This is a genomic window from Dolichospermum sp. LEGE 00240 (assembly GCF_015207875.1).
In the GTDB taxonomy this organism is placed as follows: Bacteria; Cyanobacteriota; Cyanobacteriia; order Cyanobacteriales; family Nostocaceae; genus Dolichospermum; species Dolichospermum gracile.
The window spans coordinates 1-54828 of the sequence record NZ_JADEVZ010000031.1; the positions used below are offsets into that span (position 1 = coordinate 1).

Below are 54828 nucleotides of genomic sequence, written 5' to 3' on the forward strand. Positions count from 1 at the left end.
CCCCTGCCCCCTGCCCCTCTGCCTCTATCTCTGGGGTTGCCTATGGTAGTTACGCCCGTGTATTGCTGTCACCCATTCTTGACCAGTTGCAACAAAAGGAGGTGATTAACACTGATAATCAAAGTCATATTCGCCTAGAAGAAGACCCGAAATTACTGTGGGAGGCTGTGAGGCTTGCCCATACTCTCGTTTCCCAGATTAAGTCTGAGCGGTAACGCTCCAACCATATCTCTAAAAACGTCAAGTCACCAATAGAAAGCATGACGATTACAGAAGATCTCCAAAAGTTGTTAGATATTTTGCCTCAAGACCTCCAAGAAAAATTAGAGAATCATCCGAAAGGGGATATTTTAGTTGAGGTAGTCTTGGATTTAGGCCGTCGCCCTGAAGCTCGGTTTCCCCATGCAGCGGAGTATCTGAGCGAAACACCGGTCACTCAAGCACAGATAGATGATTGCATTCAACGAGTTGGAAATTTTGGGGGGGATAATCGGGCTGGAATTGAGCAAACTTTGCATCGGATCAGTGCTATCCGCAACCGTAGTGGTAAAATTATTGGCTTAACTTGTCGTGTCGGCAGGGCAGTATTCGGAACAATTGCCATGATCCGCGATTTGGTGGAAACTGGTCAATCAATTCTCATGCTGGGTCGTCCTGGTGTTGGCAAAACTACAGCTTTAAGAGAAATCGCCCGTGTGTTGGCGGATGATTTGCATAAGCGTGTGGTGATTATTGACACATCTAACGAAATTGCTGGGGATGGTGATGTTGCTCACCCAGCCATTGGTCGGGCAAGACGGATGCAAGTTTCTCAGCCAGAGTTACAACATCAAGTCATGATTGAGGCTGTGGAAAACCATATGCCAGAAGTCATTGTCATTGATGAAATTGGTACAGAACTGGAAGCTTTAGCAGCCCGGACAATTGCCGAACGCGGGGTGCAATTGGTGGGAACTGCCCACGGTAATCAAATTGAAAACCTGATTAAAAATCCTACTTTATCGGACTTGGTTGGGGGAATTCAGGCTGTGACGCTGGGAGATGATGAGGCTAGACGGCGTGGTTCGCAAAAGACGGTTTTGGAACGCAAAGCTCCGCCTACTTTTGAGATTGCTGTGGAAATGTTGGAACGGCAACGCTGGGTAGTTCATGAGTCTGTGGCTGATACGGTTGATACGTTATTACGTGGTCGTCAACCTACTCCACAAACTAGAACTGTTGATGATCATGGCAAGGTTGGTATTGTTAGACAGTTGGCTGTAGTCAATGGTGGCAATGGTAATGGTCACGTTACGAATGTGGAAGAATCTTTCCTCTCTGCTAAACCTAATGGTTGGCGTTCTTCTGGACAAATGGTGGCTTTACCACCTTTATCTCTGGATAGAGAAAGACCAACGGGACGCAGTGAATTTGACCGGTTGTTGGATGAATCTTTCAATTACTCGGAAAGTTTTGATTTTGCCAGCCGTAAACAAGCAGGTCCCAATGGGGAAGATTTACCATTGCATATTTACCCCTATGGGGTGAGTCGTCACCAATTGGAACAGGTGATTAATGTGTTAACTTTGCCAGTGATATTGACCAAAGACTTAGATAGTGCAGATGCTATTTTAGCTTTGCGATCGCACGTCAAGAATCACGCTAAGTTAAGACAAATGGCTAAGGCTCGTCATGTCCCCATTCATGTGATCAAGTCTAGTACAATTCCCCAAATTACTCGCAGTCTCCGCCGCTTACTAAATATTGATGATCCAGATATGGGCGACGACAGAGAGTTACAACTGTTATTACACAACGGTGGTGATGATGAAATGGACGCTTTGGAGGAAGCAAGACTTGCTGTAGAGCAGATTGTTATCCCTAAAGGTCAGCCTGTGGAGTTATTACCTCGTTCTTCCCAAGTGCGGAAAATGCAGCATGAGTTGGTGGAACATTATCGTCTCAAATCCGATAGTTTTGGCGATGAACCGAATCGGCGGTTAAGAATTTACCCGGCGTAGGTTGTTGATAAATTTTCCCTGAAATGATTGTTTTTAAGTCTTTTCAGGGGATTCTTAGGAGGGGAATTTATGAAATAAATGGCAATCCTATTTGATTTGTGAACATTGCAAAAGTCAGATCCCCGACTTCTTTAAGAAGTCGGGGATGAGGATATCCAGTTGAGATTTTCAAAATTCTCTCTTGAGAAGGATTCTGAAAATATAAATAACCTATAGGATGGATTATATATTTTACCCTGAGTGAAGTTGGGCTTGGTTTACCCTCCAAGCCTTTTTATTTTTTTGTTCGTCCTACAACCTATTATTTATTGGCTGTCATACCTGGACCTTGTGCTTCTTGTCTCATCTCAGGAGAAAGTTCTCGCACTGTGCGAAAGGGAAATAGACGAGTTGAGGAAATTTGAGCATAGTCAGAAGTTAGAAAAGGAGCATATTGACTAGCTTCAGGAGTTAACTGTGCTGCCATTGCTAGGGTAATACCTTTGAGAAACTGCCGCACATCTTTAGCTTGTTCTCCAACTACTTCTTTGTTCAAGATAGGTGTATTTGGTTTCCCCATTTGATATGGAGTCAGACTAGGATCTATGATGCTTAAATGAGAAGCACCAACCACACCCACCAACCATTTTGGAGAGGGAATTTTCGCAAAACCCGTAACTTGTTCAGTTAATGCAGGGGTGATTTTATCTGCGGAACTGGAGAGGATTAATGTAGGGATTTGTACTTTTGTTAATCCAGTTTCCCCAAACATTAAAGAAGTGGTAGGATTAAGAGCGATCGCCTGTTTAATTCTCCCATCGCGCAATTGATAGGTTTTTTCTGGTAATGTTTGAGCCACACATTGAAGAGTTTCACCCAAGTTAGCCTTAGCTAAGTTTTGCTGACAGCGTTGTTTGAGGGTTTCGATTTGTAATTCACCCCCAGCTAATGCTAAAGCCGTTCCTCCACCAAAGGAATAACCTACAACCATCACATTATTAGTTGCTAATTTTCCCTGTAAAGGATTATTCGCAGTTTGGTTAACTTTTTCCAATTCATCAACAATAAAACTCACATCTTTGGGACGGTCTAAAAATTCTTGGGGTGCAACCAGTTGTTTTCTACCTTTGGTGACCGCCTTGAAATTAGTTTCATTACTACCAGGATGTTCTAAAGCCGCAACGACATAACCATAAGAAGCCAAATGTTCGGCTAAATAACGCAAGTCAGTCCGCACCGAACCCCAACCATGAGAAAAGACAATTACGGGTTTATTTACACTGACAGCGGTAGAGAAATAAACATCCAGGGGAATTTTTCGTTGACGCTTTTGGTCATTGAAACTTAACTTGAGTGTCTGTACCTGCGCGCTTCCTGCTTGAGTAGGATCTAGAGAAGACACAACTTTGATATCTTTAGGGTTAACTTGGGGAGAAAGACCAAACATAAACCGCTGAGTGCGGACAAATGCACCATTTAAACTCCCCGCCACAGTTAAAGCCTGGGGTAAATTAATTTCTAGGCGTTTACTGGGATAGGCAGCAATAAAACTTAGTATAGATAAACCCTGTGGAGAATTAGCGGCTAAAATCAATCCCCCTTTCATAGCTTGTAGTCCCGCTTCATCTCGACGGGTAATAGCTGTAGAGATATCACTAAGAATTGTAGTCCCAATTTGGGTATTGATTAATCTATCTAAAGTACCAATATTTATGGGAATTCGGATTTTTAGTCCCTCTACCAAAAAACGACGTTGTTCTTCAGTCATTCTCTTGGTATAAGTTCCTAAACTATCTGGTAATTTGCCAGTTTCCGTAGATTTTTTTAAATCTTCCAAGGACGCAGATTCCTCTAGAGGTCCATAACGAATCACAACTGTATCTGCTGCTTGTACAGAAGAATTAACTCCAAAAAACGGTGTTAGGGCGACAAGACAAAATGCCCCTGCAAATACCTTAAAATTCTTCCAGTTTTTCTCTGTGAACATCTTTATATTGCCCCTCAACTTAGGAGATTCTACCTGATTTTACGGTCTTTATCCTACATTCAGACACCCCATTTCTAAATCAGCAACTCCCATAGGGTTCACCTACTTACCTGGACAGAACCCTATTATTTACAGGTATTGAATTTTTATTTGACTCATACAGTTATATTAAAGCTTTTGTCCTGTGTAGATGGAGCGAACTTCACCGTTACGACGAACAATAGCTTCTCCGTTACTTACATCTACGAGTGTCCAGCCTGTAGTACCAATATTTTCACCTAGATTAATTCGGCGACTAATACCATCTACCTGAAACAAAGCCACGGATTTATTACCCAACTCCAATAGTCCCTCTAATTGAGCAGAATAGCTAGGTGATAAATCCTGTTGTGATATGTTCTTAGTTTCTTTTACAGGTGCAGGGGGAACAATTGTTGGTAATTGCGGTGGTGCGACTTTCACTGGTTGAGGATTAACGGCTGCTGGTTTGAGACTAACCTGTGATGTTTTGGGTATGGGTTTAATTACTGGTTGTATAGTATTAATAGTAGGCGAATTATTAACTGTTAAAGATGAAGGTAAGGTAGGTGGTACTGGGACTGTGGGAACAGTTGGTATTTGATATTTGGGTGCAGGAGACTGATAAACTGGAATATATATGCGCTCAACCACATTAGGGGTAGTCAAGCGATTATTAGCAGGTAGCACATTATTTGCTGCGACAGATAGTGGTAGGGTTTCTGTTGGTTGGGTATTTGGTAAAGGTGAGGCGGTGGTTTGATTGAGATTAACAGTGGGAAATCCTGGTTTAGCAATTGTTTTATTATGGGTTGTTCCTTGCTGTTCTATGACAGTTAAGGCTTCCAACAGATAATTTACTAAGTCTAACTGAGGATCTGTGGTTATAGATGCAGGTGATAGTGTCTGGTGATTTGGCAAACTTTGGGAAGTTAATTGGGCATTTATTGTATTTAATAAACCAGAATCGGTCAAGTAGACCATTCCCAAAGTCCCTACGGTTAGGCTTAATCCCATAAATATCAGTTTACCTAAACCACTGGTTTGTTGTTGTTCAGTAGTTGTAATTGCTCTGATAGATGGATGATTAACCACTAGTGTAGTGGTTTGGACGTTTTTAATAGGTGCAGTAGATTGTAATGGACGATTAAGTTTTGATGGCAAAACCACATCTGGCATTTGAAATGTCATGGTTTGCACGGGGACAGATTCGGTTCTCTCTCTATGATGATTTCGCTTGCTTCGACCATCAAGAATGTTGTCAATATCATGAAAAAGTTCGTCCATTAAGCTTTCAGCATAGCTTTCTATTGTCCAAGGCTCGTTATTAACGAAATCTATGCCTAAGGACATACTGGCGCTATCGGACGCTTCTGAAATAAGTAAATCAGTGCTGGATTTGGGTAACATAGACTTTTTCGGTTGTTCGTTGTCAGTTGTTCGTTGTCCAAGAGGATGTTTTAAAAGTGGTGTCCCGTAATTTTCATCACATTTTTACCTCCTTTATAAGGTAAGGGTTAGGGAGGTGTGAAATATTTGATACAGCAATCATGACTTTTCCAACACCCTCTAAGAGAAGGAATAAGGAAGAAGAAAATTTCCCATACTGGAATTATTACTAGAATAGTTGTCCTCCCCATAACCCATTACCCATTACCTATTGCCGTCTTGTTTTTAGCTACTTCTAAATATATCAAAAGAGCGTTGATATCGGCTGGGTTAACTCCGCCAATTCTTGCTGCTTGTCCAATGGTGAGAGGTTTAACTTTGTTGAGTTTTTCTCTGGATTCTTTAGATAAAGTCTCAATGGTTGAGTAGTCTAAATTGCCAGGTAGTTGGCGATTTGCTTGACGGGCAACTTGGTCAATTTGGTTTTGCTGTCTGGCTAAATAACCAGCGTATTTAATGTCAATTTCCGCGCCTTCTTTTTCAGCTTGCTGGAGAATAGGGTTATCAAGTCCGTGGCGTTCTAAATCAATGTAATGGATACCTGAACGACGCAATAAATCAGCCAGGGTAATAGAACCTTTAATTGCTTCTTGGGTATCGTGAGCGATCGCCTGTCCCACTGCCTCATTCTCTTTTATTCTAGTAACATGAAGGCGTTTTTTCTCCGCTGTAATTTGTTCTTGTTTTCGACTATACAAATCCCAGCGCCGGTCATCAATTAAACCTATTTCCCGTCCTAAAGGTGTCATGCGGATATCAGCGTTATCGGAACGCAGTAACAACCGATACTCTGACCGACTGGTGAGCATTCGATAAGGTTCGCGTAAATCCTTCGTACACAGGTCATCAATTAACGTGCCAATATAACTTTGTTCACGGGGGAAAATAACCATTTCCTCACCTCGCACAAACCGCGCTGCATTGATTCCCGCTACTATACCTTGAGCAGCCGCTTCTTCATAACCGGTCGTTCCATTTACCTGTCCGGCACAAAATAACCCTGGAATTTTCTTGGTCATCAACGAGGGAAAACATTGAGTTGCAGGTAAATAATCATACTCTACAGCATAAGCCGGACGCAACATCACACAATTTTCTAACCCAGTCAAACTCCGCAACATCAAAATTTGCAAAGTTTCGGGTAAACCAGTGGAAAAACCTTGAATATATAATTCAGGAATATCTCTTCCTTCCGGTTCAATAAAGATTTGGTGACTTTCCTTATCGGCAAAGCGGACAATCTTATCTTCAATACTCGGACAATAGCGGGGTCCCTTTGCTTCCACCCAACCACCATACACTGGGGACAGATGCAAATTTTCCCGAATTAAGCGATGAGTTTCTTGAGTCGTGCGGGTCATGTGACAAGGCATTTGTTCCCGTTCTAACCACACTGCGGGGTCAAAACTGAACCACCGCACAGCTTCGTCTCCTGGTTGCACTTCCATTTGACTGTAATCAACGGAACGCTTATCAACCCGCGCTGGTGTCCCAGTTTTCAGTCTGCCGGTTTCAAATCCCAAACGATTCAGAGTTTGTGTTAACCCTTCCGCTGCAAACTCTCCCGCGCGTCCTGCGGCCATGGATTTATTCCCCACCCAAATTTTACCGCCTAAAAATGTGCCAGTGGTGAGAATGACGGCTTTACAGTGAAAAGATACGCCAAAATAGGTTTCTAAACCAATAACTTCATTACTATCATTTAAGATTAAATCCGTGACCATGCCTTCCCGAATTGTCAAGTTCTCTTGATTTTCGACAATTCCCTTCATTATCGCCGCATATTCCCGCTTATCAGTTTGCGCCCGTAATGCCCACACCGCTGGACCCCGTGAAGAATTGAGGATGCGTTTTTGCAGGTATGTCCGGTCTGCCATTTTGCCAATTTCCCCACCCAAAGCATCTATTTCATGGGTTAATTGGGACTTAGCAGGACCACCCACTGCGGGGTTACAGGGTTGCCAAGCGATTTTATCTAAATTTAGGGTCAATAGCAAAGTGCGACAACCGAGGCGAGCAGTGGCAAGCGCTGCTTCACAACCGGCGTGACCTGCACCGACGACAATCACATCATAAGCGTCTCGGAATTCAACGGAATTGTGCATGGTCATAACCAATGAAGAATTAAAAATTGTGAACTACCCACACTGACTTGACGGTACAGTGTCGGCTTCCTGTCCAACAGAAAAAACAGTAGTAGACTTCTTGCGTCCTCTATTACTGCGACTTATTTCTGGGCGACAGGCTTATTGATGAGGTTGTTCATGGGGGAAACCCCCAAGACCACACTTCATCGCTTTATCCCCTGTTCCAGAGGTCAAAATTCGTAGTCCCTCATCTCTGAGGTTTATTGCTGCACTAATATCTCTATCAATTACATTCAGTATTCTAGCCTATATTTAGGAGCGATTTCAGTTTTTACTAGCTTAGGAACGTGGATTTATTAACTGACAATTCTTGATAACCACCGTATAAAGATCAGGACTTACGCAACTGGTACATTGGTAGGGTGCGTCAGATATCAACAATCTGTTTATTTACAGGATTTATGCAGTAGTAAAGCACCCTACAACAGATTTTTGGTGTGACACTTGCGTAAGTCCTAAGGATATTAAAAATAACGCTAAAAAGCTTATACGCGCTCCATGCCATTCCCAGTGTGGTTTTAGTGTGTCTCGTAATAGGTTAATCTGGTTCATAGAGGTTTCTTTGATTGTGTGGTAACTTTCCACGAAACCCTTTCTCTGTTAGCTTTTTCTCTATTTTTCGTCCTGTACAGAGTACAAACTATTGCAAAATGTCTTCAGAATTCCCAATTGGTAGTAAAGTCCGTGTGGTATCATTGCCACCATATCTGAAAACGGCGGAACCAATGCCGATGTTACGTCCCCCCGAGGTAATTCATATTGGCGAAGAAGGTATAGTTCTTGACCGTCGCCCTGGTGGTTATTGGGGTGTCCGCTTTACTAGAGGTGCTTTTCTCATAGATAGCCAATACATTGAAAGTATCGAAAACCCGTCTGATCCCCAATCAGATTGAAAATAGAGAACAACAAGAATGTAAACTTATTTAAGTTATTTTTTTGGTTGAGAAAATGGGTTCCCGTCGCACTTTTATTAGCATCTTATTTGCTTCTTGTTTGGCCGTTATTAGTTGGTTTAATTTTACCCCTCCTGCTCAAGCTTTAGGTGGTAAATTACCCACAATTAATCAACCTGCACCTGAATTTACTTTACCAACTAATACAGGCAATGGTAAAGTCTCTTTGGCTGATTTTCGGGGTAGGTGGGTAGTTCTTTATTTCTATCCCAAAGACTTTACCTCTGGTTGTACTATTGAAGCCCGACGTTTTCAGCAAGATTTACCTAAATATATTCAGAAAAATACTGAGATTATTGGTATCAGTGCTGATGATGTTGATTCTCATGCAGAATTTTGTGACTCGGAGGGGTTAAGATTTCCTTTATTAGCTGATATTAAGGGTGAAGTTAGTAAAGCTTATGGTTCTTGGATAGGTGTTGTCTCTATGCGCCATAGTTTTATTATTGATCCTCAAGGGATATTACGCGCAACTTTTGTGAAGGTTAATCCTAGTATTCACAGTATGCAAGTTTTGGAAATGTTGAACAAGTTGCAATCTTCTGTTTCTTAGCAAGACGGCGATTAGCAAGACGGCGATTAGAAATCGCGGCTACACAAACGAAGTCCACCTGCGTGGACTAATAAAAGATGTTTCTAACCTGCGAAGGCAGATTTTGTCTGTGTAGCTGTGTATCCCTGACGGGAGCCGGAGGCATCTTTCCGATCGCCAGGTATAATTCCATTGGAGGGCTAATTTTTTGATATGAATCATGATCCTTATATTGTTAAACCCGGTGATCAGATTTCTTTGATCAAAGACTATAATCCAGGTTACAAGTGTGAATTTCACCAAAAAAGTGATGCGGTAAAAAGATTAAAGGCTGGTATTTTACAATTAGCTAAATATCAAGATATTCTCTATGCTCAAAATAATTACTCTTTGTTAATTATTTTTCAAGCAATGGATGCTGCTGGTAAAGATAGTACCATTAAGCACGTTATGTCGGGGGTGAATCCTCAAGGGTGTCAGGTATTTAGTTTTAAATCACCTAGTGAGGAGGAATTAGATCATGATTATTTGTGGCGCTCGATGAAATCTTTACCAGAAAGGGGAAGAATTGGCATATTTAATCGTTCATATTATGAGGAATTATTGATAGTACGGGTACATCCAGAAATTCTCAAAAAACAACAATTACCCAATTTTCCTAAAGGTGATCAGATATGGCAACAGCGATTTGAGGAAATTAATAATTTTGAAAAATATTTGGTAAATAATGGGGTAATTGTCCTAAAGTTTTTTCTAAATGTTTCCAAAAATGTGCAAAAAAGACGCTTTTTAGAAAGAATTGAATCACCGGAGAAAAATTGGAAACTTTCTGTTAGTGATGTCCGAGAAAGGGGTTTTTGGGATGATTATATGAATGCCTATGAGCAAGTTTTCAACCATACAAGTACAGAATTTTCTCCTTGGTATATTGTTCCTGCTGACCGCAAATGGTTTACAAGGTTAGTAGTCGCGGATATTATTTGTAAAAAATTACAGGAATTAAATTTGCAATATCCTCAAATTAGTGAGGAAAACAAACAGCAATTGTTGGCGGCGAAAAAAACTTTAGAAGCAGAAAATTAGCTTTGTCAGTGAAATGTGAACAAAAAGATCCCCGACTTCTTAAAGAAGTCGGGGATCTAAGCATTTATATGTTTACAAATTAGCTATAATTGATCCATAGGTCTGTAGGTACAGGGAACGAGTTGAAAATTTAGATATCTTAGAGTTGGGAAAGAAGATAATTTTCAAGATAAATATGCCAAATCTTCCTAACTTTGATATTGTGGCTTTAGCGGCTTCTGCTGGTGGACTAACGGCATTAATTGAGGTGCTTGCAGATTTACCCGCAGATTTTAGAGCAGCAATTGTTGTGGTTCAACATTTAGATCCTCGTCATCCATCCCTGATGGCAGAAATTCTCAGTCGTCGGACTCTACTGAAAGTAGTGCAGGCAAAAGCAGGAGATGAACTCACTCCAGGGACTGTTTATATTGCTCCTCCGAATAACCACCTGTTGGTGAATAGTGATGGTACAGCTTCTTTGTCTCAGTCGGAAATGGTGCATTTTCTCCGGCCTTCGGCGGATTTGTTGTTTGAATCGGTGGCAGCAAGTTATAAAGAAAGAGCGATCGCTGTTGTCCTCACAGGAACTGGTAGTGATGGCGCAATGGGAGTGGAAGCAATCAAAAAAATGGGTGGGACGGTAATTGTCCAAGATGACAAAAGTGCTGAATTTCCGGGAATGCCATCTTCAGCAATTAAGACAGGGAATGTGGATTTCATCCTCCCTTTAACAGAAATTTCTTTAGCTTTGATAACTTTGGTCATGTCTCATGCTAGTTTGCCATAACATATCACTAATTTAGGTTATTATAAAAAGCTGACTGTGCATAAACAATAGTTTTGCAAATCCAATGTCCGTAAGCAAGATTGATTTAGTTTACAATCATCTAAGGATATGTATCTATTTCTAGTAAAACCCTAATTGATTTTATGAATGCTCCACACAAAGACCTTGATTTTGAAAATCTCCTCCAATATTTGAGAATGAATCGGGGGTTTGATTTCACAGGTTATAAACGTTCAACTTTAATGCGTCGTGTTATTAAGGAGATGGAAACTTTAAATATAGATAGTTTTGTGAATTATCAAGATTATTTAGAAGTTCATCCAGATGAATTTAAAAATTTATTTAATACTATTTTAATTAATGTGACCGCCTTTTTTAGAGATAGTTTAGCTTGGGAGTATTTAGCCACAGAAATTATCCCTAATATCATCAAAAATAAACAAAAAGATGAACAGATTCGGTTCTGGAGTGCGGGTTGTGCTTCTGGACAAGAGGCTTATACTTTAGCAATGATTGTAGCAGAAATATTGGGAGTGGAAGAGTTTCGGAAGCGGGTAAAAATCTACGCGACAGATGTAGACGATGAAGCTCTTACCCAAGCTCGTCAGGCTAGTTATTCAGCCAAAAATATTGTTGAAGTCCCATTAAAACTGCGCGATAAATACTTTGATTTAGTGAATAAAAATTATGTTTTTCGCCAAGATTTGCGTCGTTGCGTGATTTTTGGTCGTCATGATTTACTTCAGGATGCACCAATTTCTCGTTTAGATTTATTGGTTTGTCGCAATACATTAATGTATTTTAATTCGGAAACCCAAGGAAAGATTATCAATCGGTTTCATTTCGCGCTTAATGATCATGGCTATCTGTTTTTAGGAAAAGCAGAGATGTTAGTTATGCACTCTAATTTATTTATACCTATACATTTAAAAGATCGTGTATTTGCGAAAGTATCTTTGGGAAACATCCGTAATCGTCAACTAGTTATGACAAATTTGCAAAATAAAGAATCCTCTAATAATGTTTATTCTGAAGAACTGCGAATTAGAGAGTTGGCTTTTGATACAGCATCTAGCGCCCAAGTGGTCATTGATAATCATGGTATATTAATTATGATTAATGAACAAGCTCGGAGTTTATTTGGTTTGACAACAAGAGATTTAAATCGCCCTTTTCAGGATTTAGAATTATCCTATAGACCTGTAGAGTTACGCTCCTTAATTGAGCAAGTATATAATGAACGCCATCCTATTATACTTACAAATGTTGAACGTTATCAACCTAATTCAGAAATTCAATATTTCGATGTGCGAGTCATTCCTTTACAAGATAATGATCAAACTACTCTCGGTGTCACAATCTCTTTTAATGATGTCAGCCGTTATCTAAAACTGCAAACAGCATTACAACGTTCTCGACAGGAATTAGAAACAACCAATGAAGAATTACAATCTACCAATGAAGAATTAGAAACAACCAATGAAGAATTGCAATCTACCAATGAAGAATTAGAAACAACCAATGAAGAACTGCAATCTACCAATCAAGAAATGGAGACAATGAATGAAGAACTTCAATCAGCTAATGAAGAATTACAAACCATAAATAATGAATTAAGAGATCGCACCAGTGAACTTGACCACACTAATATTTTTCTGTCTTCCATTTTAGGCTCTTTACAAATGGGAATGGTAGTCTTAGATACTAGTTTTAATATTTTAATTTGGAATCATACAGTTGAAGATATGTGGGGTTTACGCAGTGACGAAGTAATTAATAAATCTTGGTTTAGTTTAGATATTGGTTTACCGGTAGAACAACTGCGAACTTCCCTTCGTGATATTATATCTAGTAAGAAGAAATTACAAGAAATACTTCTGAACGCCACTAATCGTCGCGGTAAACAAATCCAATGTTATATCGCCTGTAGTCCCTTACTAAAAGAAACAGTGGAAGGTATTATTATCATGATGACAGACGTGGAGAAAATCCATAGTATGATTTCTCCAGTGGAAATTGAAGAAAGACAACGGGAAAAATAATAGCAAGGAGTCAGGAGTCAGGAGTCAGGAGTTAGAAAGAAGAAGGAAGAAATAAGAAAGGAGAAAAGAGAAAAGAGACATGAGGTAGGGGCGCAGGGCCTGCGCCCAGTCAAAAGTTAGAATCTATAATCGTTATTTTTAATTGTTAATCTTTAATTGTTGATCTATGTCTATAATTATTGCTGGAGAACGGAGTGGAGTCGGGAAAACAACAGTTACACTTACCCTATTAGCATCTTTACGTCGTCGTGGTGTAAAAGTGCAATCTTTTAAGGTCGGACCCGATTATATTGATCCGATGTTTCATCAATATGTGACTGGTCTTCCTTGTCGAAATTTAGATGCTGTGCTAACTTCAGAAAATTATGTGCAAAAATGTTTTTATCATCATTCTCCCCAGTCTGAATATACTTTAGTTGAAGGTGTCATGGGTTTGTTTGATGGTATTAGCCATTTATCAAACACAAATGAAAAAACCGACTTTGCGAGTACAGCCCACGTTGCGAGATTATTAGATATAGGAATAATATTAGTAATTGATTGTAGTCGTTTATCGGGTTCAGTAGCAGCGATCGCTCACGGTTATTGTTCTTTAGATAGGAGAATTAAAGTTGCTGGATTAGTCTTAAATCGAGTCGGAAGTGAGCGACATTTATCATTATTAAAAGCTGCCCTTGCACCTTTACAATTACCCATACTCGGTGTTTTAAGAAGACAAGATAACATTACCATTCCTGACCGTCATCTCGGTTTAATTCCCACCGTAGAATTACCAGAATTAGATCAGATAGTTAATAGTTTAGCTGATTTAGGTGATATTCACTTTGATTGGGATCAACTTCTACCACTTTTAAAATCAGCATCTTCCCCAATTCCCAACTCCCAGTTCCCAATTCCCAATTCTTCCGTAAAAATTGCTGTAGCGCGAGATCAAGCCTTTAATTTTTACTATCAAGACAACTTAGATTTACTAGAAAAATTAGGAGCAAAATTAGTATTTTGGAGTCCATTGAATGGTGATCAACCACCCAAAGATATCCAAGGAATGTATTTTGGTGGAGGTTTTCCTGAAGTATTCGCACAACAATTGTCTAAAAATATCAGCGTAATACAAGCAGTCAAAAATTCAATTTTAGCAGGAATACCCACAATTGCAGAATGTGGAGGATTGATGTATTTGTGTGAGCAAATTATTGATTTTGATGGTAACTCTTGGCCAATGGTAGGAATATTACCCACTCATGCACAAATGGATAAAAGATTAACATTAGGATATCGTCGCGCAGTAGTTTTAGAAAATACCTTTTTACTGGACAGCAATAAAAACATTTTTGGACATGAATTTCATCGTTCTCATTTAATCACTAATTCCCCTCAACCATTATTTAATACCTATCGCTATGATTGTGATGAAAATACAGGTTTTGAAGGTTGGAATTTACCTAATGTTCATGCTTCTTACATTCATCAACACTGGGGAGAAAGTGTAGAAATTCCTCAAAGATTCATCCAAGAATGTTTGAAACATCAAAAAGAATAGCCCTTTACTGACATCTATAGGACTCCTATTTGATTTTTGATAGCTTCCGTGGCGTAGCCATACAAGACTCAGTAAGTATCAATTCTGTCTTTCCTGTTCCCTGCCCTCACAGACAACTTTTTCAGCAACCCCTATATATTTCTAGTATTCAACATTCAAGACCTTGCTGCATCACCCAGCAAAATTACACACTCTGATATCTCCACATAGCAGACATAGACTCTAAATCAACCCCCTTCATATCACCTACCATCGTATTTTTAAACAACGCCGTAAACGCACCCGCACCCAACCGATACTGAGGAAACATCCGATAACAAGGAATGCTAGTTAAATGAGATTGAAAAGTAGATAAATGATCAACTTTCACCGCTTGAAAATGCGGAAACCGTTCCAAAAACCATTCACAAATTTGCTCATTTTCTTCAGGAGAATAAGTGCAAGTCATATATGCTAAATAACCTTGAGGGGCAACAACTTGGGCAGAATTAGCAATAATCCGTTTTTGACGATTAGCACTTTTATTAATTGAATTTGAGTGAAAACATCCCGGTGCTTTCTCATTCTTAGCTAGTAAAGATTGCCCGGTACAAGGGGCATCAACCATCACCAAATTACTCGAAGCTGGCAACAATTCTGCAAAAATACTCGAATCTCTATTTACTACCCCACTGGGTTTAATTTGACAACGTTTTAAATTAGAAATTAGCATTCCCAACCGCTTACCAATCACCTCATTAGTAATTAGCAAATCAGGTTTTAAAGCCCTCCAAGCAAACACACTTTTACCACCAGGGGCGGCACACATATCAAAAACTATAGATATTGATTCGGGAATTGCCAACAAAACCGCAGCAGAAAATACCGAAGAAAAATCTAAACAGTAAAAATATCCTTGTTCATGGAGAGAATGCTTACCGGGTTTTTCTCCCAAAGATAAACGGTCTACAAAATGCGGTTGCCAATGTGTTGGCGTTTGTACTGGAAAAGGCGAAATCTCTGGTTGATCTTGACACCAAAGAATGCAGGGTGCAAAAGGTTGGGGATGAACCAAAGCATCTATAAACTTTGTTTGTTCATCTACATTTGTAAATAATTGTCGGGTAACTTTAAGCAATAAATTAGAAGGTTTTTCCATATTAATTTCTACCAAATTAAATCAGAAGAGAAACTGTTACATGAGAACAATGCAATCAATATATTTGGCTGCATACTAAAAAGACATTGACCGATATTTACATGGCGTTACCTGAGTTCGTCCGTTATGGCTTCTGGCTTTTAGCTAGAGGCTAACCTTGTTTTGTTAATGTTCGTCAAACTCATGCCAAATTACGATTTTAGATTTGGTGTTACACTTATGTACCGGAGAGGTCATGATATTTAACAATTTTCAGCAAAAACTGCGCCAAGAATCACAACGTTGGCGAGACGAAGGAATTATTAGTTCTTCCCAGTATGACCAAATAGCCAAGCGGCATCAATTTAATAAAATAGAAGAATCTACCCGTGATAGTTTTGGTGTCATTGCCATTATCATCGGTGGTTTACTATTAGGCTTAGGTTTAATGACCCTTGTGGGTGCAAATTGGCAGGGTTGGTCACGGGACGTTAAGTTTATCTTGTTAATGAGTTTATTTCTCTCCACAGCCATTACTGGGTTTTTGACTTGGCGAGAACCTACACTGACCACAAATCAAGGTAAAAAATCTCAAGATGGTAAACGGGTACTCGGAGAAGCATTGTTAATTCTCAGTGCTTTTATTTTAGGGGCAACCCTCATGTTAATGGGGCAAATCTTTAATATTAGCGGTTCAGCTTCTGAGTTATTTTTAGCTTGGGGGTTTGGGGTATTAGTTATGGCTTATAGTCTTTCCCTCAATTCCTTGGGAATTATGGCCATTGTCCTTATTCAAATCGGTTACTGGATAGGAATTGGTAATTTAGGATCTGAATCTGGAGAAGTGACTTGGGCGCGGTTAGCTATTCGCCATATGCCCTTACTATCATGGTTACTGTTTGTTCCCTTAGCTTATATTTGCAGATCCCGGTGGATTTTTGGCATGGGAGTTTTGGCATTTATTATATCTTTGCAATATAACCTCAGACCTTTACCACTCTTAACATTTTCTGATGTAGTTTCTTGGATAGCTTCCTTTGCTTTAGCTTTACCACCTGCCTTACTTTGGAGTTATGACGATTTACTTTTCCCCACAGTTAATTATCGGTTATTTCAACCCCTAGCACGTAATTTAGGCTTGATTTGTTTTGGGGTGGTTTTTTATCTTTTGTCTTTTCGTTGGCAATGGGAATCTATATCTAGTGGCAGTTTATCATTTTTAAATCCCTTCGATTCAACTAATAATTTATCGAATATATCGCCATCTTTGCCAATTATTGATTTAGGGATTCTCAGCGGGTTGGCAGTTTTACAATGGTTGTTCCTAATTCGTCAAAGCAATAGTCCAATTCGCCGGGAGGTATTTTTCAGGATTGGCATTATTACTACCTTTTTAGGGTTTATTCTGATTACTCCTTTTTGGCATCAAGCTATCACTAGAATTACTGAACTAGGCATTTTCATCTTCAATATTTTATTGGCAATCTTAGCCTGGGGATTAGTTCAAGAGGGGTTGAAATTACGAAAAAGACCTGCATTTTGGTGTGGTATTTTATTATTTACCCTGCAAATTATCAGCCGGGTTTTAGAATATAATACTGAGGTTCTTTTCCGGGCTTTAGTATTTGGTATTTGCGGTTATTCCCTCATTGCTGCCGGACTTTGGTTTGAACGTCGCTTTACTACTTCTAAAACTAGTAATAGCGGTGGTAGTGGAAATAGCGGTGGTAGCGGGAATAGTGGGAATAGCGGTGGTAGCGGGAATAGCGGTGGTAGTGGGAATAGTGGGAATAGTGGGAATAGCGGTGGTAGTGGGAATAGTGGGAATAGTGGGAATAGCGGTGGTAGCGGGAATAGCGGGAATAAAACTAGTAGTGGAGGCACTAACGATAGTAGAGGTGATAACAAAAGCAATAGTAGCAGTGATTATCGGAGTGGTAGTGGAGGCACTAACGATAGTAGAGGTGATAACAGAAGCAATAGTAGCAGTGATTATCGGAGTGGTAGTGGAGGCACTAACGATAGTAGAGAGAGGGAGAGGGATAGAGAAAGGGATAGAGAAAGAGAGAGGGAGAGGGATAACAGAGGCAATAGTGGAGGTGATTATCGAAGTAGAAAGTAATAGGATAAGTAATGGGACAGAATTAATTACACAACTGATTTTTCTGTTCCCAGTTAAGAGTTCCCTCTCTCAGCGAGTGAATTTAATTTTGTCCGACTACTTACTTTACTTACTCACAAAAAATTAAATCTGAGTTCTTTCTATATAAATCTCTGCGGATAAATTCCTATCGAAAAATTAGCAGGAATGGGAAAAGTATTTTTTCCTATTATCTATTACCAATTACTAACTAAATTAATTCCATGAAAAATGACTTCCCTGAATCAAAAAAAACCTTAACTCCAGAAATGGAATTTTCCGAAAAATTGACCTTTCGGGATTATCTCATGGCTACAGAACAGAAAGCTAATAAACCTTTACCGATTTGGCGATTAATTGCCCCTTTATTAGTTCAAGTAGGTTTAATCCTGGCTGTACCGTCTCAGGCAATGTATACAGACATGACGGGTAAGACAGTAATTTTGCAAACTGTACCTGTAGATTCTAATGATGTTGTCCGGGGTTCTTCATTGAACTTAGATTATAATATTTCCCGTCCTGAAACTTTGAGAAGACTACCGGGTTGGAATGATTGGTTGCGAAGAAATTCTCGCAGGGGTAGACAAATTTCCCAAGGGAGTATCTTATATTTAATTTTGCAAGAACGACAATCTTTTGATAGAAATGAACTTCAGTCTTGGAAACCTATCCGAGTAAGTAGTAATCGTCCTGTTTCTTTATCTAGTAATCAGGTAGCGTTAAAAGGTAATTATCAAGATGGTCTGATTAATTATGGGTTGGAAAACTATTTCATTTCTGAAGAACAAATACAGCAGATTAATGAGGATATTTCGCAAATTCAGGAAACCAGAAATGGTAGACAACAACCAATTTTAGTGAGGGTAAAAGTAGATCCTCAAGGTAATGCTATTCCCATTGGTTTATCCATAAGAGATGCGAATGGTGGACGTGGCCGCAATTATCGGTTTCAGTAGGATTATTGATGGTGGGCAATGCCCACCTCAAGATAAATTGTTTGTGGATTTCAAAATTGTAATTCAAACCCTAATAACACATCTTCTCCAGACAGTAATACAGGAAATTGGACAATTTCTACAGGTTGTTCCAGTCGGTAAATTTCTACTTGTTTATCGTAGGGATTAATTAACCAACACAAACGCACGCCATTATTTATATATTCGGTGCATTTTTCTTGCAGGGTTTTAAGTCTGTCTGTTTTTGATCTCAGTTCAATGACAAAATCAGGTGCGAGTGGGGGAAATTTTTCTCGTTCTTCAACAGTTAGTGCTTCCCACCGGTCTAATTTTACCCAAGCAACATCAGGAGAACGTTTTGCACCATTAGGAAGTCGAAAAATAGTAGAGGAACTAAATACTATTCCTAATTGGGTTTTGTAGTTCCAAAGACTTACTTTGAAATTTAAATCAGATTCACTACGGCCGCTTTCTCCTCCTACTGGTGGGACGATAATTAATTCTCCCTGTGCATTTAGTTCTAAGTTTACATCTTTATTAGCCATACAGAGTTGGTAAAACTGATCATCTGTAAGGCGAACAACTGGATCTAGATTTAGGGTAACAGTGTTCATTATGTTTATTAGTGTAATTTTTCTGGGTTAAAATCAGTGAGGTACAGTTTTAAACTTTAAAGACAGTAGGGGCGCTTTCTTCTGCGCCCTCGACTATATTTTATTCGACCAATAATTGCTATATTTTGTAATTTTAGCATCAATAGTTTATTAATCCTCGTTAACTACCAATTACAGGGCAAACGCATCTTATTTTTAGAATGCTTACTGGACAAAGGTTTTGACGATTGTTTAGTTTTGTAACTAAAAGTTGAAACTCTTGCTGGACATGGATTACAGAATTTAGGTGCTTTTGCCCTGCTACCAATTACCAATTAAGTAGGTTGGCGTTGAAAATTGTCGTTATGGCAAGGCAAAAGGCAAGAGTGAAGAGGGTTTGGGCGATTTTACGTTTCTTTACACAGTTTGGTTTTATTGTGTTCACCTACTTACCTATTCAATTTTAAAGTTAATTGGTAAGCGAGTATAAATTCCTTGAGGATCATTCATTGTTTGCAAGGTTTTGATTTCCTGTTGGAATTTTTCTAGTTCATTTATGAGGGGGTTTGGGTTTTTAGTTGGGGTTTTTTCTATGCCTAATTTGGCTTTTGTTTGATCTAATTTTTTACCAAATAACTTTTCTACAAAGGTAGTACCTCGCGGATATTCTTGTATTTCCCAATCAGTTCCTAATTTTGCTTGTTTAGCTGCATATTCAATGGCTACATTTAAACCACCAATTTCATCAACTAGACCGATTTGTTTGGCTGCTGTTCCTGACCAAACTCTTCCTTGGGCGATTTCTGCTACTTTTGCAGTGGGAATTTTCCGTCCTTGGGAAACTTTCTGCAAGAAGAGATTATAAATGCGGTCAACACTGCGTTGATAAACTGCTAATTCTTGAGGTGATTTAGGACGGGAAATGGTTTGTTGATCTGCATATTGAGCCGTTTTTACGCTATCCCAAGTTATGCCATTATTATTGCCTAGTTTTTGACCATTAAATAATACGCCAAAGACACCTATAGAACCCGTAATGGTATTAGCTTGGGCAAAAATGCGGTTGGAGTCACTTGCAATCCAATAACCACCAGAAGCAGCTACATCTCCCATCGAAACAATGACGGGTTTAATTTGCCGAGTTAATTTGATTTCTCGCTGCATGATTTCGGCTGCGGTTGCACTACCACCGGGACTATTAATTCTGAAAACTACTGCTTTGATTTGATCATTTTGGCGAATTTTTGAGAATATTTTCGCAAAGTTATCACCGCCAATTTGTCCTTCGTCACCGCTACCGTTAACTATTTCTCCTTCTGCATAAACAATGGCAATTTTATGGTCTGAATTTGAAGATTTTCCGGGAACTTCGGCATAATCACCTAAGCTGATTTTTGTGAATGTTTGATCTTTTTCACTGTTACCAGTTAATTTTTTTAAGTCGGTGAATACTTGATCTTCATAAGCAATTGTATCTACTAGACTGTTGGATTTAGCTTCTGTGGCTTCTAAAATTGGTTGACTATTAGCGATCGCTTGCAATTTCTGCGGTAGAATCTTTCTACTTGCACCCACAGATGTCCGCCACTCTCCCCACACATCATCTAACAATTTCTGGGTTTGTTCCCGGTTCTCTGGGCTGAGTTTATCAAGAATTAATGGTTCTACTGCACCCTTAAATTTACCCACCCGCACAATCTGCACACCAACGCCGTATTTTTCAAATGCTCCCGCTAAGAACATTGGTTGTGAACTTAAACCGTTCATTTCCATTGCTCCCATAGGATTAACTATAACTTGATTGGCTACGGAACTGAGATAATATTCTTTTTCACGCCAATCTGTACTATAGGCAATAATTTTTTTGCCAGTTTTGCGGAATTTTTCTAATGCTTGACGGATTTCTTTCAAGGAAGCATAACCAACTGCACTATTAGCATTAGTTCCATCTATATAAATACCTACAATATTTTGATCACGTCCGGCTTTATCTAAGGTTTCCACAACTTTGCGCAGGGTGATGTTATTTTCTTCTACACCGCTAAAAGTTTTCTCCAAAAGTTGGCTAGAATTAGGTTCAGTATCGGTGATTTTCATAGACAAGTCGAAAACTAAAACTGACTTATCTTTGACTGTTGGGGCTGAACTTTGAGAACTAGCAACCGCAATTAATATTAATAAGAATCCCAGTGTACCGACTCCAGAAAAAATTGTCAGTCCCAGTAAACTACCAATTAAACTTGCTAAGGTTTGTTTAAGAAAATTAGTCATTAGTTATTTATAAGTCAGTTGTCAGTGGTCAGTGGTTAGTTGTCATAATATTTGCCTATTGCCTATTGCCTATTGGGTCAGTTGTTCGTTGTAAACTCTGAGATTGTTTTAATTTATACAGGCTGTTATTGGCAGTGCAAAATAATACAGTGGTGATTTCGGCAATTAAAACCTCTGTTAATTCTACTACAGCCGCTTCCGATACTGCCGCAGCTTTGAGAAAGGGCATTGCTAAACCAGCAATATCAGCCCCTAGAGCGATCGCTTTAGCCACGTCTAAACCATTGCGTAAGCCCCCAGAAGCAATTAAGGGAACATCGGGATCATGCTCCCGAATACTGGCAATACAATCGGCTGTGGGTATCCCCCAGTCCCCAAATGTCTGCCCCAACCGCCGCTGTAAGGCAGTTTCTGCCCGTTCACTTTCCACCATCGCCCAAGACGTACCCCCAGCGCCAGCCACATCAATAGCTTGCACTCCCACAGCTATCAGTTTTTCTGCCATAGTTGCGGAAATTCCATTACCTACTTCTTTGGCAATGACGGGAACTGGTAATTTGTTACACAAGTCAGATATTTTGTCAAGCAAGCCATGAAAATTAGTATCACCCCTGGGTTGAATGAATTCCTGCAAAGGGTTAATATGTAAAATCAAAGCATCAGCTTCGACTAGATCAATAATTCGCAAACATTCATCAATACCATAGTCATAATTAAGCTGTACCGCGCCTAAATTAGCAAAGAGGAGAATATCTGGCGCATATTTACGAACAGCAAATGTATTCGCAACTTGAGGTTTTTCCACTGCCACTCTTACAGATCCTACACCCATTGGTAATTTATATGCTTGGGCGACTTCAGCCAGACGACGGTTAATAATCCCCGCTTGTTCTGTTCCTCCCGTCATGGAAGAAATTAACAAAGGTGCATGGAGATATTTTCCCAAAAATGTCGTACTCACATCAATATCTTTACCATCAATTTCTGGTAAACAAGCATGAGTAAAGCGATATTTTTCTAAACCAGTGGTAATTACTGGAGATTGGACATTATCTTCTAAACAGATGCGGATATGATCTGCTTTGCGATTTTGGGTTTGGGCTGAGGTGTTGATAGGAGGGTTCACGACTTAATATGGAGTTATGTGAATATTGATATTTTGCACTAAGCCCTGGCGATTATAAATCGCGGCTACATAAACAAAGTCCGTCTTCACGGACTAATAACCAATAAATCTTAACCCACGCAGGTGGGTTTTGCCTGTGTAGATACGGTTTCTAACCGCCTTGTGTAAATATCTATTGTTGTTGTAAATATTTTTCATATCCAATCTGGTCTAGTTTAGCTTGCTTTTCCATGACCATATTACAGAGACTTTGCCGATAAACTTGCACTTTTTCCAGTAATTCTGGTTGGTGAGTAGCCAGAATTTGGACAGCTAAAAGTCCAGCGTTTTTAGAATTTCCAATAGCGACAGTAGCAACAGGTATTCCTGCTGGCATTTGCACTATAGAATATAAAGAATCCACACCTTGTAAATTCCGAGTAGGGACGGGAACACCAATCACAGGTAAAGGAGTTAAAGATGCTACCATACCAGGGAGATGTGCCGCACCACCAGCACCAGCGATAATTACCTTGATACCGCGTTGATGTGCAGTTTTAGCGTATTCAACCATCCGTTCTGGGGTACGATGGGCAGAGACAATGGCAACTTCAACTACAATACCAAATTCTTCACAAATAGCGATCGCATCCCTCATTGTAGGCAAATCGGAATCACTACCCATGATAATACCAACTTCAAGACTCATATAATTTAGGGAATAGGTGACAGGTTACAGGTGACAGGTGCTACACCACGGAGACAGGTAAGAGTTTTACCAATGACAACGGACAACGGACAACTAACAACTGACAAAAATACCATGCTGGCAAATGTAGATATTATCAACGCAAAAGTCCCCGGTTATCAAGATTTACAAAGAATCTTAGTTAACCAAGCAGGCATAATTGAGGAAATTATGCCCATGAATGCAGCATGGGAAAAAGTTGTACCACAAAACTTACAAATTTTAGATGTAGCTGGAGACTGGATTTCTTTAGGTGGTGTGGATTTACAAATCAATGGTGGACTAGGATTAGCCTTCCCGGAATTAACAGCAGAAAACTCTTCTATGCTGTCAAAAATCTCTTCATTTCTATGGGAAGCAGGAGTTGACGGCTATTTACCCACCCTAGTGACAACCTCCATCGAAAATATTCAGCGATCGCTCGCCATTCTCGCCAATTATACCCCCAGTTCTCCAACCTCCGCCCAAATTCTCGGAGTCCATTTAGAAGGTCCATTTTTAAACTACTACAAACGCGGCGCACATCCAGCCGAATATCTTCTCCCCCTCACCATAGATCAAGTTAAACGGGTACTAGGAGATTATGCTCATATCCTCAAAGTCATTACCCTCGCACCAGAATTAGACACCACAGGTAAAGTCATCCCTTATTTGCGTTCCTTAGGAATCACTGTCAGCTTAGGACATTCACAAGCCACAGCTACAGAAGCACAACAGTCCTTTAGTCAAGGTGCTACAATGATCACCCACGCCTTTAACGCCATGCCACCCCTACACCACCGTGAACCGGGCTTATTAGGCGCGGCCATGAACAATCCTGATGTGTTTTGTGGCTTCATTGCTGATGGTCAGCACGTTACCCCAATGATCTTAAAAATTCTTCTGCGTGCCAGTGAAAGGTTATTTATTGTTAGTGATGCCCTTGCACCATTAGGGTTACCTGACGGTATCTATCCTTGGGATACCCGACAAATAGAAGTTATTAACGATACAGCCAGATTACAAGATGGGACTTTATCGGGAACAACCCTACCATTATTAACTGGAGTTCAAAATCTAGTAAAATGGGGAATTTGTGACCTAGAAACCGCCATTAGCCTTGCTACAGACGCACCTAGACAAGCTATCAATTTGCCAAAATTTACCGCCAAACAACCCGCCCATTTATTACGCTGGAAATGGGATGAGGTTGACAAAGAACTGACATGGAATCGGTTAACTGTCTCAAGTATCAAGTTGTCAGCTTAGACTTTTTGACAATAGTTCAGAGTTTTGACGGTATTGATGAAAAAAATAACGTTTATACTAAACACAGGTGGAATATACACTTTTGCAAAATGACAAAGAACATAGAGGTGTGGGGGTTTTAGCAGTGCTAAATATCTACATCTCTGAGGATATTTTTTAGTTTAAATAATTATTTGTCAGATTACTTAACTTTTATATCCGCTATAGCGTCTCTATCATAGCGGCGATCGCTTTATCTGTCGCTTTGGGTGGGTGATAATATTTACATCAGGTTGCTTGGGCTAATTCCTTGGCCAAGCCAGTGGATACAAACTTACTCTCTGTATCAATTACCAACAATTGCATTCCAGAAGCCCAAATTCTGCCTGCAATATTTAATATTAAATTGAGGAATTTGTCAGGAATATCTATAAAATAAACAATCTTTGGCTTTGCTGAAATAAAAAATACAATCATGATTATAATAATTTTAGTTATTTATCACACATTATTATGAGTCCAAAGATCCAGGATTTACAGGCTGGTTACGATAAAACTCGCTTGCTGCTTGCGTTGTGGGATTTGGGAGGAAATCAGCAGAAGGTAGCTAGGGGTAAATTGACGAAGCAAGATAGTGTCTAAGGGTCAGAAGATGGCCGAGTATCAGGGTATTTTAGAGGATTTGGAAGCACAGGGAGCGATCGCTGTTGCTAAAAAAGAATCTGCAACTAGTTATGCTCTCACGTCACTAACGTGTTTAGATGTGTTAAAACGGGCTTGCATAGTGATTATAATTTGTATAAATTAGTCTCAATGTATAAAACTTCAAAATTAAATAAACAAATTTAAGCAAATGTGCTTAATAAAATTAGAATTTGTTGTAATTAAAATTCAGTAGTACAACTTTAGGGGAAAAGACAATGAAAGAATTTGGTTTAACTCTGGAACAAACAAGAATCATGTTTAGCTATCAATACAATCTGGTATTAGCAGACATTGAATATGAGAGCAATTTTGAAACGAAATCTCTAAAACGGCAATGGTTATCTCAGTGGAAAGAATCAACTGAACTTTTCTTAAAAGGACAAATTAATCAAGAAAATCATAGTAATTCTTCCTCTAATTTGATCACTGATTTTGAATTACTCAAAAAATTAGTTACAGAGATTAAGAAAGATGCGGAAAATAAATTAACTCTATATATAATGTTCTTAGAGGTAGTTATTTTTAAGCCATATTATAATCTTGGTAACACAAATGATGACAAATATAAAAATCTAAAAATATCTGACGAATACAAACTGATCAATAAATTACAAGTTTTTGCCAGAAGCCTAGATTTAGATTCAGACGTTGTTAGACGCTTTAAGTCAAACTATAACGAGGCAATTAAAGGAATTAAAGGTGGTTTAAATCCCTGGTTAGTAGGTGTCTTAGGTGCAGTTGCTTTAGCCATCACAGCAGCATTTTTCACACCAGTAATCGCAGGTTTATTAGCACCTATACTAGCACCTGGCTTATCTGGTGCAGCAGCGGTATCAGCTGTTTTAGCCGCTCTTGGGGGAGGTGCAATAGCAGCTGGTGGTTTGGGAATGGCGGGTGGTTTTGCAGTCATTGTTGGTGGTGGTGCTATTCTTGGTGCTGGTGCGGGTGTTGGTGTTGGTGCTTTATTTGCTCAATCGCCAGATTCTGCTTTAACGCAAGCAGCTAAGTTAGAAGTTGTAATGAAAGAAATTGTCCTTATTCAAAAAGATATTCGTTTAGCTCAAGAAGTTATCAAGGAGCAAAGACAAGCTATTCGCTCTCTTGAAGATGAAAGACATGATTTAATTCTGAATAAGGAACAAAACAAGCAAAAAATAGAAAATTTGGAAAAAGCAATTGAGTATTTAAAAAACGCATTAAAGAGAAACCAAGACTTACTGTAAATAAATGGATTACCGTAAATAAATGGGAAATTTTGTATGTCTAGGATATTGAATTGGGATAATGAGTTTTTGGAAATGTCTCAAAGAATTAGAGATATTCATTCCTCTTTTGCCACAATTAATCAGACTCAGAAACAGGAAACAGAAAAATTGACACAATTACAAAATGATGTAATTAATCTAGCTAAAGATATTGGAGTTTCAGAAGATATTATCAGAAATATCTTAGATAATAATTTACAACCATCTAAATCACAAAGGCAACTAATTTGGGAAGATGAAATTTTCTTAAATAACAACTTTCTGATTATTGAGGATAGAGTCAAAGAAGAGGTTTTCAGAAACCCAGAAATTTTGCCTCCATTATCTAACTTAGATTATGCAATAGTTAGTATATCAGGTTTAGTTGCTACTATTCTTGATTTTTTAGTTGTCAAAATTCCCAAAGATATCAACTATCTGGGAAAATATAAACAAGAAGGAAGTAATTTTACACAATGGTTAAAAACTTTAGGTTTTGATCAAGAAGGAGAATTAAATCCATTTTTAAAGTGGTGTGAAGATACTTGTAAAGTTTCTTATGACCAAAGTATTAATCAGAATATTAAAGGATTTAATCCCAAAACTCATAGGTTATTAAGTCTTGGCCATGATCCGCTATTTGGTCTGATCTTTGGAACGCTAGACATTATCAATGGCAATATGACTGCTTTTGACATCAATGGTAATCTTCATATTTTGAAAACATTTGATATGTCATTGGAAGATAAAGCCTTCGCTCCTTTGATTTGGTTGGGTCATATTATATCTGATATGTCTACTAAAATGGGAGTTCCTATTCCTGGATGGGCATTTCTCCAACTTATGCAATTTGGTTTTTATGGATCGGATACAAAAACCATAGCAGATATATCTAGGTGGATGTATTTAAATGGTTATGATCTGAGACACTTTATCACAATGTCAGTTCCTGTAACTGTTATAGAAATAATTGTCAGAGGTTATCACTATCTTTCATGTTTGGATAGCGCAGAACAACTTCAATACTCCTTGCATACTTCTATTGCAAATAGAGAAATGTATCAAATTCAATCTAATCTAAAACTTCATAAAATGTTGTTTTTAGCTCATGCAATATCAGCTAGTGGCAATGCACTAAAAATTTTTACATACGCTGGTAATCCTTTAGCTATTAATTTGCCTCAATGGTTATTCTTTGCTAAGGAAAGTCTGACTATTTTGCAAGCAGTTACAAGAGATACAACACCCAAAAAGATAGTTCGTAATCGTGATAAAATTAATGATGCTTGGGACAAAATTAAAAATATTAATATTTAAGAAATTTTGTTGTCATCTCTGAGACTTAAATTTTCAATATCACCATTAAAACATCCAACTAAACCAAGTTCTTTAAATATTGCTAATGGAGTTTTATTATTAGTCTGAACTTGATTATAGTATTGTTGAATAGCTTGTTTAATAGCTTCACTAAAATCTTGATTCGTTTGTTGCTGAATATACGCAAGTTTTTCAACACAGTCATCATCAAGTTGAATTTCTAATTGCATAAAATTACCTCTCTTTAGCCAGATTAACTGTTAACTATTAACCATATTTATTTTATCAAAAAAATCATCCTAAAGTCAAAATACCATCTGGAAAATTAACCACCAAAGGCAAAAACTCCAACCACCTTGAACCCAATAAAATTTCCGTCAACTGATCTCCAGCATAAACAGGAATTTCATACTCTTGATTATCCAAAATCACTTTACCTAAATACAAATCAAAAGTTTTTTCTCCTTGCGCTGTTATCAATTCTTGTTCACGAAGAAATTGCCAATCTAGTGCTTCTAAATCTTGTTTATTAATTGCTAGAAAACCTGTAAATCCAGTATCTAGCATGATCTCTACAGGTAAGTTTAACCCATCAGCATTAATCAAATCAATTTCAAAAAATAGCTGCCCCCCATCACCAAAATAACCCTCTATCATATTCTCCCAACTGCTCCGATTTCATTCAGCCGAAACATACAATGTACAGCATGAGGATGTTTTTCTCGTGCTTGCTGACTAGCAACTTCTATATCTTGATCAATGAAATAATCACCACTATCTGGTTCTACGGCAATATACCAGTTATAATGTTCTTTCATCAACTCAGGACGCACACGCTCAAAAATTGCCCGACAACGTTTGTGAAATGCGTCTCTTTCTGCTTCACGTTTAGCTAATTCTTCCGGTGATAAAGTCAATTCAGGGAAAATCCTTCCTCTTCTTCTTGCTGTTTTTGGGGTTAGTTGTGTCATGGGTTTAAACTCCATTTTTACTATTTTAATATGAGTCCTAAATTAATTATCTACAAAATAAATTAAATGATTTAGTTTTTTAGTGGTGTGGCCAGTGGGTAAGGGTTTAGCAGTGCTAAACTCTTACATTTATGGGGATATTTTTTAGTTGGAAACCCCAAAAAAACTTACTTGGCTTTCATGTCTGCGATCGCTCCCCTGGTCATAGCGGCGATCGCTTTATCGGTGGCTTTGGGTAGGTGATAATATTTACCACCTGCTGTTTTCGCCAATTCCTTGGCAAAGCCAGTTGATACAAATTTACTTTCCGTATCAATGACCAACAATTGCATCCCTGAAGCCCGAATTCTCGCGGCAATATCTAATAATTCGGCTTTGATATCTGGCTTTTCTCCTGGTTCTTGGGGTTCTCCTAAAGAACGAGCGAGAGGAATATTACCACGACCATCCGTAATTGCCACAATGACAACTTGACCGATATCTCCACCCATTTGAGCATTTACACCGACACGCACGGCTTGAGTTAACCCATGTGCGAGGGGTGAACCACCACCGCAGGGTAGTCTTTCTAAGCGATTTTTGGCTAAAGCAATGGAACGGGTGGGGGGTAATAATACTTCTGCTTGTTCTCCTCGGAAGGGGATTAAGGAGATTTGATCCCGGTTTTGATAGGCTTCTGTTAAAAGCTGCATAACTGCACCTTTGGCAGATTGCATTCTATTTAAAGCCATTGAACCGGAAGCATCCACAACAAATACCACTAATGCGCCGGCTTTTCTCACCAACCGCTTAGAACGGATATCTCCCTGTTCGACAATGACTTTTTTGTCAGGTTGTCTAGCGCGGCGTGCTTTTTGATACGGGGCTGCGGCTCGCAATGTGGCATCTACGGCTATTCTTCTAGCTTTACCTTTGGGAATCATCGGCTTGATGTACCGTCCCCTGTCGTCTGAGAAGATAATACTGCGACTGCCAGATTTACCTTGCCGTTGTGCCATTTGGGTAAAATACAGCACTTCTGGGTCAAGAATTACCCCTTCTGGATCAAAGATAAATTCTTCGGGAATGTCTGGGGGTTCTTGCTGTTCCTGTTCTTCTTCTTTCTCTTCCTGTTCTTCCTCTTGTTCTTCTTCTTGTTCCGACTCGTCTTGACTTTCCTGTGGTGGTGGGGGAGGTGGTGGTGGTTGATCTGGGGGTAGGGTTTGAATTATAGTTGTTCTGGGGACTATGACCAATTCCACTGCGCGACGTAAATCTTCAGCGGTGACGGTGTTACGTCCTTCTAAGGCTGCTGCGGCTTTGGCTACGCGCACCGCAAAGAGTTCTGCACGATGTCCTTCCACACCTCCGCGAATGGCTTCGTTGACGAGGTAGGTAATTTGTTCCGGGGTAATAGTGACTTCTTTTAACCATTCCCGCGCGAGGATGATTTGGGTTTTGAGTGCGTCTATGTCTTCGCTGTATTGTTGGAGAAATTCTGTGGGAGACTTGGAATAGGCGATCGCTTGCTCAACTGCCTGTACTCTTTGATCTATACCCAGAACTCCGTCTGCTGATAGGGCGATCGCTATTCTATCAAGTAAATGTTCTCTAAGCGCCCCTTCTTCTGGATTATAAGTGGCAATAAACAACGGTTTGCAAGGATGTTGAAAACTAATTCCTTCCCGTTCAATTTGGTTGCGTCCGTCCGATAAGACTGATAACAGTTGATTACTAATTTGGTCATCTAATAAATTGATTTCATCCACATACAGCACACCTCGGTTGGCTGTAGCGAGTAATCCCGGTTGAAAAATCGTATCACCTTGTTTCACCGACTGTTCCACGTCCACAGAACCTAAAAGCCGGTCTTCCGTAATTCCCAGAGGAATTTGTAAAAAAGGTGCAGGGATAATTTCCGTTTCTATTTCCTGTCTTTGTTCAGCTAAAAGTTTATCATCCCATTCTTCGGGGTGATTGGGGTCACAGTTGCTAACTGAACCTTTGACAACTTCAATAGGTGGTAATAAAGCGTGAATAGCCCGCGCCATCACAGATTTAGCCGTACCACGACGACCTGCAATTACCACACCCCCCAAAACGGGATCAACTGCTGTCAGCAGTAAGGCTATCTTAATGGCTTCTTGACCAACCACAGCAGCCAAGGGAAAAGCAGTCATTGTCGGGGTCAGAGTGGGCGATCGCATTGTTTCCTTAATAGTTATTATAGTTTTAGCATAGCAATTCCTGGTACATTTTAGTTATCGAAGTTGCAGATTCTTCGATAGATTATCACCAAAAGGCGAAAATATCTCTTTATGCAAAAGCAGGAATATCTGATTATTGGATATTTGATTTATTAGATAATTGCTTAGAGGATGTTTGAAAAGTTTTTAATGTATAAATAAACCCCTCTCCAAACCTCTCCCCGCGTCGGGGAGAGGCTTTGAAACCCCCATTCCCTTGTAGGGAAGGGGGGTTAGGTTTCTAGAGATTATCGGGTTCATCTAATACTTTTCAAACAACCTCTTAGAATCTTACAGTGAACCATATCAAAATCAACAAAGTCAATTCGGTTATTCAAGTAAGAGAATTGTTTTACCTCCTCAAGTGATATCTTTACCTTGTTTTCCTGATTTACAGCCTGATTTAAGTAAAATATTTCCTCTGCATGAGATCCCCGACTTCTTAAAGAAGTCGGGGATTTGGTTTCTTACAAAAATTCACAACTAATATATAATTATCAATAGGTTCATAAGTGCCACTGTCAAGTTGAAAATGGAGCTACAGAAATGGTACAACAACTTACACCAGAAACCAAACCAGAAATCATCTACCCTGATAGTGATGGAAATCCTATGGCAGAAAATACAGAACATTATGAATGGATAGTTAAAATTAAAGAAAATTTAGAAATATTATTTGCATCAGAAAATGATGTTTTCATCGCAGGTGATTTACTTTGGTATCCTGTGGAGGGAAGTGTAAAAACTCGTCAAGCACCTGATGTTATGGTGATTTTCGGTAGACCAAAAGGTAAAAGAGGTTCTTACAAACAATGGGAAGAAAATAATATTGCACCTCAAGTAGTATTTGAAATTCTATCTCCCGGAAATCGTAGTCAAGAAATGGCAAAGAAACTCCTTTTTTATCAACGTCATGGCGTGGAAGAATACTATGTTTATCATCCAGACAAAATCGAATTAACAGGTTTTATTCTTGAACAAGCATGGCTAGAAGAGATTGAAGCAATCAATAATTGGGTAAGTCCCCGTTTAGGAATACGGTTTGAATTAACAGCAGATAATTTAGAAATTTATTATCCTGAAGGACGGAAGTTTCTCACATCTCTGGAATTAAATCAACGTGCAGAACAAGAATATCAACGTGCAGAACAAGAATATCAACGTGCAGAACAAGAACGTCAAAATTATCAAATCTTATTAGCAAAATTGCAAGCTAAAGGTATTGATGTCAATACACTTTAAAAATTAGATCCTCGACTTCTCAAAGAAATTGAGGATTTTCTGGTTCTCGGTTCTATAACATGAGGGTTCACTCCAAAGTATTTCGCTGCTGCTGACATATCAAGTGTTAATAAACTAATATCCCCTAAATCTTTAATACCTTGAGGTATGGTTTTTGTCACTTTTGCACTATCGGAAGATTTGATATCTAAAAATTTAATAATTTCCTCTGCGACTGCTTGTGCTAAAAGCGGGGGAACAGAATTACCAATTTGTCTAAAACCATGCCATTTTGTCGGATGAAATCGAAACCAGTCAGGATAGGAATGTAACCGCGCAGTTTCCCTGATAGTAATACATCTGGGGATAAAAGAAGAAATTTATCGTTTTGGTAAACCAGTGGAAATATTAGACTGTCCCCAAGAATTATCAGGTGAAGATATTTTACCAGGATTTACTTTAAATATGGAAATTGTTTGGGAATAGATATTATTTCTTCGGTTGATTGCTGAAATTCAACAACTACAATATTTGGATATAAATTTGGAAACAATACTCAGATTTACTTCTTTATTATGTATAATTCCTATAATTTTGTAAATCAGTTTCAGAAATTTGATCTGCTGGAACAAACTTGTAATGTTTTTCCTGTACAATTCTTACCTCACCTTCATATATTGTCAATTCAAACATAGCAATGAGAGCGTTTTTCATAAACTGTGCTGATATAGAACGACAAATTAAATTGGGAAATTTTTCAAAACAGTAACTAATATCTTGTTTTGTTTGTACTATAGAAATTTGATCATTACCTGCTTTTGCTTGAACAGGTACTATAAATTGCATACCATTACTATTAACACCTACATAAACTTCATCTATTTCTATTTGTCCAATACCCTTAACATTAGTTCTCAGGTGATTTTGTAAAGAGTATGCTGTTACACTCAGAAATATATCTATTAGGCGATTATAACGGATTTTAGTTAAAAGAGCTTGTTCATCACCTGACATATATTGATTAATAATTTCAGGTGTAGCATCAGGTATTTTAATTGGTATTAAGTTTAGGTTGGGTATAATGCGATTAATTTTCACAAGTCTAAAACAATAATTACCAGTACCATTTAATTCAATAATCCACTCTAAACCTGTAGGAGCAGTATCTGTTATAACTTTAGGTAGTGGTTTTCTAAATCTAAAAGCATAAAGAATATCTCCTAAATTTTTTGCAGATTGAATACCCAACTCTTTAGCAATCTCTGGAAGTTCATTACGGTTAAATTCAAAATACTCTAATTCTGATTGGTAATAGCGTTGAAAAATTCCAATAATAACTGAGTTATATAAACCTTCTTTCATTATGGTAATTCCTTGGTACTAAATAATTGGTGATATTGATACAATTTGCTGTATTAGCTAAATTCTAAAAATTCATTTTTTTCTGGTTCTCGGTTCTATAACATGAGGGTTCACTCCAAAGTATTTCGCTGCTGCTGACATATCAAGCGTTAATAAACTAATATCCCCTAAATCTTTAATACCTTGAGGTATGGTTTTTGTCACTTTTGCACTATCAGAAGATTTGATATCTAAAAATTTAATAATTTCCTCTGCGACTGCTTGTGCTAAAAGCGGGGGAACAGAATTACCAATTTGTCTAAAACCATGCCATTTTGTCGGATGAAATCGAAACCAGTCAGGATAGGAATGTAACCGCGCAGCTTCCCTAACAGTAATACATCTGGGGATAAAAGGATGTATGGGACGAGGTGAAGTAAATGCACCTTTATTACTAGGTGTTCCAGCCCTTAAGGTATTACATAAACCATCAGGATCAAGTTTATGAAAACGACTAATTGATTCGATTTTACCATGTGGTGTGGATGCAAATCTATCCATAGATTCGGTCGAATGCTTACTTCTTAAACTTGATGTTAGTAAAGTAGGATCATATTGACGTTTGTAGGAATAGTTGTCTTTTGCAGTCGCAAAATCACGCAGTTTTTTAGCATAGTTACTAGGTTTAGCAAACTCTGTAAATATCCAATCTTGTTGATATAGTTCTGGATAGTTTTCTATTACTGGTAAATCTTGTAATGCTTCCCAAACTGTAGGAGTTAAGACTAACTTAGTTTCGGAAGATTGATTGGATTTTGCTGGGAATGTGATTTTTTCTGGATATTTAGGTAATTCTAAATCTTCACGCGCACCTAGTAAAAATAACCTTTCTCGATTTTGGGGTACTCCATAATTAGCTGCATTTAAAACTTGGTAATTTGCATTAACTTGATAACCACTTTCGGAAAATTGACTAATGATTTCAGCAATAAATTCTTTGTGTTTCCCAACTGTCATTCCTTTGACATTTTCCAATACAAAAAACTTGGGTTGTAATTCTACAACTAATCTAATAAAATGGAAAACTAAAGAGTTTCTTGGATCATCAAAAGAACGTTTTCCCATTAATGAGAAACCTTGACAGGGTGGACCACCAAATACTACATCAATTTCTTGATTAGCAATTTGAGAACTATTCCGAATTTCCTTCCCTGTTGTTTCTTCCACACTTTTGCATAACACAGTCCAAAAGGGAAAGTTAAATTGATGAATTGCACAATGAATTGGATCTATTTCCACAGATGCAAGGACATCAAAACCAGCTTGTTCAAAGCCTAATGTCATGCCTCCTGCACCTGCAAATAAATCAACTGCAATTGGTCGTTTTTTTACCATATCTTCTGTTTGTGAACTTTGATTGATTCTTAAATTCTGCTGGAGGTTATAAAGTAGCTCTAATGTAATTTTTACATAAGGCTGATTTGATGGTAACGCAGCTAATTCATCAATTGCTTGTTTTTGTACTGTTCCTCGTCCGAGAAGTCTTATAGGATGTTTGAAAAGTTTTTAATGTATAAATAAACCCCTCTCCAAACCTCTCCCCGACGCGGGGAGAGGCTTTGAAACCCCGATTCCCTTGTAGGGAAGGGGGGTTAGGTTTCTAGAGATTATCGGTTTCATCTAATACTTTTCAAACAACCTCTTAACCATAGGGTTTCTTGAGTCTGTGGTAATTGGTGAATGACAATAATTGCTGTGCGTAAAAATTGCTGTTACCCAGCTAAATTTGATAACCATAATTTACTTGAACTTTGTGGTGCGGGCATCTTGCCCGCTAGAATTATACAAACTAAATGCACAACAGCTTAATCTTTTGCGAATTGGTCATGGATAAAACGAGTCATTTTAATTAAATGTACATTTCTAGTATTTCTTTAGCTGTACGATCGCACACTCCCAATTCTCCCAAACAATGGCGCATTTCTTGATAATCTGTCAAAGTTTGTTGTCTTTTTTCAGGATTTAATAACAATTCCATCGCCGCTTGGGTAATATTTTCGGCTGTGGCTTGTTCTTGTAAAAATTCTGGGACAATTTCCCGCATCACAACTAAATTGACTGGAGACGCAAAAGGAATTGAACCTTTCAGAATATGACGCGCAATCCAAGCTGTAAGAGGATGAAGCCGATAAACTACAACTTGGGGAACATTTAATAATGCTAATTCTAAATTAACTGTTCCCGATTTAGTAATGGCAAAATCTGCGGCTGCTAAAATATCTTGAACGCCTTGTTGTTGACTTGATACTATTGTAGCTTTTAAGCCATATTCTTGAATTGCGGCTGTAATTGGTTCTTTAAATGTTTCTAAAGATAGAGGAATCCAAAAATGGACATTTGGTAGTTTAGATTGAATATTTTGGGCGGCTTGAAAAATTATGGGGAGAAGATATTTTAATTCTTGATGACGGGAAGCTGGTAAAAGTGCGATCGCTATTTCTTCTACTTTAACTCCTAATTTCTCCCTCGCAGTTGTCCGACTAGGCGCATTTGCCATTCTATCAATTAAAGGATGTCCTACCCAAGAAACATTTGCCCCATTTTGTTGATAATATCGGGCTTCTTCGGGGAAAATTGCTAATAGTTTATCTGTAAAACCCACAATGCGGTTAGTATTCTGAAAACTCATAGACCATACCCACTCTTGAGGAGCGATATAATAAGCCACAGGCACATCTGGCAAATTTTCCTTCATGAATGTACCAATGCCCAAATTTGGACCCATATAGTCAATGAGAACCACTAAATCCGGGGGATTTTTCTTCAAGTGAGCGATCGCTTGTCGTTGTACTCTTAAAGTAGGAATCACATAAGGCAAAGACTCAATCAAACCCATCGAACCAATCCCGCTGGTATTACCCAAAATTTTCGCCCCAGCTTCCGCCATTTTATCCCCACCCAAGGCCATAATTTCTAATGTCAACCCCGTAGCCGCAGCTTGGCGTTGCAGTGCCTTAATTAATAGTGAACCCTGTAGATCTCCAGAAACTTCACCAGTGCTAATAAATATTCGCATTTTTAGATTTTAGATATTAGATATTAGATTGTTTTCCATTCTGCAAATAATGAATGTATTAGAAAAGTTTCCGGCGATTAGAAATCGCTACTACACAAACAAAGTCCACCTGCGTGGACTAACGAAAAATCAAGGCTTTTGAACCCACGTATCCCTTACGGGACCGAAGGAATAGGTGGGTTTCGTCTGTGTAGCTGCGACTTCTAGTCGCCCTTGCAAGTAATAAATTAGACTTTTCAAACACCCTCTAACGGAAAATTAAGATTTTTAACCCAAGAAGGTGGGTTTTGTCTGTGTAGCCGTGATTTCCAATCGCCGGGGATTCAAACGTCCCTATTTATTATTTGTGAAGTTAAGATTCATCACTGACAGATTTTTTACCTTTTCCGGGAATTAAACCGCGTCTTCCCGGCATTTGGGAAAGTAGCAAGAAACGGCGAAGATGTTTTAATTCTTCTGTATCTCCTAAATTTTCCAACTCCCGCAAAGCATCTCTAAATAAGAACTCAGAACGATAGAGAAGACGGAAAGCCTTTTTGATTAATTGAAAGTCACTCGCAGGCATTCCCGAACGTTTTAATCCTACCAAATTGAGCGATCGCACTTTCGCCGGATTTCCTTCCACCAACATATAAGGAGGTACATCTCTATCAATGCGTGCCATTCCTCCCACCATTGACATTCCCCCAATATGGACGAACTGATGCACACCTAAAACGCCGCTGAGTCTAGCCCGCGATTCAATATGTACATGACCTGCTAATGCTACAGAATTAGCAATAATGACAGAATCTTCAATCACGCAATTATGACCTACATGAACATAAGCCATCAATAAATTGCCATTACCGATTACTGTCACTTCACCCCTACCAGTAGCGCGGTTAATCGTCACATACTCACGAATGGAATTATTATTGCCGATTTTTACCCAAGTAGGTTCTCCCACATACTTGAGATCCTGCGGCTGCATACCGATAGCAGCACCAGGGAAAATCTGATTTCCCGTACCAATTTCACAAGGGCCTTCCAGAACAGCATGAGCGCCAATTACGGTGTCTGCGCCAACTCTGACATTCTCTCCAATCACAGCATAAGCGCCGACTTGCACTGTTGGGTGGAGTTCCGCACTAGTATGTATGACAGCAGTTGGATGAATAAGTGTTTTCAAAGGTGAATCTCCAAAACTAAGTGCTAGTTGTTAATTTATTCAGTTAAGAAATGTGTCGGGCAAAGTAAGTTATGTGTGAGGGCGAAAATTCAGAATTAGCCAAAAGTTGTGTTTAATTTATTTATTGAGGTTCAATATTCCTCCTACTTCTTTCTTCTTTCTTCCTTCCTCCTGACTCCTGACTCCTTGCATTAATAATGACCTTTAACTAATCAAAGAAAACATTAGTTCTCCTTCAGCGGCTAGTTGTCCGTTAACTTCCGCTCGTCCTTGCATTTTCCCAAAACGACGCTGTTTTACCCACAACAGTTCCACCGTCATTACCAGTTGATCACCGGGAACAACTTGACGACGAAAGCGGACTTTATCAATACCAGCAAATACAAACAATCCTCCTTTAGAGTCCGGCATTTGCGTCATCACAATCCCCCCAACTTGTGCCATTGCTTCAATAATTAACACACCGGGCATGAGCGATCGCCCCGGAAAATGCCCTTGAAATTGGGGTTCATTAAAAGTAACATTTTTAATACCCACAGCCTTTTTACCAGGTACATAATCAATAATCCGATCTACCAGTAAAAATGGATAGCGATGGGGCAAAAGTTCCTGAATTTCCTCAATGGTCAAGGTAGTTTTAATTGTCTGTTTATCCTCACTTGATGTATTTACTTCCTGAGAATTAGGTTCGGTAATAGTGGACATTAGTTGTAAGTTATTTGAATGATTAGACACTAGGAATAGGTATACCAGGGAACAGGGAGCAGGGAACAGAGAACAATAAATAGAAATAAAAGTATAAATACTATCTTACTTTTTGATTACTGTTTCTCTCTTGCTCTCGGAAACTGCCATCAATTCAGGCATTTTAGAATAACTCTAAAATTTTTCTAGCTAGTTGAATGTGTAAATTATGACTAGCTTTATACGCCAGAAAATGAGCAACAGGGAAAGTTCCCAGTAAACTTAGATCTCCTACTAGATCCAAAATTTTATGACGGACTGGTTCATTTGCAAATCGTAATGGGGGATTTAGCCAACCTTGAACCCCGCAAACCAGAGCATTATCCAAACTCCCACCCTTAATTAATCCCGACTTTTGCAGATATTCAATTTGATCCTGTAACCCAAAAGTCCGTGCCGGCGCAATTTCTACCGCAAAATCCGCCGCAGACTTTTCCAAACAGGACATTAATAACCAACTGTGCCATTGATTACCAATTGCCGCCAAATTAAAATCTATCCCATAGCTAAATCGAGTTGCCGGTGCAGGTAGAGCGCAAACAAAAGCATCACCCTCATAAATCCAAATCGGTTCAGTAATTACAACAGGTGCGGGTAAATTATGCGCCATTTGGGCTACTATTCCCACCTCAGCAATTCTTTCACACCAAATCCGCGCCGAACCATCTAAAAGTGGCACTTCCGGTCCATCAATTTCAATTCTGGCATTATCCACCCCCATAGCCGCCAAAGCTGCCAGCAAATGCTCCACAGTGCGGACACAGACCTCATCCTTACCCAACTGAGTAGAAAGCACAGTCTTACTCACAGCCGCAACCTGGGCAGGAATCATAGGTGAATTTGGTAAATCTACCCGCACAAAAAAGCGGTTACTTCCCGGTAGCGCAGGTAATATTCGCACCTGAGTATGAACACCACTATGCAAACCCGCACCAGTCTCAATAATTTCCCCACCTAACGTATATTGTTCCATCCCCCAACAATCCCCATATTGTAGTTACTATTGCTTATTATTAAGGCACAGGAGTCAGAAGGTAGGGGCGCAGGCCCTGCGCCCAAAAAAGATTCAGGAGTCAAGAGTAAAATTCTTAGCCACCGACCACCGACAACTGACAACCGACAACTGACAACTGACCAATTTAAAATCTTTCTCCAATCCCAAAATTGATCCGACTATCACCTTCATCAGTGACACCATAATCTACACGAATTGGTCCAAGTGGAGATTGTACCCGCAATCCCACACCATAGCCATAGCCATTACCATTTTTCTTTAACAATTGTGCAGATTGGGTACTACTTCCCAAATCACTACCATAATCAAAAAATAGTGCGCCACTGACCACAGAGAACACAGGGAAGCGATATTCAACCGCAGCTTGGATATACTTACTACCCGTACCTAATCTACCTTCGTCATAACCCCGAACCGAGTTACTACCACCCAGAGTAAAGGCTTCATAGGGAGGCACATCCCCAAATATAGTTCCGCCTTGGAGGTTAAATGCTAAAGTTTGCGGTTTTTTGCTAAAGCTAATCAGTTTAATCGGTAGATACTGACTATAGTTACCCCGTAGCCTAGTCATAAAGATACTACCTGAACCTATAGGTACAGATTGATCAACTCCAAAGCTGAGGAAAGAACCTTTTGTAGGTTGTAAGGCATTGTTGCGGAGATCCCTTTGTGCGCCCAGCTTTAATAGTAATAAATCATCTTCCCCAGAAGACGAAAGGGTGAGGGGAATTCTATCACTGATGATATTACCATTATCATTAAATATTGCCCCTTCCTTCCTCAAATTGCCGTCAGCATCACGACCAGAAACCCGTTGATACTGTAGTCCCGCAGAAGCCAGCCACTCGGAATTTTTGAAAGGATTGGTAGACAGGGGACGAGTAAAGGTAACACCACCACCTAAGCGAGTAATCCGGGGGCGATCTTGTTGACCTGTATCCGTAATATTATCAGGATTAAAGGTTTCAATGTTGTTATCTTTACCTTCAAAAATCAAAGAAATGGAGCGACGACGGAAAATATTCGTTGTATATGAGGTTCGATAAGGATCACCAGCAATCCAAGGATCAGTAAAGCGAAGGTCAAAAAGTAGTTCCCGTTCTCCTAACTGTACCTCTGTCCCTAATTTTTGGTTTCTTCCTCCCAGGTTTTGCTGCTGATAGCTAACAGTTCCAAATAAACCACTAGCGGAACTGATACCCGCCCCGGCAGCAATAGAACCGCTGGTACGTTCAATCACATTAACTAGGACATTTACTTTGCTGGGGTCAGTACCAGGGGCAAGGGATATAGGTTCAGTATCAGGCGGTTCAAACAATCCTAATCCATATACCCGTGCTAAATCTCTTTGCACTGTATTGCGATTGAATACCGTTCCTGACTTTAATTCTAATTCTCGCGTCACAATATAATCCTTTGTCCGTCCCTGAATTGGGTTGCCTTTGTCGTCTATGTCCTCACCATCTTTGTTACGGAATCGGACCTTCACGCTTTCTACAACCCCTTCTGCGACCTGGAGGGTAACGACTCCATTGTCTGAGACTTTGGGTGCGCCAATTAAGTTGGCTAGTACATAACCTTGATCTTGATAACGCTTGGTTAATTGCTTGATGCCTTCGCTTAGTTCCCGCAAGTTAAGAATTTTGCCATACTGATTACTAAATATTTCGTTGGCTGTCCCAGGAGGAAGGACAGAGACTACACCCGTGCCAGGATTTGCTTCTAATTCTACTTTCGAGAGGATGGGATTGGGGGTAACAATAAAACTGACTCGCACACCCAGAGGGGTATCTTCTGGAAATGCTTGGACGTTGGAGAAAAACCCAGTTCTAAAAATCGCATTAATATCTTCTTGAAGTTGGGAACGGGTTGTTGTTTGTCCGGCTTGGGTACGAATGACTTTATAAACTTCGGTTTCTAGTTCCGAGGTGATTTGTCCTGTTTCTGATTTAATTGCTACCTCGGACACCAAAACGCGGGCTTCCGTTGCTTCTGGCTTGGTTGTGGGTGCTGCTGTGGGAAGATTTGGTTTTTCTGGAGTGGATTCAGCCGTAGAAGGTTTAGTAGTCGCTGGTTGGGGGACTTGTGTGGTAATGGGAACTATTGTGGTTTTGGGGACAATAACAGATGCTTTGTCTACTACTGCTAAATTGGGCCTGATCACTTTGACAATGGGAGAAAATTGCTTAGATTCTTTTTCTCCAACTATTGGCAATGCTAGGGCATGGGATGTCAGATTTTCACTAGTATCATTTTTAATGGGATGCTGTTTTTCTGACTGGTTTGTTTCTATTGTCGAAACTTCTGTCGTCTGTGGGTGACTATCAGGAGTTTGGGCATTTGCTTTGACAGAAATTGCTAAAGGGAATGTAATGGCTATGGTAACCATTAATCCGGGTGTTAAATGTTTTTTAATCATATTTCTCTTCACTACCACACACCATTATTTGTTAATCATTGGAAAAAATATTTACTCAGCTTTGTAGCTTTCTACCACTTTTAATACTCTCTGTAAAACCTCCTGATAGGCATTTTCTACGTTTCCTAAGTCACGACGAAAACGGTCTTTATCCATAACCCGACGGTTAGTATCGGTTTCGGCTATGTCCCATAGACGACAGGTATCGGGACTAATTTCGTCAGCTAATAATACTTGCTGTTGGGAGTCTACGCCAAATTCAAGTTTAAAGTCCACTAAGGTAATTTGACACTTTTCCCAAAACTGCTGGAGAAATTCGTTGATTTTCAAGGCAAGATGGGTAATTTGAGCAACTTGTTCCGGTGTGGCTAATCCTAGAAGAAATAGGCGATCGCTTGTCAGTAAAGGATCACCTAGACTATCATCTTTATAATAGAATTCCACCAGGGGTCGTGATAACACAGTCCCCAGCCCTAACCCAGTTTGCTGACACAGGCTACCAGCCGCAATATTTCTGACCACCACTTCTAAGGGGATAATTTTTACAGCCTTAACTCTCATCAAATTCGGGGCTGGACTATCAATAAAATGAGTTTTAATCCCCTGCATTGCCAATTGTTGGAACAGTTGACTAGAAATACTACAGTTAATCATGCCTTTGTTTTGAATGCTGCCGCGTTTTTGAGCGTTAAAGGCTGTAGCATCATCCTTAAAATCAGCCAACAAAATCTCTGGATCATCTGTGGCGTAAAGAATTTTAGCTTTGCCTTCGTAAAGTTTAGAATTAACAGACATGGTAGTAGATACTGTTTTCGGTAATGGACTGCTGAAATCTGAAAGTTTCACTATTTTAAGTAGGGAACAAGGGACAGGGGACAGGGAACAGGGGACAGGGAACAGGGGACAGGTAATTGGTAAATAACTTTCTTCCTTCTGACTCGGTGACTCGGTGACTCGGTGACTCCTGACTCGGTGACTCCTGACTCGGTGACTCCTGACTCGGTAACTCCTGCTGTAAATTAAGTCTAGTATTACAAAAATAACTCTATTCTTTCACACAATATGACCCATCCTTTTCTTAAACACCTCTATAGTCCAGAACGTCCCGTAATCGTCTTTGACGGCGCAATGGGAACCAACCTGCAAACCCAAAACCTCACCGCCGAAGATTTTGGCGGACCACAATATGAAGGCTGTAACGAGTATTTAGTCCACAGCAAACCTGAAGCCGTCGCCAAAGTTCACCGTGATTTCCTCGCCGCTGGTGCTGATGTCATTGAAACTGATACCTTTGGCTCTATGTCCATCGTTCTCGCAGAATACGACTTAGCAGACCAAGCTTACTATCTCACGAAAAAAGCCGCCGAACTTGCCAAAAGTGTAGCTGCGGAATTTTCCACTCCCGAAAAACCCCGATTTGTGGCTGGTTCTATAGGTCCAACCACCAAACTCCCCACCTTGGGACATATTGACTTTGATACCATGAAAGCCTCTTTTGCGGAACAAGCAGAAGCCTTATTTGATGGTGGTGTGGATTTATTTCTCGTCGAGACCTGCCAAGACGTACTGCAAATTAAAGCCGCATTAAATGGAATTGAGGAAGTTTTTGCCAAAAAAGGCGAAAGACGCGCCTTAATGGTGTCTGTAACTATGGAAAGCATGGGAACAATGCTGGTAGGGACAGAAATCAACGCCGTAGTTACCATTCTCGAATCTTATCCCATTGATATTCTTGGCTTAAATTGCGCCACTGGTCCCGACTTGATGAAACCACACATCAAGTATTTATCAGAACATTCTCCATTCGTAGTTTCCTGTATTCCCAACGCGGGTTTACCGGAAAATATTGGCGGTCAAGCACATTACAGACTTACGCCCGTAGAATTACGGATGGCGTTAATGCACTTCGTTGAAGATTTAGGTGTCCAAGTGATTGGGGGTTGCTGTGGGACACGACCAGCACATATTCAACAATTGGCGGAAATTGCTAAAGAGTTAAAACCAAAAGTTAGACAACCAAGTTTAGAACCATCCGCCGCATCAATTTATACGACTCAACCATACACCCAAGAAAATTCTTTCTTGATTGTCGGTGAACGTCTCAACGCCAGCGGTTCTAAAAAATGCCGTGACTTGCTCAACGCTGAAGACTGGGATGGTTTAGTCTCAATGGCACGGAGTCAGGTCAAAGAAGGCGCACATATCCTAGATGTTAACGTTGATTATGTGGGACGTGACGGCGTACGTGATATGTACGAGTTAGTTTCTCGCATTGTCAATAATGTGACATTACCATTAATGCTCGATTCCACCGAATGGGAAAAAATGGAAGCAGGGTTAAAGGTAGCTGGAGGTAAGTGTTTACTCAATTCCACCAACTACGAAGACGGCGAACCACGATTTTTGAAAGTCCTAGAATTAGCCAAAAAGTATGGTGCAGGTGTCATTATTGGCACAATTGATGAAGATGGTATGGCGCGGACAGCAGAGAAAAAGTTTCAAATTGCCCAACGTGCTTACCGTCAAGCCGTAGAATATGGGATTGCGCCGACAGAAATATTCTTTGATACATTAGCTCTCCCCATTTCTACAGGGATTGAAGAAGATCGAGAAAATGGCAAAGCCACCATAGAATCCATTCGCCGCATTCGCCAAGAACTGCCCGGATGTCATGTGATGTTGGGCGTTTCCAATATCTCCTTTGGCTTAAATCCCGCCTCACGCATAGTCTTAAACTCCATGTTTTTGCATGAAGCCATGCAGGCGGGCATGGATGCAGCAATTGTCAGCGCGAGTAAAATTTTACCACTTTCAAAAATCGAACCTCAACATCAAGAAGTTTGCCGACAATTAATTTACGATGAACGTAAATTTGATGGTAATGTCTGCGTTTATGATCCCTTGGGAGAATTAACCACAATTTTTGCCGGAGTCAAAACCAAACGGAACACGGGAATTGATGCCACTTTACCAATTGAAGAACGTTTGAAACGGCATATTATTGACGGTGAACGCATTGGTTTAGAAACCCAATTGACAAAAGCTTTAGAACAATATCCTCCCTTACAAATCATCAATACTTTCTTATTAGACGGAATGAAAGTTGTCGGTGAATTGTTCGGTTCTGGACAAATGCAATTACCTTTTGTTTTACAATCTGCCGAAACCATGAAAGCTGCGGTTGCTTATTTAGAACCGTTCATGGAAAAGTCGGAATCTGGCAATAATGCCAAAGGAACTTTTGTGATTGCTACTGTCAAAGGTGACGTTCACGATATTGGTAAAAACCTTGTAGATATCATTTTATCTAATAACGGTTACAAGGTAATTAACCTGGGAATTAAGCAATCAGTCGAAAACATCATTCAAGCTTACGAACAGTATCAACCTGATTGTATTGCTATGAGTGGATTGTTAGTAAAATCTACCGCTTTCATGAAAGAGAATTTACAAACTTTCAATGAAAAAGGAATTACTGTGCCAGTAATTTTAGGTGGTGCAGCTTTAACTCCTAAATTTGTAAATCAAGATTGCCAAGGAACTTATAAAGGTAAAGTTGTTTATGGCAAAGATGCCTTTTCTGATTTGCATTTTATGGATAAGTTAATGCCTGCAAAAACAGCAGGTAATTGGGATAATTTACAGGGATTTTTGGATGAATTTGTAGAAAATGGACATCAATCTGTTGAGGAAAATAGCAGGCAAGGTTCCCACCCCACAATAGATAATTCTGATCTTAAAAAAGAGGTTGATACTCGGCGTTCTGAGGCTGTGGCTGTAGATATTGAACGTCCGCAACCACCTTTTTGGGGAACGCAGTTTTTACAACCTGATGATATTTCTTTGGAGGAATTATTCTGGTATTTGGATTTACAAGCTTTGGTAGCTGGACAATGGCAATTCCGTAAACCCAAGGAACAATCTAAGGAAGAATATCAAGCATTTTTAGCTGATAAGGTTTACCCAGTTTTAGAAGAGTGGAAACAGCGAATTATTGAGGAGAATTTATTACATCCTCAAGTAATTTATGGCTATTTTCCTTGTCAATCGGAGGGGAATAGTTTATTGATTTATGAAACGAACCACAGAGGCGCAGAGGACGCAGAGGTAAGAGCTAGTTTTGAGTTTCCGCGTCAGAGGTCTTTTCATAGGTTATGTATTGCGGATTTTTTTGCACCGAAGGAGTCGGGAATTATTGATGTTTTCCCTATGCAAGCGGTGACTGTGGGGGAAGTTGCAACGGAGTTCGGACAAAAGCTATTTGCCGATAATAAATACACTGACTATCTGTATTTTCACGGTATGGCTGTCCAGGTTGCTGAAGCTTTGGCAGAATGGACTCACGCCAGAATCCGCCGGGAGTTAGGTTTTGGTGATTCTGAACCGGACAATATTCGGGATATGTTAGCACAGCGCTATCAAGGTTCTCGGTATAGTTTCGGCTATCCAGCTTGTCCGAATATCCAAGATCAGTATAAGCAGTTAGAGTTGTTGGGAGTTGATAGGATGAAGATGCACATGGATGAAAGTGAGCAATTGTATCCTGAACAGTCGACAACGGCGATTATTACTTATCACTCTGCGGCGAAGTATTTCACGGCTTAATTGTACTTTCTTACCCCCTTTGTCATGAGATAGAGGGGGGATTTAATTTAATATTAATAGTGGGTTATGGGAACACAGATACAGAACGGATTGAGAGGTTATTGAGAGAATTAGGCGATCAGGAAAATCGCCAAGCTCAATTTGTGTGTGCGATCGCAGTTGCAAATCCTCAAGGAGAAATAGTAATTCAATCTGAGGGTATTTGTCACGGTGAAATTTTGTTTGCACCTTCTGGAGATGGTGGTTTTGGTTATGATCCGGTTTTTTATGTCCCGGAGAAACAATTGACTTTTGCCCAAATGACGACGGATTTAAAAAAATCAATTAGTCATCGTGGTAATGCTTTAAAAGCTTTAGTTCCCCGATTAAAAGCTCTAGATATACTATAATATATAGTGTTATTTTGTTTCGAGAAGTAAGTAAATGAGGTAATTATGGAACAAACAATTACTATTACTTTCACACCAGAAGGAAACCTAGAACTTCCTCCAGAAATTCGAGAACAATTTGTTAATGGTGAAAAATATTCAGTTACCATGACTGAAGATGGTATTTTTTTTAAAAAAGCTCCCAAATTTGATTGGAATGAATTAAGGAAAAGAAGAGAAGCAGTAAATGATCCTCATCCTTTAACAACAGAAGAGATTTGTGAAATTGTGCGAGAAGTTCGCAGAGGAAATACCCAATAATGAAAGTTGTTTTAGAAATGATATTATATATAGTATCAAGTTTTTTGAGAATGAGAACTACTTACAAATAGAAAATTGTGATCTTATGACTAAAGTAGAATTTACTCTTCCCATTGATAGCATCACAGATACTATCAGACAAGAAGCAGAAAATAAAGCCAAACAAGCTTATATTATGACACTTCTTCAATATGGAGAAATTAGCAGTGGTAAAGCTAGTCAATTATTAGGAATATCTCGATTAGATGTTATAGATTTAATGTCTAAATATGAAATATCTCTGTTTGATGATAGTATGAGTTTAGAGGAATTTCAAGCAGAAGTAAATCAGGCAAAAATGAAGTTACAAGCCAATAATTTATGATTATTGTTTCCGATACAACCCCATTAAGTGAACTTTCTAAAGTTGGTAAATTAGATTTACTTCATGCTGTATTTGGAAAAGTAATAATTCCTCAACAAGTATATGAAGAATTGACTACAGGTAATCATCCCGCCGTTTTAGCTGTAAAATCAACTTCATGGCTAGAAGTTCGTTTTATAAGTAATATTCAACTGATTGAACAATTGCAATTAGAAACAGATTTAGATTTAGGAGAATGTTCTGCAATTATTTTGGCAGAAGAATTAAAAGCAGGTCAACTTTTAATTGATGAAAAAGCTGGTAGAAAAGTTGCTATTAGTAGAGGTTTGCCAATTATTGGTTTAGTTGGAGTAATTATTTTAGCAAAAGACCAAGGATTGATTGATAATGTCAAAGATATTTTAGATGATTTAAGGAGTAAAGGAACAAGAATCAGTCCTAAAATTTATAATTATGCTCTAATTACAGCAAGAGAAATTTAAAATCCACTAAATTGATTTTTTAGCGGTAAATTTTAACGAGCTTAGTTTTATCTTCATGAAATTAGGTTAAAATCCAAATATTGGCAATTTTAGGTATAAAAACTAGATTATGGCAAATCCAGAGCATTTAGTAATACTGAAGAGAGGGGTAGAGGTTTGGAATAAGTGGAGAGACGAAAATTCAGATATAATACCCGATCTGAGTGTGGCTAATTTGAAAGATGCTGTTCTGAAAGAGGCTAACTTAAATGGAGTTGTACTATTTTTATCTGACCTGAGCGGGGCTTACCTATTTTTTGCTATACTGAGAGATACTGACCTGTTTGAAAGTAACTTGAGAGAGGCTAACTTGTTGCAATCTCAGGTAATCCATGCAAATTTTCACAGTGCAATATTGACAGGTGCTTGTATAGAAGATTGGCTAATTAACAATACAACAAACTTAGATGGCGTAATTTGTGAATATATTTATCTTGATGTGAATAAAACAGAAAGACGACCTATAAACTGTAATTTTGCGCCTGGAGAATTTGCCAGTTTATATAAAAAGATTATAGAAAATACAGATTTAATTATAAGCAAAACTCTTGAAAAAGATAATAATATCAATAACCAAGGAGTTCAATTTTATTCAGACTCAATAATTCACACTTGGGAAAATCTACGCTTTCGCTCAAAAACAGAAATCAAAATTGCTGAAGCATTAGACAGAACTGGAGTTTTATTTGTACCCAACTCCTTAGCACGACTCAACACATCCAAAGGTAGAGAAAATAAAGAAGCTGATTTTCTCATTTGTTATAACGGTAAATGGGGAGTGTTGGAAGTTGATGGACCCTTTCACACCGCAGAACGCAGAGTTGAAGAACAAGAAAGAGAACGCATTTTCAAGAAAAATGGTATCAAAGTTGTAGAAAGATTTGATTCTGAAAGATGTTATAACAATCCTGATGAAGTAGTCCAGGAATTTTTCAAAATGATAGAAATTGGATATTCTTAAAATCAAGCATAAAGAAGATCCCCGACTTCTTTTTTAATCTGCCGCAATTGTCGCACAATCGCTAGAGGAAAATTCTCATCAGCATACAGTCTGACCATTAATTATCCTCATTTTGAGTAACAATAACCAGATCAATTTCTGAAGTATGCTGTTGATAATATTCCCAAGCTGCTATCAAATCTTCAGGTGTGAGACTGGGATAATTTTCTAATAATTCTCTATCATTTGCTCCCTGCTGACGTAACGAAACCAAAACCCATACGGGAATGCGGGTATTACGAATACAAGCATGACCACCACAAACTCCGGGTGTTTTCTGCACTGCTTTGAGTTGAAGACGACTTTCTAAAAGTTTTCTTTCTTCTGGGGAAAGTGCCTCAATTACTTGCACAAGGGAATCAACCAATCGCTGATTCATAGTTTAAATGTTAGTGTGTTGAAATTAATATGATATTTTGCATGGTTGTTATTGTATCATGTTTCATAGTTCCTCTTAACTCAACATTTACAAAAATATTTAATAGCAATATTCATGAAAACTGATTCTATTTTTTATCGCATTTTTCAAACCTTACCGCAATCTTTTTTTGAATTGATTAATTTACCAGCTAGTGAAGCAGATGTTTATGATTTTGCCTCTGTAGAACTAAAACAAACAGCTTTTAGAATTGATGGTGTATTTCTACCTAAAAATAATCAGCCAAAAACACCAATTTATTTTGTAGAGGTACAATTTCAAAGAGATGATGACTTTTATTCTCGCTTTTTTTCAGAGATTTTTCTTTATTTACATCTCTATGCTTCTACCAAACCCTGGCAAGCTGTGGTTTTATTTGCTAAACGTAGTATAGAACCGACGGAAATAGAACCATATCGCTATTTGCTAGAAAGTCCTTTGGTAACTCGGTTATATTTGGATGAATTGGTGGATATACAAACATCCTTGGGATTAGGTATTATTAAGTTAGTTGTGGAGAAGGAGAAAGAAGTTCCAGCTTTAGCAAGAAACCTATTATCACAAGCGAGATCAGATTTACCGGATGAAAGATTGCAAAAAAATTTGCTAGATTTAATCCAGACTATTATTTCCTACAAACTACCCCGTCTCAGTCCCCAGAAGTTAGCAAGAATGTTTAGTATTAGTGATTTAAAAAATACCAGATATTATCAAGAAGTCCGTTATGAGTCTGAGTTAAATCTGGTAATACGTCAGTTGGAACAGCACAACCTAGATAAATGCTATACTGGAATAGTAACTCTGAGAATATTGTAGTGATAAGTTTATGAGTTCACCATTTCCAGGGATGAATCCCTACTTAGAAAATCCTGATTTATGGTCAGAAGTATATCATAGATTAATTACGGCGATCGCCGATAATATAGAATCTCATCTTAGCGAAACATATCGAGTAGCTATAGAAAAACGTACTTATAGACTTGATACCGAAGATTCTTTATTAATTGGTATTCCTGATGTGGCAATTTTATCAGTTAAACAAGAACAAAAATCAAATGTTAGTAAAACTGCAATAGCAACTTTACCCACAGAAACAGAAAATAAGGCAATTACTGTCACCTTACCATTACCTTTAGAAATTAAAGAAGGATATTTAGAAATTAGAGAAATTTCTACAGGTAAAGTAATCACTGTAATTGAGATACTTTCTCCTACTAATAAAAAAACTAAAGAAGGTAGAAGATCCTACTTGGATAAACGGGAGAAAATATTGCAAAGTGATACCAACTTAGTAGAAATTGACTTAATTAGAACTGGCGAAAAAATGCCCATTGTCACCAGAGTTTCTGACACAGATTATCGCATTTTAACTGTGAGATCCTATCGGTTTCCATCGGCTCAACTATTTGCATTTTCTGTCAAAGAAACCATACCTAATTTTTCCATACCTTTACAAAAAGGAGAAGAGGAAATAGAGTTAAACTTACAGCATTTATTGTTAGGTATTTATGAAAGGGCTAGATTTGATTTAACCTTAGATTATAATATTCCTCCTGTACCAGATTTGTTAACAGAAGATCGAGAATGGATGGATATCTTATTAAAAGAACAAGGAAGAAGAGAGTTGTAAAGTGCGTTAGTATGAAATCTCTAATAAGTTAAAGAGTAAAGAATGGATTATTTACACTTATTAGCAAGTGATTATTTATCCATAGTTGATTAATTGTCTGTAAATCGTCACAACGAATTTTAAGATTTGCAGTTAGCGATCGCCCACCTTACTCCATCATAAGCGATCGCTCTTAACAAACCCTACTCCACCTCCACCACACCAATAACCCTCTCATCCCTGTTAAGTTGACAAATACTTTCACCCTTACTATCTTTGTTGAGATTAGGAACTGCATCTACTGATACGCGAATTACTCGCTCCCTATTTGTCAATAATGCGACCTCTGAACCTGGTTTTGCGGGAACCATAGCCGCTAAATTGTCCGTTTTATTATTGAATTTTAACAGTTGTATGCCTAAATCCCCGCGATTCGCCGCCCTCAACTGATTAGCAGCCATAATTTTGCCATATCCTTCTTCAGTCACCAGCAATAATTGGTGATACTTGCTGACATTGACACAACCAACCATTTGCTGATTTTTCAAAAGGCGGAAAGCTTGTAACCCCATTGCAGCCCGACCCATAATCGGTAGTTGTTCATCATTAACGGGAAACCTGAGTAGACGACCGCTAGAACTCGCTAAAATTAGATGTTCTCCGCTGCTGAGGAATTGGGTAAACGCTAATTCATCCTTGTCTTTAAGCTTCAAAATTGTAATCCCTCGCCGTGAGAGATTCACAAATTCCGATAAAGATAGGCGTTTAATCCGTCCTTCCTTAGTTAACAAAACCATTTCCAAGGTTTCCGGTTTTTCTGGCAGCAAGAACCGGGTAATGATACCTTCCGTGTTACCTTGGGCGGTACTGGTAAGCATCGTAATCAATGGCGTTCCTCGCGCTGAACGTCCCGTAGTTAGAGGAATATCTCCCACCGTAATCGGGTAAACCTTACCACCGCTAGTGAGGATTAACAGGTCTTTGTGAGTATTAGTCAATTCAGTTTGGATCAGGAAATCATGATCCAGCAAGCCATTTTCCCCTTTTGTTCTTTTACTATTGGGGGAAATCCGCCGGATATAACCCCGTTGAGTAACTTCTAAAATGGTTTCTTCTAGAGGTTGTTCCGGTTTAGGAGTGGGGATTTTTGCTGGAGAATTTTCTTCTGCGGCTACTGCTGCTTTAGCTTTACCTTTATCTTCTGAAGCTGGTTTTTCTGTGGTGTGAACTATTTTCGTCCGGCGAGGATCATTATATTTCCGTTTGAGAGTTCGCAAATCTTTTTTCAGGGCTTTAAGTAATTCTCGTCTGTCTGCCAGTAATGTTCGTAATACGCTAATTTCCTGGTTAAGTTGGTCAAATTCCTGTTGTAAGTTTTGTTGTTCTAAACTGGTGAGACGACGTAATGGCATAGACAAAATGGCATCTGCTTGTACCTCCGTTAAATCTAGCTGGCTACAAAGTGTCATCTTGGCTGTACTGCCATCGGGGGCTTGTCGTAATATAGCAATAACGTCATCTAGATTTGCTAAAGCTTTTAACAATCCTGCCAGAATATTTACCCGATTTTCAGCTTTTCCTAATTCGTAACTGTAGCGACGGGTGAGGGTATGTTCTCGGAACTTGAGAAATTCCTGTAATAGTTGCCGTAATGTTAATTGGCGGGGTTGTCCATCAACTATGGCTAAGAGAATCGCGCCAAAGGTGGTTTGTAAAGCTGTTTGGTGATACAAATGCTGGAGTAGTTCCTGGGGATTAGTATCGCGTTTGAGTTCAATAACCACGCGCATTCCCTCCCTGTCACTCTCATCTCGAATGTCAGAAATTCCGTGTAACCGACTTTGATTGACTAAATCGGCGATTTTTTCAATCCAAGCTGCCTTATTAACTTGAAAGGGCAGTTCTGTGACTATTAATGCTGTACGGCGTTTAGTTCCCCTGGAGGCGGGAATTTCTTCCATTGTGACGATACCGCGCATGACAATACCGCCTTTGCCAGTGGTATAGGCTTCTTTAATGCCACCATGATCAACAATTTCCCCACCAGTAGGAAAGTCGGGACCAGGAATTAATTGAAATAATTTTTCATCGGTTAAATCTGGGTTGTCAATTAAGGCAATTAAGCCATCAACGATTTCTCCCAAGTTGTGGGGGGGAATATTTGTCGCCATACCGACAGCAATTCCCGCACAGCCATTCAGTAACAAAAATGGTAATTGAGCCGGGAGTACAGTTGGTTCTTGTTGAGAATTGTCGAAGTTGCCAGTAAACTCCACTGTCTCTTCGGCAATTTCCGTCAACATTCCTTCGTGTCCGACCGGTGCGAGACGGGTTTCCGTGTAACGCATGGCTGCCGGTGGGTCATTATCCACGCTACCAAAGTTACCATGTCCACCGAGTAGGGGATAACGGCTGGAAAAGTTTTGGACTAACCGAACTAAGGCATCATAAACTGATTGATCGCCGTGAGGATGATATTTACCGAGAACATCTCCCACCACACGGGCGCATTTTCGATAAGGTCGGTCTGGTGTTAAACCCAATTCGTGCATGGCATATAGGATGCGCCTATGTACTGGTTTTAATCCATCTCGAACATCTGGTAAGGCTCGCCCCACAATCACACTCATGGCATATTCTAGGTATGACCGTTGCATTTCGGTGTGCAGGGCGGTGGTGATGACCTGTCCCTTGGAGAGAAGGTTTAACTGTTTTGCCATGAGGTTTTTCCCTGAATTTTCACTACACAACAGCCGCTAGAAGATAACACGCTCTAAAATCACAGCATAACGCAAATAGAAATACTCACATAATCTTGATACTCATGACGAGAAAAAGCAGTAGTATTATTTTTGATGTGATCTATGCTTAGGAACGCAAATTTAATAACCTGCAATTCTGACTTAATCTGAAATGGTGCGTTACGCTGTCGCTAACACACCCTACTTTTTTACTTTTGCACTTTATTTAATTCACATTCCTTATGGATTATTAAAAATACAACAGATGTTGATCCGATGTTAGCCCTATTTAGTATCAAATCTCATGAAAACTGTCCTAATTGTTGAAGATGATTTAATTAATGCTCGTGTTTTTTCTAAAATACTGAGTAAACGTGGGGGGTTGGATGTAAAACATACAGAAGATGTAGAGGAGGTGATGAAAATAGCTCAATCCCATGAAATTGACCTAATTTTGATGGATGTGTCTCTATCACGTAGTGTATACCAAGGTAAGTCTGTTGATGGCATCAAAATTACACAAATGTTAAAGTCTGACCCACAAACAGCTAACTTACCAGTGATTTTAGTAACAGCACACGCAATGGAAGGCGATCGCGAGAATTTTTTGCACCAAAGTGGTGCTGATGGTTATATTTCTAAGCCTGTGGTCGATCACCAACTGTTTATTGACCAAATTATGGCTCTTTTGTCACAAGGATAGTCAGTTGTCCGTTGTCCGTTGTCCGTTGTCCGTTGCAAATAAATATCTTTCCCCCTGCTCCCCTGCCCCCTAC

At 39.1% G+C, this 54828-nt stretch carries 46 protein-coding genes and 4 pseudogenes; 26 read left to right on the forward strand and 24 right to left on the reverse strand.

All coding sequences use genetic code 11. The features are described from left to right. The coding region (locus IQ226_RS12090) for an LdpA C-terminal domain-containing domain (protein WP_304511104.1) at positions 1-215 on the forward strand (215 nt) is incomplete at its 5' end. Between the two features lie 45 nt (positions 216-260). Next, complete coding sequence (locus IQ226_RS12095; protein WP_193895683.1) at positions 261-2000, forward strand: R3H domain-containing nucleic acid-binding protein; 1740 nt, start codon at positions 261-263, stop codon at positions 1998-2000. Between the two features lie 301 nt (positions 2001-2301). On the opposite strand, the gene IQ226_RS12100 is transcribed toward IQ226_RS12095, so the two are convergent. From IQ226_RS12100 to mnmG, 3 genes are all read right to left on the reverse strand, one after another. Further along, positions 2302-3966 carry an alpha/beta hydrolase gene (locus IQ226_RS12100; RefSeq protein WP_193895685.1) on the reverse strand — a complete coding sequence of 555 codons (1665 nt, stop codon included), beginning with the start codon at positions 3964-3966 and terminating at the stop codon, positions 2302-2304. Positions 3967-4134: 168 nt separating this feature from the next. Continuing rightward, positions 4135-5394 carry a hypothetical protein gene (locus IQ226_RS12105; protein ID WP_193895687.1) on the reverse strand — a complete coding sequence of 420 codons (1260 nt, stop codon included), beginning with the start codon at positions 5392-5394 and terminating at the stop codon, positions 4135-4137. Between the two features lie 236 nt (positions 5395-5630). Beyond that, positions 5631-7544, reverse strand: a complete 1914-nt coding sequence (mnmG, locus tag IQ226_RS12110; protein WP_193895689.1) for a tRNA uridine-5-carboxymethylaminomethyl(34) synthesis enzyme MnmG — start codon at positions 7542-7544, stop codon at positions 5631-5633. Positions 7545-8230: 686 nt separating this feature from the next. On the opposite strand from mnmG, the gene sipA reads away from it, so the two are divergent. From sipA to IQ226_RS12140, 6 genes are all read left to right on the forward strand, one after another. Continuing rightward, positions 8231-8473 carry a regulatory protein SipA gene (gene sipA / locus IQ226_RS12115; protein ID WP_193895691.1) on the forward strand — a complete coding sequence of 81 codons (243 nt, stop codon included), beginning with the start codon at positions 8231-8233 and terminating at the stop codon, positions 8471-8473. A gap of 55 nt (positions 8474-8528) precedes the next feature. Next, entirely contained in the window at positions 8529-9086 is a 558-nt protein-coding gene (locus tag IQ226_RS12120) for a peroxiredoxin (protein WP_193895693.1), read from the forward strand. Between the two features lie 192 nt (positions 9087-9278). Next, on the forward strand, positions 9279-10148 hold the full coding sequence (locus tag IQ226_RS12125; protein ID WP_193895695.1) for a polyphosphate kinase 2 family protein: 870 nt from the start codon (positions 9279-9281) through the stop codon (positions 10146-10148). Positions 10149-10323: 175 nt separating this feature from the next. After that, positions 10324-10917, forward strand: coding sequence for a chemotaxis protein CheB (locus tag IQ226_RS12130; protein ID WP_193895697.1), 594 nt, complete (start codon positions 10324-10326; stop codon positions 10915-10917). Positions 10918-11060: 143 nt separating this feature from the next. After that, a complete protein-coding gene (locus tag IQ226_RS12135; protein ID WP_193895699.1) occupies positions 11061-12959 on the forward strand; it encodes a CheR family methyltransferase in 1899 nt (632 codons plus the stop codon). Between the two features lie 166 nt (positions 12960-13125). Next, the gene (locus tag IQ226_RS12140) at positions 13126-14499 is read left to right on the forward strand and encodes a cobyrinate a,c-diamide synthase (RefSeq protein WP_193895701.1); all 1374 of its coding nucleotides are present in this window, start codon (positions 13126-13128) and stop codon (positions 14497-14499) included. A gap of 184 nt (positions 14500-14683) precedes the next feature. On the opposite strand, the gene IQ226_RS12145 is transcribed toward IQ226_RS12140, so the two are convergent. Next, positions 14684-15637 (reverse strand): RsmB/NOP family class I SAM-dependent RNA methyltransferase, encoded by a 954-nt coding sequence (locus IQ226_RS12145; RefSeq protein WP_193895703.1) that lies wholly within the window; start codon positions 15635-15637, stop codon positions 14684-14686. 235 nt (positions 15638-15872) lie between these two features. Here IQ226_RS12145 and IQ226_RS12150 point away from each other — a divergent pair. Further along, positions 15873-17321, forward strand: a pseudogene (locus IQ226_RS12150) (DUF2157 domain-containing protein); the annotation flags it as partial. A 659-nt stretch (positions 17322-17980) separates the two neighbouring features. After that, positions 17981-18712 (forward strand): GDYXXLXY domain-containing protein, encoded by a 732-nt coding sequence (locus IQ226_RS12155; protein WP_193895707.1) that lies wholly within the window; start codon positions 17981-17983, stop codon positions 18710-18712. 50 nt (positions 18713-18762) lie between these two features. On the opposite strand, the gene IQ226_RS12160 is transcribed toward IQ226_RS12155, so the two are convergent. From IQ226_RS12160 to purE, 4 genes are all read right to left on the reverse strand, one after another. Further along, entirely contained in the window at positions 18763-19326 is a 564-nt protein-coding gene (locus tag IQ226_RS12160; RefSeq protein WP_027404921.1) for a Uma2 family endonuclease, read from the reverse strand. Positions 19327-19758: 432 nt separating this feature from the next. Further along, positions 19759-21576, reverse strand: a complete 1818-nt coding sequence (gene sppA / locus IQ226_RS12165) for a signal peptide peptidase SppA (protein ID WP_193895709.1) — start codon at positions 21574-21576, stop codon at positions 19759-19761. A 55-nt stretch (positions 21577-21631) separates the two neighbouring features. Continuing rightward, on the reverse strand, positions 21632-22702 hold the full coding sequence (gene fni / locus IQ226_RS12170; protein ID WP_193895711.1) for a type 2 isopentenyl-diphosphate Delta-isomerase: 1071 nt from the start codon (positions 22700-22702) through the stop codon (positions 21632-21634). A 172-nt stretch (positions 22703-22874) separates the two neighbouring features. After that, positions 22875-23390: a 5-(carboxyamino)imidazole ribonucleotide mutase gene (purE, locus tag IQ226_RS12175; protein WP_193895713.1), complete on the reverse strand. Its 516-nt coding sequence runs from the start codon at positions 23388-23390 to the stop codon at positions 22875-22877. Positions 23391-23462: 72 nt separating this feature from the next. Here purE and nagA point away from each other — a divergent pair, with 72 nt between their 5' ends. Then, entirely contained in the window at positions 23463-24677 is a 1215-nt protein-coding gene (gene nagA, locus IQ226_RS12180; protein ID WP_228039392.1) for an N-acetylglucosamine-6-phosphate deacetylase, read from the forward strand. 181 nt (positions 24678-24858) lie between these two features. On the opposite strand, the pseudogene IQ226_RS25930 reads toward nagA, so the two are convergent. After that, positions 24859-25058, reverse strand: a pseudogene (locus tag IQ226_RS25930) (hypothetical protein); the annotation flags it as partial. A 111-nt stretch (positions 25059-25169) separates the two neighbouring features. Between IQ226_RS25930 and IQ226_RS25580 the strand changes: the two are divergent. The 4 genes from IQ226_RS25580 (at position 25170) to IQ226_RS12200 (ending at position 27922) form a co-directional block, all read left to right on the forward strand. Beyond that, on the forward strand, positions 25170-25298 hold the full coding sequence (locus tag IQ226_RS25580; RefSeq protein WP_255539960.1) for a hypothetical protein: 129 nt from the start codon (positions 25170-25172) through the stop codon (positions 25296-25298). Positions 25299-25308: 10 nt separating this feature from the next. Continuing rightward, positions 25309-25464 carry a hypothetical protein gene (locus IQ226_RS25100; protein ID WP_228039393.1) on the forward strand — a complete coding sequence of 52 codons (156 nt, stop codon included), beginning with the start codon at positions 25309-25311 and terminating at the stop codon, positions 25462-25464. 112 nt (positions 25465-25576) lie between these two features. Then, positions 25577-26584: a hypothetical protein gene (locus IQ226_RS12195; protein ID WP_193895715.1), complete on the forward strand. Its 1008-nt coding sequence runs from the start codon at positions 25577-25579 to the stop codon at positions 26582-26584. Positions 26585-26659: 75 nt separating this feature from the next. Then, on the forward strand, positions 26660-27922 hold the full coding sequence (locus IQ226_RS12200) for a hypothetical protein (RefSeq protein WP_193895717.1): 1263 nt from the start codon (positions 26660-26662) through the stop codon (positions 27920-27922). On the opposite strand, the gene IQ226_RS12205 is transcribed toward IQ226_RS12200, so the two are convergent. The 4 genes from IQ226_RS12205 to bchD form a co-directional block, all read right to left on the reverse strand. Further along, the gene (locus IQ226_RS12205) at positions 27919-28152 is read right to left on the reverse strand and encodes a ribbon-helix-helix domain-containing protein (protein WP_193895719.1); all 234 of its coding nucleotides are present in this window, start codon (positions 28150-28152) and stop codon (positions 27919-27921) included. The genes IQ226_RS12200 and IQ226_RS12205 overlap by 4 nt on opposite strands. A gap of 64 nt (positions 28153-28216) precedes the next feature. Then, a complete protein-coding gene (locus tag IQ226_RS12210; protein WP_193895721.1) occupies positions 28217-28579 on the reverse strand; it encodes an aspartyl protease in 363 nt (120 codons plus the stop codon). Beyond that, positions 28576-28893 carry a hypothetical protein gene (locus IQ226_RS12215; RefSeq protein ID WP_193895723.1) on the reverse strand — a complete coding sequence of 106 codons (318 nt, stop codon included), beginning with the start codon at positions 28891-28893 and terminating at the stop codon, positions 28576-28578. The genes IQ226_RS12210 and IQ226_RS12215 overlap by 4 nt, the downstream gene beginning before the upstream one ends. Before the next feature lie 167 nt (positions 28894-29060). Beyond that, positions 29061-31079 carry a magnesium chelatase ATPase subunit D gene (bchD, locus tag IQ226_RS12220; protein WP_193895725.1) on the reverse strand — a complete coding sequence of 673 codons (2019 nt, stop codon included), beginning with the start codon at positions 31077-31079 and terminating at the stop codon, positions 29061-29063. Positions 31080-31135: 56 nt separating this feature from the next. Between bchD and IQ226_RS12225 the strand changes: the two genes are divergently transcribed. Further along, positions 31136-31258, forward strand: coding sequence for a hypothetical protein (locus IQ226_RS12225; protein ID WP_370567128.1), 123 nt, complete (start codon positions 31136-31138; stop codon positions 31256-31258). 406 nt (positions 31259-31664) lie between these two features. Next, complete coding sequence (locus tag IQ226_RS12230) at positions 31665-32360, forward strand: Uma2 family endonuclease (RefSeq protein ID WP_193895727.1); 696 nt, start codon at positions 31665-31667, stop codon at positions 32358-32360. Here the strand turns inward: IQ226_RS12230 and IQ226_RS12235 are convergent. The 9 genes and pseudogenes from IQ226_RS12235 to purC all read right to left on the reverse strand — a co-directional run. Further along, a pseudogene (locus IQ226_RS12235) lies at positions 32357-32719 on the reverse strand (DNA cytosine methyltransferase); the annotation flags it as partial. The gene IQ226_RS12230 and the pseudogene IQ226_RS12235 overlap by 4 nt on opposite strands. A 193-nt stretch (positions 32720-32912) precedes the next feature. Further along, complete coding sequence (locus IQ226_RS12240; RefSeq protein ID WP_168644455.1) at positions 32913-33701, reverse strand: endonuclease; 789 nt, start codon at positions 33699-33701, stop codon at positions 32913-32915. A gap of 72 nt (positions 33702-33773) precedes the next feature. Further along, positions 33774-35075, reverse strand: coding sequence for a DNA cytosine methyltransferase (locus tag IQ226_RS12245; protein WP_193895729.1), 1302 nt, complete (start codon positions 35073-35075; stop codon positions 33774-33776). Between the two features lie 514 nt (positions 35076-35589). Further along, positions 35590-36756, reverse strand: a complete 1167-nt coding sequence (gene lpxB / locus IQ226_RS12250; protein WP_193895731.1) for a lipid-A-disaccharide synthase — start codon at positions 36754-36756, stop codon at positions 35590-35592. Between the two features lie 352 nt (positions 36757-37108). Next, on the reverse strand, positions 37109-37927 hold the full coding sequence (gene lpxA / locus IQ226_RS12255; protein ID WP_193895733.1) for an acyl-ACP--UDP-N-acetylglucosamine O-acyltransferase: 819 nt from the start codon (positions 37925-37927) through the stop codon (positions 37109-37111). A 204-nt stretch (positions 37928-38131) separates the two neighbouring features. Then, the gene (gene fabZ / locus IQ226_RS12260; protein ID WP_193895757.1) at positions 38132-38632 is read right to left on the reverse strand and encodes a 3-hydroxyacyl-ACP dehydratase FabZ; all 501 of its coding nucleotides are present in this window, start codon (positions 38630-38632) and stop codon (positions 38132-38134) included. A 163-nt stretch (positions 38633-38795) separates the two neighbouring features. Beyond that, a complete protein-coding gene (gene lpxC, locus IQ226_RS12265) occupies positions 38796-39644 on the reverse strand; it encodes a UDP-3-O-acyl-N-acetylglucosamine deacetylase (RefSeq protein ID WP_193895735.1) in 849 nt (282 codons plus the stop codon). Between the two features lie 166 nt (positions 39645-39810). Beyond that, a complete protein-coding gene (locus IQ226_RS12270; protein ID WP_193895737.1) occupies positions 39811-42105 on the reverse strand; it encodes a BamA/TamA family outer membrane protein in 2295 nt (764 codons plus the stop codon). 51 nt (positions 42106-42156) lie between these two features. Then, the gene (purC, locus tag IQ226_RS12275) at positions 42157-42900 is read right to left on the reverse strand and encodes a phosphoribosylaminoimidazolesuccinocarboxamide synthase (RefSeq protein ID WP_193895739.1); all 744 of its coding nucleotides are present in this window, start codon (positions 42898-42900) and stop codon (positions 42157-42159) included. Positions 42901-43167: 267 nt separating this feature from the next. Here purC and metH point away from each other — a divergent pair, with 267 nt between their 5' ends. The 6 genes and pseudogenes from metH (at position 43168) to IQ226_RS25105 (ending at position 49245) form a co-directional block, all read left to right on the forward strand. Next, positions 43168-46710: a methionine synthase gene (gene metH, locus IQ226_RS12280; protein ID WP_193895741.1), complete on the forward strand. Its 3543-nt coding sequence runs from the start codon at positions 43168-43170 to the stop codon at positions 46708-46710. A gap of 65 nt (positions 46711-46775) precedes the next feature. Beyond that, positions 46776-47099, forward strand: a pseudogene (locus tag IQ226_RS12285) (non-canonical purine NTP pyrophosphatase); the annotation flags it as partial. A gap of 45 nt (positions 47100-47144) precedes the next feature. Next, positions 47145-47399 (forward strand): hypothetical protein, encoded by a 255-nt coding sequence (locus tag IQ226_RS12290; protein WP_193895743.1) that lies wholly within the window; start codon positions 47145-47147, stop codon positions 47397-47399. Positions 47400-47484: 85 nt separating this feature from the next. Next, entirely contained in the window at positions 47485-47763 is a 279-nt protein-coding gene (locus tag IQ226_RS12295) for a UPF0175 family protein (protein ID WP_168501767.1), read from the forward strand. Next, positions 47760-48245 (forward strand): DUF3368 domain-containing protein, encoded by a 486-nt coding sequence (locus tag IQ226_RS12300; protein WP_193895745.1) that lies wholly within the window; start codon positions 47760-47762, stop codon positions 48243-48245. Before IQ226_RS12295 ends, IQ226_RS12300 begins: the two co-directional genes overlap by 4 nt. A 109-nt stretch (positions 48246-48354) precedes the next feature. After that, positions 48355-49245 (forward strand): pentapeptide repeat-containing protein, encoded by an 891-nt coding sequence (locus IQ226_RS25105; RefSeq protein ID WP_228039394.1) that lies wholly within the window; start codon positions 48355-48357, stop codon positions 49243-49245. A 97-nt stretch (positions 49246-49342) separates the two neighbouring features. On the opposite strand, the gene IQ226_RS12315 is transcribed toward IQ226_RS25105, so the two are convergent. Next, the gene (locus IQ226_RS12315; protein WP_193895747.1) at positions 49343-49663 is read right to left on the reverse strand and encodes a DUF433 domain-containing protein; all 321 of its coding nucleotides are present in this window, start codon (positions 49661-49663) and stop codon (positions 49343-49345) included. Positions 49664-49777: 114 nt separating this feature from the next. Between IQ226_RS12315 and IQ226_RS12320 the strand changes: the two genes are divergently transcribed. After that, a complete protein-coding gene (locus IQ226_RS12320) occupies positions 49778-50518 on the forward strand; it encodes an Rpn family recombination-promoting nuclease/putative transposase (protein ID WP_228039395.1) in 741 nt (246 codons plus the stop codon). A 10-nt stretch (positions 50519-50528) separates the two neighbouring features. Further along, entirely contained in the window at positions 50529-51332 is an 804-nt protein-coding gene (locus IQ226_RS12325) for a DUF4058 family protein (protein WP_193895749.1), read from the forward strand. Positions 51333-51514: 182 nt separating this feature from the next. Here the strand turns inward: IQ226_RS12325 and IQ226_RS12330 are convergent, their stop codons facing one another. Next, complete coding sequence (locus IQ226_RS12330; protein WP_193895751.1) at positions 51515-54031, reverse strand: DNA topoisomerase (ATP-hydrolyzing) subunit A; 2517 nt, start codon at positions 54029-54031, stop codon at positions 51515-51517. Between the two features lie 325 nt (positions 54032-54356). Here IQ226_RS12330 and IQ226_RS12335 point away from each other — a divergent pair, with 325 nt between their 5' ends. After that, the gene (locus tag IQ226_RS12335) at positions 54357-54755 is read left to right on the forward strand and encodes a response regulator (protein WP_193895753.1); all 399 of its coding nucleotides are present in this window, start codon (positions 54357-54359) and stop codon (positions 54753-54755) included. The last annotated feature ends 73 nt before the right edge of the window (positions 54756-54828 follow it).

Bases quoted from the DNA above. Each gene is read 5' to 3' on its own strand.
- IQ226_RS12095 (WP_193895683.1), top strand. From the start codon at position 261: ATGACGATTACAGAAGATCTCCAAAAGTTGTTAGATATTTTGCCTCAA.
- IQ226_RS12100 (WP_193895685.1), bottom strand. From the start codon at position 3,966: ATGTTCACAGAGAAAAACTGGAAGAATTTTAAGGTATTTGCAGGGGCA.
- IQ226_RS12105 (WP_193895687.1), bottom strand. From the start codon at position 5,394: ATGTTACCCAAATCCAGCACTGATTTACTTATTTCAGAAGCGTCCGAT.
- mnmG (WP_193895689.1), bottom strand. From the start codon at position 7,544: ATGACCATGCACAATTCCGTTGAATTCCGAGACGCTTATGATGTGATT.
- sipA (WP_193895691.1), top strand. From the start codon at position 8,231: ATGTCTTCAGAATTCCCAATTGGTAGTAAAGTCCGTGTGGTATCATTG.
- IQ226_RS12120 (WP_193895693.1), top strand. From the start codon at position 8,529: ATGGGTTCCCGTCGCACTTTTATTAGCATCTTATTTGCTTCTTGTTTG.
- IQ226_RS12125 (WP_193895695.1), top strand. From the start codon at position 9,279: ATGAATCATGATCCTTATATTGTTAAACCCGGTGATCAGATTTCTTTG.
- IQ226_RS12130 (WP_193895697.1), top strand. From the start codon at position 10,324: ATGCCAAATCTTCCTAACTTTGATATTGTGGCTTTAGCGGCTTCTGCT.
- IQ226_RS12135 (WP_193895699.1), top strand. From the start codon at position 11,061: ATGAATGCTCCACACAAAGACCTTGATTTTGAAAATCTCCTCCAATAT.
- IQ226_RS12140 (WP_193895701.1), top strand. From the start codon at position 13,126: ATGTCTATAATTATTGCTGGAGAACGGAGTGGAGTCGGGAAAACAACA.
- IQ226_RS12145 (WP_193895703.1), bottom strand. From the start codon at position 15,637: ATGGAAAAACCTTCTAATTTATTGCTTAAAGTTACCCGACAATTATTT.
- IQ226_RS12155 (WP_193895707.1), top strand. From the start codon at position 17,981: ATGAAAAATGACTTCCCTGAATCAAAAAAAACCTTAACTCCAGAAATG.
- IQ226_RS12160 (WP_027404921.1), bottom strand. From the start codon at position 19,326: ATGAACACTGTTACCCTAAATCTAGATCCAGTTGTTCGCCTTACAGAT.
- sppA (WP_193895709.1), bottom strand. From the start codon at position 21,576: ATGACTAATTTTCTTAAACAAACCTTAGCAAGTTTAATTGGTAGTTTA.
- purE (WP_193895713.1), bottom strand. From the start codon at position 23,390: ATGAGTCTTGAAGTTGGTATTATCATGGGTAGTGATTCCGATTTGCCT.
- nagA (WP_228039392.1), top strand. From the start codon at position 23,463: ATGACAACGGACAACGGACAACTAACAACTGACAAAAATACCATGCTG.
- IQ226_RS25580 (WP_255539960.1), top strand. From the start codon at position 25,170: ATGAGTCCAAAGATCCAGGATTTACAGGCTGGTTACGATAAAACTCGC.
- IQ226_RS25100 (WP_228039393.1), top strand. From the start codon at position 25,309: ATGGCCGAGTATCAGGGTATTTTAGAGGATTTGGAAGCACAGGGAGCG.
- IQ226_RS12195 (WP_193895715.1), top strand. From the start codon at position 25,577: ATGAAAGAATTTGGTTTAACTCTGGAACAAACAAGAATCATGTTTAGC.
- IQ226_RS12200 (WP_193895717.1), top strand. From the start codon at position 26,660: ATGTCTCAAAGAATTAGAGATATTCATTCCTCTTTTGCCACAATTAAT.
- IQ226_RS12205 (WP_193895719.1), bottom strand. From the start codon at position 28,152: ATGCAATTAGAAATTCAACTTGATGATGACTGTGTTGAAAAACTTGCG.
- IQ226_RS12210 (WP_193895721.1), bottom strand. From the start codon at position 28,579: ATGATAGAGGGTTATTTTGGTGATGGGGGGCAGCTATTTTTTGAAATT.
- IQ226_RS12215 (WP_193895723.1), bottom strand. From the start codon at position 28,893: ATGACACAACTAACCCCAAAAACAGCAAGAAGAAGAGGAAGGATTTTC.
- bchD (WP_193895725.1), bottom strand. From the start codon at position 31,079: ATGCGATCGCCCACTCTGACCCCGACAATGACTGCTTTTCCCTTGGCT.
- IQ226_RS12230 (WP_193895727.1), top strand. From the start codon at position 31,665: ATGGTACAACAACTTACACCAGAAACCAAACCAGAAATCATCTACCCT.
- IQ226_RS12240 (WP_168644455.1), bottom strand. From the start codon at position 33,701: ATGAAAGAAGGTTTATATAACTCAGTTATTATTGGAATTTTTCAACGC.
- IQ226_RS12245 (WP_193895729.1), bottom strand. From the start codon at position 35,075: ATGGTAAAAAAACGACCAATTGCAGTTGATTTATTTGCAGGTGCAGGA.
- lpxB (WP_193895731.1), bottom strand. From the start codon at position 36,756: ATGCGAATATTTATTAGCACTGGTGAAGTTTCTGGAGATCTACAGGGT.
- fabZ (WP_193895757.1), bottom strand. From the start codon at position 38,632: ATGTCCACTATTACCGAACCTAATTCTCAGGAAGTAAATACATCAAGT.
- lpxC (WP_193895735.1), bottom strand. From the start codon at position 39,644: ATGGAACAATATACGTTAGGTGGGGAAATTATTGAGACTGGTGCGGGT.
- IQ226_RS12270 (WP_193895737.1), bottom strand. From the start codon at position 42,105: ATGATTAAAAAACATTTAACACCCGGATTAATGGTTACCATAGCCATT.
- purC (WP_193895739.1), bottom strand. From the start codon at position 42,900: ATGTCTGTTAATTCTAAACTTTACGAAGGCAAAGCTAAAATTCTTTAC.
- metH (WP_193895741.1), top strand. From the start codon at position 43,168: ATGACCCATCCTTTTCTTAAACACCTCTATAGTCCAGAACGTCCCGTA.
- IQ226_RS12290 (WP_193895743.1), top strand. From the start codon at position 47,145: ATGGAACAAACAATTACTATTACTTTCACACCAGAAGGAAACCTAGAA.
- IQ226_RS12295 (WP_168501767.1), top strand. From the start codon at position 47,485: ATGACTAAAGTAGAATTTACTCTTCCCATTGATAGCATCACAGATACT.
- IQ226_RS12300 (WP_193895745.1), top strand. From the start codon at position 47,760: ATGATTATTGTTTCCGATACAACCCCATTAAGTGAACTTTCTAAAGTT.
- IQ226_RS25105 (WP_228039394.1), top strand. From the start codon at position 48,355: ATGGCAAATCCAGAGCATTTAGTAATACTGAAGAGAGGGGTAGAGGTT.
- IQ226_RS12315 (WP_193895747.1), bottom strand. From the start codon at position 49,663: ATGAATCAGCGATTGGTTGATTCCCTTGTGCAAGTAATTGAGGCACTT.
- IQ226_RS12320 (WP_228039395.1), top strand. From the start codon at position 49,778: ATGAAAACTGATTCTATTTTTTATCGCATTTTTCAAACCTTACCGCAA.
- IQ226_RS12325 (WP_193895749.1), top strand. From the start codon at position 50,529: ATGAGTTCACCATTTCCAGGGATGAATCCCTACTTAGAAAATCCTGAT.
- IQ226_RS12330 (WP_193895751.1), bottom strand. From the start codon at position 54,031: ATGGCAAAACAGTTAAACCTTCTCTCCAAGGGACAGGTCATCACCACC.
- IQ226_RS12335 (WP_193895753.1), top strand. From the start codon at position 54,357: ATGAAAACTGTCCTAATTGTTGAAGATGATTTAATTAATGCTCGTGTT.